Genomic DNA, 57,671 nt, shown 5'->3' on the forward strand with positions numbered 1-57,671 from the left:
TTGCTCCAGATTCGCGTCACCAACCAGAGGTGAGCGAGAGAGTGCCGCCTTACGGTCGGTGTCGGTTAATGATGCCCAATTGAGGATCTGCATTGTACTACCCCATCATCTTTTCGATTGGCATAACGAGTATGGAGCTTGCCCCTAATTTGGTCAGCTCTTCCATGGTGTCCCAAAACAGGTCCTCGGTGCTGACGGCGTGGATAGCCACACGGTTGGTATCGTCGTTGAGAGGCAGCACAGTTGGGTTTTCGGCACCGGGAAGTAGGGCGACAATCTGCTCTAATGTTTCTGTCGGGGCGTGTAGCAAGATGTACTTACTCTCTTTTGCGCGCACCACACCATTGATTCGAGAGAGGATTTTATCAATCAGCGCCTGTTTAGCCGGTTCTTGAGGCTGTGATGATTGGATAATGCAGGCTTTGGATTGATAGATGACCTCTGTTTCATATAAGCCATTGGCTTCCAGCGTTGCCCCGGTCGACACTAAGTCACAAATAGCATCTGAAAGTCCTGCACGCGGGGCGACCTCAACCGAGCCCTTGAGCATACAGTCGTTGTAGGTGATCCCTTTTCTCTGCATGTAACGGCGAAGCAGGTTAGGGTAAGAGGTGGCGATTCGCAATCCCTCCAGCGATGCAGCATCTTCATAATTGAATTCGTTCGGGACGGCGAGAGAGAGGCGACAAGCACCGAAATCGAGTTCACGTAGCTTGATACAGGTAGAGGGCTTATCGAGTCTTTCGCGTTCTATCTGCTCCTCTTCGAGCACGTTCTCTCCGATGATCCCCATATCGACAACACCGTCCATGACCAGACCTGGAATATCGTCGTCACGTACCCGAAGCAGGTCGATAGGCATGTTGTCAGAGTGGGCTATAAGGCGTTGTTCGTTGACGGTAAATTTAACGCCACAGCTTTTTAGCAGCTTCATGGATTCGATTGATAGGCGACCCGATTTTTGAATGGCGATGCGTAATCTTTTTGATTCTGGCATTTTTCTATTTCCTGTAAGTTGATTCAATATCTGTTTAATTTTTTAATCTAAAACGTAAAAACCCCCGGAATTCCTTCCAGGGGTTCTTGATATTCTTGAATCAACCGCCGGAAGGAAATAGTCCTTCGGCAGTGAGCTTCCGAAGGCTACCGCATATGGTGATGATGATGGATAGTGTTCGAAAGCTGTATCATGTTCATCTCTCTTATCGTAAAAAATCTAATATCAGAAAAAATAAGCCTGTTGGCTAATATCTAAAAAATAAGCTTGTTCGCTAAGCTCTGTATTTAAACTAATCATTTTCTGAATCGATTGCAACCTCTTATTTTGCCCTATGAATATTCTTCATCTATAAGATATATCGTCAGGTTATCTTCGCTTTACTATTGGCAGTGTTCACATGGCAGAACAATGGGCTGCCTATTGAATTGAACCCCTTATCGGTTCCAAAACGCTATACTCCAGTGAATTAGGAGTGCTTGATGAGTGTTTGTTGAATTCTTTGTTGTTTATTTTGAGTTGGTTACGTATATATTCTGCATTTTTCGTAATTATAAGCTAACTGCATGTTAACGCTGTCGCCTCTCCGCTCGGTCTGACCGTATCAGAACTCTGCATCCTATCGTTTTGTTTGGCAGATAATCATATTTGGTGATCTTTCTTATTTTCGCCGGGTTAGGCGAGAGGCATAAGACAATTAAAAAGAAAACAGATCATCATCTGCGGCCTTAAGCAGAGCGTTTATAGCCAGTCACCTTTCGAGTTTATGTTATAGCGTCGCGTTGAATTTAGGTCGGTACAAATCCAAGAGCTTGGGACATAGCTTGCATAGGGATTTCACTTGTAGAACCAGAATAAACAGGGATAATACCGACTCAATCATCATATTAACCTCCAAAAATTCTAATAAGTGAACGCCTTGACTAACACAACAACCACAACGACCAGCAGACTGACAAAAGAGATCGCACTGGCGTTTGGAAGCGATGGCATGCTTGCCCGCCATATTCAAGGCTATAGCGCACGTGATGTGCAGGTTCAGATGGCCGAGGCCGTTTGTGATGCTATCGTCAACAAGAGCGATCTGGTTGTTGAAGCGGGCACAGGTGTCGGCAAAACCTTTGCGTACCTTATTCCCGCGTTGCTCAGTGGCAAGCAGGTGATTATCAGTACCGGCAGTAAAAATCTGCAAGAGCAGCTGTTTTATAAAGACCTGCCCAGTTTACTCTCCATGTTGGAGATCTCCCCTAAGGTCGCACTATTAAAAGGGCGGAATAACTACCTGTGTCAGGACCTGATGGAAAAGCAGCTTAATGGTTGTGATTCATTGGATCCTAAGGTGTTAGACGACCTGCTGCGCATTAACCAATGGGCGGGGCAGACCAGCGATGGTGATCTTGGCGGGTTAACTTCGATCTCTGAAAACGCCGATGTATTGCCGCTTATTGCCAGCAGCCGCGAAAAGTGTACCGGGAAAAGGTGCGATCACTATGAGGTGTGCTTTACCCGCAAAGCGAGAAGTCGCGCCATGGATGCCAAGATTATCGTGGTCAACCATCACCTGTTTTTTGCCGATAGGATCCTGAAAGAGACGGGGTTTGCCGAGCTGCTACCCGACTCTGATGTGGTGGTATTCGATGAGGCGCACTTGCTCAGTGATATTGCAGTGACCTATTTCGGTCAACAAACCTCCACCCGGAGTCTGACCGAACTGCTTAACTCCATTATCGAAATATATCGCAGGGAGCTGAGAGACTCACCGCAGATAGAGGCCTTAACCTCTCGCTGCATCAGTCAGTTAAATGATTGGCATCAACAAATGTTCGACCGCGATGGTTCTGATTGGCGTCAATTGATGGGTGACAAGGACCTGGCCGCCTGTTCATGGGGACTATTAAAAGAACTTCAGTCACTCGAGAGCCTGTTGCAATCTCATGTGGGACGCAGTGAAGATCTGGATGATGGCCTGGAAAAACTCAACGGATTTACCAATAAGTTAGCCCTGTTTTTTCAATGTGAAAACAATCAAGCTGCCTACAGTGTCGAGTATGGTCACCGTTATCTGACGTTACGTATCGCGCCAATCAATGTCGCTCGAGAGTGCGAGAAGCTGTTTGATGCCCAAACCAGCTGGGTGTTTACCTCTGCAACCTTGCAGATAAACCGAGATCTGACCCTGTTTACCAAGGGTCTTGGGGTAACTAAAGCCAGAGAGTTGATCTTAGACAGTCCCTTCGATTACCCAAATAATGCGCTTCTATGTGTGCCAAGGCATCTGTCGAAGGTGAGCAATCAGGAAGCTGCGGTCAGAGAGTTAGTCGATATTGCTTCTCAGGCTATTAATGCCGCTCAGGGACGTACCTTCATCCTGTTTACCAGTCATCGTATGATGAATGCCTGCGCAAGGGTGCTTCAAAGCCGGGTTGCCTATCCCTTGTTAGTGCAAGGTCAGGGTAGCAAACAGAGTCTGCTCAAAAAGTTTCGTCAACTGGGTAATGCCGTGTTACTCGGAACCGGTGCATTCTGGGAGGGGGTCGATGTGCGGGGTAAACTCTTGAGCTGCGTGATCATCGATAAACTGCCTTTTGTGTCACCCGATGATACGCTGTATAAGGCCAGAGCCGACAGTATCTCCCGTGAGGGAAAAGATCCTTTCTCGGCGATTTCATTGCCCCAGGCGGTGATCTCACTCAATCAGGGCGTAGGTCGATTGATACGTGATGAGAAAGACAAAGGTGTATTAATACTCTGTGATAACCGCATCGTTAACCGTCCATACGGTCAGGCTTTCCTGAACTCATTGGCGCCCATGGCAAGAACCCGGGACATGGGCAAGGTAGTTAATTTCTTGAAGCAGATAAAATAGTCACATAGGGAAAGAGGCCTTGAAGGTTTTAGTTACAGGAAGCGCAGGCAGAGTCGGGCGCGCCATCTATATCAAGCTGATGCAGCAACACCATGTGGTTGGCATCGACACTGCGCCGTGTTCAACGGTCGATTATGTAGGCGATATCCGTGATATGGCCCTACTCGGCAAAGCGTTAGATGGGGTCGATGTTATTGTCCATGTGGCTGCGCTACATGCTCCCCACGTCGGATTAGTGCCGGATAGCGAATTTGAATCTATCAACGTTAACGCGACTGAGTTGCTGGCGTTAGAGGGGCTGAAACACGGGATCAAGCATTTCATCTTTACCAGCACCACTGCGCTCTATGGACATGCTTCAACGCCTGCTGGCAGAGCCGGATGGGTCAATGAACAGGTTAAGCCTCAGCCTAAAACGGTCTACCACAGATCTAAGATAGCGGCGGAGCAGTTACTGGAGAATATCGCTAATCTGTTTAACTTGCCGGTGACGGTACTGCAGATGTCCCGATGTTTCCCCGAGCCAGCCGATCTGATGGCCGTTTATCGGTTAACCCGTGGCATCGACTTTCGTGATGTCGCCAGTGCCCATGCTTGCGCAATAGACAAGCGCCTGCCTGGTTTCAGACGCTATATTATTTCCGGCCAGACTCCATTTATTCGATCTTCTTGTGAACGCCTCTATCTCAATGCCGCCGGGGTGATTAGGGAGTCAGCTCCAACTCTTGCTCAGGAGTTTATAGGTCGTGGGTGGCGCTTACCCAAATCTCTCGATAGGATTTATGACTCGAGTCTTGCGCAGCGAGAGCTTGGCTGGCTGCCGAAATATGGTTTTGAGGCCGTGCTGAATATGCTCGATAGTGAACTGTCAGAGGTACTTCCTGTAAACCGCATCCGTTAGCACTATCTGTGCAATTAAATAATATTGGATATAAGAAAAAATGAGTTACGAAAACGCCTTTCATTGGATTATCGATTTTCTTGAGCAGGAGTCTGTTCCCTATATGATCATGGGCGGACTCGCGGCATATGCATACGGCTCCGATAGAGAGCTTTACGATGTCGATCTCTACCTTCCTCAGTCGGCATTAAAAAGAGTCACCGATTTTGGTGAGCAATTTAAGACCTTTGGCCCTGCCAGATACCGAGATGAATTCTGGGATATTGAGGGAACACAATTTATTATAAGTGGTGTAAAAGTTGAAATCACCACCGATGATAACTGCCGATTCTTTAGTGAGAAAGACTCTATGTGGATTGAGCTGGAGATCGACTTTGATTCTACAGTCACCAAAAATATTTTTGGTCGTGAAGTCGAAGTGATGAAGCTTGAAGATTTGTTAAGCTATAAAAAGCAATTAGCCCGGGATGTCGATCTGGATGATGTCAGCAGGCTGGAGGAGGTTATCCGATAATGAATAAATTACACTCAGATGACCACTGCTGTTTCTCGGTTTAATATAACCTGACAATAATTTGCTGGGAGAACGTCCATCAAAAAGTACCTAAAAATCCGAATGGCCTATAACTGAATGTCTTATGGCCGATTTATTACTTAAACATCTGGGTGTTCCCATATATGGAAACACCCAGATGTTTAAGTATTGGAAAAATGCCTGAATTCATGATCCTAAGTGTATCTAGTAACTTAATGGTAATCGTTATTAACATGGTATTCGAACCGCCCACACCCTAGGGGAAGCCTAATGAACAATTTAGACATGGCTTAGAGAACCGCCGGAAGAGGATGCACAGCTAGCTGTCAGGGGGGCGTGTTAGTTGAGCAAGATTAGTGTCGTTGCTTAATCGTCTGATGATATGTAATACAGAATTGAACTCGCGATACATAATAAACCGATAATCGCCAAAATCAGTCCGAGATCTATGTGCTCCATGCTATCCCTTAACGGTCCTTGTTAATGATGCTGAAAGTATAGCTGTGACAGTAACTTAATGGTAACGACAATTACCAAGGTATAAAGTTGAACTGGCCCCAGCAGTTTTTTAATGGGGCTGTTCATAACCAAAATTGAAGTGTCTATAAAAATCGGAGGGGCGGGGAGATCAACTGTTCCATAATTATTTATGTAGTTTGCAAGATATGAAGTCCGCTATATCGACTTCATATCTATGTGAATACGGCAGGCACTTAATTTTATATTCGGTTATCTACCGTTAAGGCGAGAACTTATTTTGTCAATCTTCTGCTCCAGAGCGTCAAAGCGTCTGTGCATGATTTTCGCCAGATCATTACTTTGTAAGCCGACTGCAACATTGATCATTTTGACTCCAGAATCATCGCTGGCTGTCCAGGCTCGGCCGACAATTTGCTCAATATCGTCCAATTCTATATTGTCAGCATTAACCGCCCGTCCTATGCCGTTATTCAGTCCGGAGGCTAGGATATAATCGCCGACTTTGACTACGCCATGTACTGCAGTATAGAGCTGCCCCAAAAAGCCAACCATTACGTAATTGTCTTGTACGTCCTGTGACGGCATATTGCCCAGCACAGCAGGGGCACGCGAAATCACCAATAGATGATCGGCACCTTCGGTGCGTAAACTGACTCTGCCGCCAGTCACACCGACAATAGTTCCCCAGCGTAATTGCACATTGGTATCTTCGAGCTCAAGCCATTCTGCGTAATCGGCCCCCTTGGTCGCATAACTGATGCCACCGCTACCATTACGCTCTATATGTTTCGCAAGTTTCATTCCGGCAACGGCGATATCGAAAGGACTGTTGGCGGCAAAATCCAGCAGGCCATTATCATAACCCCAGTTAAGATAGTCATTAATAACCCTCCCTTTAAAAAAGCAAGCTAACGCGTCATCTTTATCGAGAATATTGCAGATCGAGATTGAGGGGGGAGTGATATCATATGGAACACTAATACCAAAACTATCGATATCGATATTTGGTACAGGACTGGGTAAATCAATGAAAAAACCCGGGAAGCTAGTCACGGATTTAAATTTCAACCCCGTATCAACTTTAATCAAACCGCCTGTTATAAGCTCTGTAGGTGATTTAAACAAGGAGTTGACAGAAGGTGGCAAGGTGTAATCCTGATCTGCGGTAAAACCGCGAATTTCACCTGCAACATTGTTATTCTTGTCAAAAAAAGTGACAAATTTGTTCTTACCGCTGACGGGGTCATCGTGAGCCAGCTTGATGGCGACGCCATCAGCGCCACTACTGGAATTAGGGGAATCATTTTCAAACAGAGCAATATATTGTCCTCTTTGCTCGCTGTCGGCTTGATATTGACTGGTTGATTTAACATGTAACGCCGCTTGTGGGGATAAAGTACCTATACCCAGTTTATTGCCGCTGATGGTGCCTGAAACTTTCACAGTAGGAGTTTCCAGTCCCTTGGTTAGATTAGCTGGTAGATTAAATGTGACGGCCGATGAGGTAACTTTTATATCATCATTGTGAATGTTTACATCACCATTGCTGGCGTTAACAGTGATAGCAGCATTCTGAATATCGACATTACCATCGACGTCGATGGCGATAACATCTTCAATGGTGCCATTACGGGAATCTAGGCTATATTCTGGATCGATCACTATGGTGTAGTCACCCCTGTGTTTGGCTTTTTCACCTGTACTCACTGTCAAAATATAGGAGCCTTCAAGCTCAGCAATGTCTGCTGGTAGCGAGGCCACTAAGGCCTTGTCATCGTAACTGACCAATGCCAGCGCCGTAGTCGCAAGTTCTAATGTGGGTTGATCGCCATTTTCAAAGTTACGCCCGCTCAAGGTGATGGTATCTTGTACCAGATCGATGGAGGCGCTGTAAATTTCCAGTTGGGTGCTGTAATACACGGCCTTGATGGTCAAGACGTAACTGGCAACATCTTTGGTAGATGGGCCAGTTTTTACCTTGAGGGTGTAATCGCCATCTTGTATATCGGCGGTGAGTTCTGCCAAAATCTGGGAATCAGAATGGCTTATCAGTGTCAGTTCTTGTTCTGCTAGGAAAACCTTTGGATTGCCCTTGGTAGTAAAGTTTACGCCTGAAATGCCTATCTCTTCTTTGTCATAGTTTACCGCGATACTTTTGATTGCCAGTTCATTTTTCGCACTGGCGTTGGCAAAAGATACGCTCGACATGAAGATGAGAAGTGTGAGGAGAAACGATAGTGGATAATATGTTGATTTAAATCTAGACATTCTTTGTACTCCATTACATTTAAAGTTGGCTGAACAAAAAATAGACGATTCTTTTGCGTTGTCAATTTAATTACGAACTAAAAACTGACTATTTTAGGGGAGGGTTATATTAGAGCCTAAGTACTTACAGATAAGAATAAGTGACGCTTCTTTTGTGTGGAGGGTAATCGATCAATTCCAACTTAACGATAACAGTCATTATCGTTAAGTCGTTTAAAACTAGAGACAACAATGTACACATAAAGGAAAGGGTTGTGTTAATCCACAGGCCCCACCATTTCAATCAATGCAGCTTCATTCTTGGCCGTACCACGCGCATAACCTTCTCCGCAAACCATAAACCTATGGTCTTAAGTGTTCCGTGTATCGCTCTTTGGTGCATGCGATAGAGCGAGATATACACGAGCCTGGCGATTTTCCCCTCTACAAACATGCTGTTTTTTGTCAGGTTGCCCATCAGGCTGCCAACTGTGCTGAACTTGGATAGGTTAACCAAGGATCCGTAGTCGACATAGGTATAAGCTTCACGAGGTTCGCCATTGAGTTCATGGATAAGGTTTTTCTCTACACATTCAGCCATCTGATGCGCCGACTGCGCTCTGGGCGGGACAAAGCTGCCGTCGGCTTGTTTGCAGGCGCAGCAATCGCCGATGACGTAGATAGCTTCGTCTATGGTACTGATTAAACTTGGCTTAACCAGTATCTGATTCGCCCTGTTTAATTCAAAAAGGTCGATGGCTTTGATGAAGTCAGGGGCTTTCACACCTGCGGCCCATAACATCAGGTTTGCCGCGATTACGTCGCCATCGGCGGTGACAAATCCCTCTGATGTGGCCTCACTGATCCGGGTATTCTCCATCACATTGACGCCTAGCTTACGAAGTTCCCGCCTGGCAGAGCTTGCAATGCGATCGGGCAGGGCGGGAAGGATGCGAGGACCGGCTTCAATCAGGTGTATGTTAAGTTTCTCGGCGGTCATCTTGCTTAGACCATAGATTTTGAGCATCTCGGTGACATGATACAGCTCTGCAGATAGCTCAACGCCGGTTGCGCCGCCTCCCACGATGGCGATATTAAGCTTATTGTTAGAGTCTGATTGATGAACCCGGGTAAAGCGGTCTAATAATGCATTATGGAATCGATTAGCTTGCTGGTGGGAGTCGAGAAAATAGCAGTGGTCTTTAACACCGGGAGTATTGAAATCATTACTGACACTCCCAATTGCGATCACTAACTTGTCATACTCGATGTGACGCTCAGGCAGTAAGATGTAACCGGCATCATCGACAATCGGTGCCATGGTTAATTGCTTAACATCGGCATCTAACCCGCAAAAGGTCCCTAATTGGAATTGATAACTATGTTTGGCTGCATGGGCAGAATAAACGACCCCATCGAGATCTGAGTCCAGAGAGCCCGTTGCGACCTCATGAAGCAGAGGTTTCCAGATATGGGTACGATTCTTGTCGATTAATAGGATCTGGGCTTTCTCTTTCTTTCCGAGTTTGTGCCCTAATTGAGTGGCAAGCTCCAAGCCTCCGGCTCCACCGCCGACAATCACTATAACTGGCTTTGTCGTACTCATCGTTATCTCCCTAAATTAACAGCAACTTATATTGGAGTAAGTGTTCAATAAATGCACTAGTCAATAATCCCGTTTTTTATTTGATGTCCAGTTTATCCCTCTGTCTCGTTGTCGGTGGGATTGTGCTTGTTAGTGCTAAGAAATAGTATGTCCAGCACTGGCGGGCTTGGAGAAGAGGGCTATCTTTAATGGGGTATATGGATACACAGAGTTAATAAGGTCAAGCTTTAAACTCTGATAAATGACCTACAGCTCTTTGATAAACAGACTATTCTTAATCTATGCACTTCCCAATCAAAAACTTAATCATATAGCGACACCGAAACTTGAACTCAGGTATGACAGATAAGGAAGCTCAATTATGGAAGCGAGACAGGTCAAGAGTATTCGTGACGCGATGGCCATTGTTGAAGAGCGTAAATTAACTCATGTTAAAGTTGGCCTGTTCGATATCGATGGTGTTATGCGCGGCAAATATATGTCCAAAGCGAAGTTTATCTCTTCGTTGGAGCGGGGTTTTGCCTTTTGTGATGTGGTGCTTGGCTGGGACATGAAAGACCAGCTCTATGATAACGCTAAATATACCGGCTGGCATACAGGTTATCCCGATGCGCCGGTGCGCATATTACCCCACACCTGCCGGGATGTCGTGGGCGAAGAGGGGATGCTGCTCTTTATCGCTGAATTTGCTAAGGAAGCAGAGTCACTGTGCCCGAGGGGGGTATTACGCAGAGTCATAGAGAAAGCCGAGAAGATGGGGTTTTCGGCTATGGCGGCGCTGGAGTATGAGTTCTTCCTTTTTAATGAAACCCCGCACTCCATTCGTGAAAAAAACTTTCGCAATTTAGAAACCGTAACCCCGGACTGGTTCGGTTACTCCATGATCCGCAACTCAGTTCATTCAGACCTCTATCAAGAGATATTGTCGATGGCGGAAACCATGGACTTTCCCATCGAAGGGATCCATTCAGAAACGGGTCCGGGAGTGATTGAGGCGGCCATCGCTGTCGATAACGTAGAGGCCGCCGCCGATAAAGGGGCACTGTTTAAAACCTTTATGAAAGTGCTGGCACAAAAACGAGGGCTGATGGCTACATTTATGGCCAAGTGGTCTGGTGATTATCCGGGGCAGAGCGGTCATATTCACCTGTCGCTACAAAATACAGATGGCTCTTCGGCGTTTTACGATCCCAGTCAGGCTCACAACATGAGTCAACTTCAACGGCACTTTCTGGCGGGTCAACAACAGTTAATGCCTGAGTTTCTCTGCATGATAGCGCCTACCATCAATAGTTATTCGCGTATGGTCCCGGGGTTTTGGGCGCCAACCGATGCGACCTGGGGGGTTGAGAATCGCACTACTGCTCTGCGTGTTATCCCGGGTTCCGCCAGTTCTCAACGGGTGGAATATCGTTTAGGCGCCGCAGACGCCAACCCCTATCTGGCTCTGGCAGCGGCTTTAGCTAGCGGTTTGTATGGCATTGAACATCAGTTAGAGCCCGGTGAACAGATTAAGGGAAACGCTTATGAGCAAACCCATGATGCATCGATAGCCTTACCTTCCACGTTATGGGACGCCACTCAGAGACTTAAACAATCGAGCGCCGCAGAGCGCTTGTTCGGCAAGTCGTTTGTAGAGCATTACGCCATCAGTCGTGAGTGGGAAGAGCGTGAGTTTAGAAAGCATGTGAGTGATTGGGAGATGGAACGTTACTTTGAAATTATTTAGTTTCGGTTGGCGTTTCTCGATAAAAATCAATTTCAGTCAGAGGTAGCTCGGCGATGAAAAAATCTCAGCAAGCCAAGAATCGAGCAGAGTCTCAAGCCCTGTCTCAGTCTAAGTCTCAAGTAAAGAGTAAGGGTAAGAGTAAAGGTGACAAACCCGCCGCCAATGAGCAGCAGACCGTTTCTCCAATCGATGGCAGTGTTTATGTGAGTCGCCAACTTGCCGGTAAAGAACGGGTTAATGCCTGTGTCGACAGGGCGGTGCAGGCAAAGTTGAGCTGGCAGGCAACGGCGCTCGATACCCGTAAAGTGATATGCCAAAGGGCGATCGATATTTTGTTGAGCCATAAAGAGGAGATTGGCCTCGAGCTTAGCTGGATGATTGGGCGACCCATACGCTATACCGGCGGAGAGTTACATGGGGTTGCCGAGCGCAGCGAATATATGATCAGCGTGAGTGATGAAGCGCTCACTACCCTGACCCTATTGGAAAAGCCCGGATTGACCCGATACATCAAACGAGAACCCCTGGGTGTGGTGTTGGTTATCGCCCCCTGGAACTATCCTTTCCTGACCGCCGTCAACGCCATCATTCCGGCATTATTAGCGGGTAATTGCGTTATCTTAAAGCATTCGGCTCAAACTCCTCTCTGCGCCGAGCGCTTCTACCAAGCCTTTGATGAAGCCGGGTTACCCGAAGGCGTATTTCAATTTTTGCACCTGAGTCACGAGAGCACCACCGAACTGATTGGCTGCAAAGAGATCAACTACGTGGCATTTACCGGCTCGGTGGAAGGGGGCATTAGGGTTGAGAAGGCTGCCTTGGGGCGGTTTATTGGGGTGGGCTTAGAGCTGGGGGGAAAAGATCCCGCCTATGTGCGCCAAGACGCCGATATCGAAAAAGCCGTAGAGACCATTATAGACGGGGCTTTTTTCAATTCGGGCCAGTCTTGCTGCGGCATTGAGCGGGTCTATGTTCATCGAAGTGTTTATGATGAATTTGTCGCTCAATCGGTGGCGTTAACACTGCAATATAAACTCGGCCGAGCAGATGATCCCGATGCGACTCTGGGGCCTATGGTTCGGACATCCGCGGCCGATTTTGTTCGCGCCCAAGTGAAGGAGGCGATAGCACAGGGGGCAGTCGCGCATATCGATGAATCTCTGTTTGAGATGAGTCAGGAGGGGACGGCCTTTCTGGCACCTCAGATATTGACTCAGGTTAATCACCTGATGAGGGTGATGACAGAGGAGTCATTCGGCCCCGTGATGGGGATCATGAAAGTCAGTGACGATCAAGAAGCCCTCGAGCTGATGAATGACAGCCCATTTGGCTTAACCGCCAGTATATTTACCAAAGATATTGAAACCGGGATCGCGTTAGGCGAGCTAATTGAAACCGGCACCTTTTTCCTCAATCGATGTGATTACCTTGACCCGGCTCTGGCCTGGACCGGCGTAAAACAGTCGGGACGAGGGTGCAGTTTGTCTCAACTTGGCTTTGACTATTTAACTCGGCCAAAATCATTTTATATCAAACATGACTAAGCCGTTTATTGTTTGAACGGCGCAAATTATACCCAAACGACCTCGAAATGCGGATTCAGCATGTCGAGAAATGGCTTGGGTATATCAGGGAGCGATAGATGGAACTATTTGCAAATTGGCACTACCCGACGGCCATTACCGTTGGTGATACCTGTATCTCACTGATAGGGGAGAAGTGTCTTAACTTATCGATGAGTAAAGTGATGGTGGTGACCGACCCCGGCCTGGCAGAGCTGGCATTGGTGACAGAGGTATTGTCCCATTGCAGAGAGGCGGGGCTAGTCACAGAGCTGTTTTGCGATATACAGGCTAACCCTACAGGCGATAATATCAGACAAGGGATCGAGGCGTTTAATGCCGGTGAATTCGACGGTATTATTGCTTTGGGAGGTGGTTCAAGTTTAGATGCGGGGAAGGCGATAGCTTTGATGGCTAAACAATCTATTTCGCTGTGGCAAGCTGAAGACGTAGATGATAACTGGAAGATAATCGATGTGGATAATATGGTGCCTGTGGTTGCCGTGCCGACCACTGCGGGGACCGGGGCCGAAGTTGGCCGGGCATCGGTGATCACCGATACCGATGGTGAATACCATGTAAAGCGCATCATATTTCACCCTAAGATGATCCCTGCCACCGTCTTACTCGATCCCGGCCTAACGATGAAGTTGTCGCCGCAGATGACAGCGGCTACCGGACTGGACGCGTTATCTCATAATCTTGAGGCATTTTGCGCGCCTTTTTATCATCCCATGGCCGAAGGGATTGCCATCGAGGCCATCAGGTTGATTAAAGCATACTTGCCTGTTGCGTTCGAAGATGGTGAAAACATCGAGGCGCGAACACAGATGCTGGTGGCATCCAGCATGGGAGCAACCAGTTTTCAGCGGGGGCTCGGGGGCATGCATGCGCTGGCACATTCCCTGGGAGCACTTTATAACACACATCACGGCCTGCTTAACGCGATATTGATGCCCTATGTATTAAAGAGAAATCGAGGTGAAATAGAGGAAAGGATCACCCGTCTGGCCAGATACCTTGAGCTCGACTATCCGGGATTTGACAGCTTTCTTGAATGGGTCTTGCTGTTCCGAGCCAGGCTGGATATCCCCCATTCACTCGATGAGATCGGCATCACGCTAGAAGATGTTTGTTTAGTCGGAGAGATGTCAGTAAAAGATGCGGCGGCGGGAGGAAACCCGGTAAGCCTGACGGCCAAGGACTATTCCGAGCTCTTTAGTGATGCGGTTCAGGGACGTTTGTGATGCCAGGAAACCGACTCATTCGGAGATCTTGATGATCATCGGGATTTTACAATGTGATGATGTCAGAGAATCGCTAAGAGATAGACACGGGAACTACCCCGAGATGTTTACTGCTCTGTTTGGGTCTGTCGATGCGCAAATAGGGTTTAAGGTGTATCGGGTGACCGAGGGGATTTATCCTGAGTCGATCGATGAATGTGATGCCTATATCACGACCGGAAGCCGATACAGCGTCAACGACGATGCACCATGGATAGCCGAGTTTCAAGCCTTTATCACTCAGCTATATCTTACAAAGACGAAGTTTATCGGGATCTGTTTTGGTCACCAGATGATGGCGAAAGCACTGGGAGGGGAAGTGGTGACCTCCCCGAAGGGGTGGGGGATCGGAGTCATGATAACGACGATTAAACATAGGCCCACTTGGATGGAGATGGATGCGCAGCAACTTGCATTAGTGGTGAGTCATAGAGACCAAGTCACAAAAATGCCGACAGGCTCAGTGCTTATCGCGGGTAGTGAATTTTGCCCCTGTTACATGATGCAGATTAACGATCATTTCTTAGGGATCCAGGGTCACCCGGAATTTAGTAAAAGTTATGCCAAAGATCTTATGATGGCAAGACGCGACACCATTCCCGCTCAGCGGATAAAGAGGGGTATTGAATCATTATCTGTAGTGGTCGACGATGAGTTGGTGAGCCGAATCTTGCTGAGTTTTATAAGATAAAGTGACTGTGTCGTTGGTTTTTTAATCGAAAACGACATTTTTGATAAGGTTTTACAATTTTGACACTTATTGATGCACAGTTTCTTAGGTATAATCATTATTCTCTATGTGTTTACACATTGAGAAGGTAACTTTAAAACTAGTGGTTTGTATGCCGCTATTTTCGGATCTTAAGGCTGTGTTAGTACAGGCCTATTTGCTTGTGGTATTAGATGACTGATAAACAGAAAAACATTGAAGAATTGACCGTGTTAGCGTTAGACACCTGCACCGAATCATGCTCTGCAGCCTTGATTTCAGGTGGTAAGATCTATTCTGAGCAGGTCGACGCGCCTCGTGAGCATAGCCAGCGAATTTTACCTATGGTCGATTCGGTGCTATCTCAGGCGAATATTCAACTTCAAAATGTTGATGTAATTGCATATGGGCGTGGTCCGGGAAGTTTTACCGGTATCAGAATTTGTACCAGCATGACTCAAGGCCTAGCATTAGGCCAAGATCTTCCGGTTATCGGGATCTCTTCACTGCAAACGATGGCTCAGGCCGTGTTTGATGACCAGGGCGGAGAACAGTTTATCGCCGCCATCGATGCCAGAATGGGAGAAGTGTACTGGGGACAGTTCACTGTCAAGGATGGTTTGGTTGAGCTCATCGATGCCGAGCTGGTCTGTTCACCCGATGATGTGCCACTGACCTTGGATGTCAGTCAACCTATTGTGGTTTGTGGTACCGGCTTTGACACTTATCCTAATCTATTGAACCTGTCAGAGAATATTTCACTGGCTGAAAATGTTAAGTTTCCGGATGCTAAGGCGATGTTGGCACTGGCCAAAGCCGGTTTTGAACTTGGGTTAAGTACCGCTGTTGACGACTTAGCTCCCGTGTATGTACGCGATACTGTCACCTGGAAAAAGCTACCCGGGCGAGAGTAATCTCCTCGATTGGGTCATTGGCAGCATGAGCAGGGCAGCCTGAGCTAGGTTGAATGGCCGGGTTTAATGACTTGATTCAATGACCCGTGTTTTCAGTGACCGCTAAATGATTAATTTGATGATAGAGGACGAAGAGTAATGCAGATTCAACCAAATCTTTTTGCACCGTCTACGGCGAACACCGCGGGAATCTCTTCATCGAATGTGAAGCGCTCACAGGTTGAACCGACTCATCAGGTTGAGCAATCTAAGAAAAGCCAGGGCATTGAGGTCAGTCAACAAGTTACCCTTGGACAGACGGATGACGAGAGCTCGCAGCAACATGCGCTGTCTGCGCCTCCTCAGAATCCAGCTCCTGAAGAGCTGGAGTCGCGTTTAGGGGCAAAACTGGAGTATGAGCAACAAACACAAGGCGGTGACGGTGCCGTCGCTCATTATCTGGAAAATCAGCATGCGGCTCAAAGAGAAGCGATTCAACAGATGGTCGGTATCGATACCTATGCTTGACTCGTCAGCTCAGGGCATCAACACGGGCAGAGGAAGTCAAACCGGAGCACCCGGTCGTGGCCGCTTCTTGATTGAGTTACTGATGGCGCTGGTGATCACCCGTCTGCCTTTTATCAATGTACCGTTTAAATGGCTCGAAAGTTATTTTCATGAACTCTCTCATGGTTTAGCGACGCTGTTGACTGGCGGCGTAGTCAGTCATATTCAACTATTTCCTAATGGCGCCGGATTATGTTTCAGTCAGGGTGGCTGGCCTGTCGTCATCGGTTTCAGCGGCTACTTCGGTGCTGCGTTATGGGGTTATCTGATCTTTATTCTGGCCACCTGGCCAAAGGGGATCCGGATGAGCTTCGCCTTGTTGGGATCAGCCGTTATTGTCACAACCTTGCTTTGGGGCAGGGATCTGCTGACTATCTCTATCCTCGCTTGTCTCGCTGTCTTGTTTCTATTGCCGCTCAAACTAAGCCGTAATCGCTTTTTAGGGAGTGGCCTGCGGGTGATGGCTTTAATGATCATGCTTAACGCACTCGCGAGCCCAACGGTCTTGTTAGGACTGAGTGGCAAAGGGGATGCGGCCATGTTAGCCACTCAAACCTGGATACCGGGTTGGATATGGGTCATGGCTTGGTTGGCAATCAGTGCGATGATGATTTTCCTTTGTTGGCGACGGGTCGATAGTGCGGCACAAAGTGCAGCAGTTTAAATATACATTTTGAATCAATCTGAACTTGGATTTTAAACAAGCAAGCTGTTAGGTTTAGTCTTTACTTTAATACCATACAGGGAAGCAAAAAAATGGATACAAAGACTCTAGCGTTAGGCTTCGTCGTCACGGCCGGTCTAACTTTTGGTGCCATGGCTCATGAACACAGTGATGATACTCAAAGCCTGACTAATGCGGTGAAGAGTGAGTTCAGACAAGCGAAAAATATTGAGCGAGATGGTTTTCGTCACCCGTTAGAGACGCTGTCATTTTTTGATATAAAAGCATCTGATACCGTGGTCGAACTCTGGCCGGGAGGGGGGTGGTACGCCGAGATCTTGGCTCCTTATCTGGCGCACAGCGGCAACTATATCGGAGGTAATTTCGATACTAATCCCGATGATGAGAAACTGCGCAATGGTTACCGGGCTAAGGCGGGGAAAAAGTTTGAGCACTGGTTAGCCGATAACAGGGCCCATCTGGGTAATGCCACGACGGTGACCTTCGATCCACCCGGTTATTATCAACTAGGTAATGATAACAGCGTCGATGTCGTGCTGACCTTCAGAAACCTGCACAATTGGGCGATGAAAGGTTACCTGGAGCCTGTGTTTGTATCCGCTTATAAAGTACTTAAGTATGGTGGTACCTTTGGGGTGGTTGAGCATAGAGCAAATCCGGGAATGGATGCAAAAACCGGTTATATGGATCAGACACAAGTGATCGCCTTAGCCGAAAAGGTGGGGTTTACCTTGGTTGAACAATCGGAGGTAAATGCCAACCCCAAAGATACCAAGGACTACCCTAAAGGTGTGTGGACACTTCCGCCGCGACTGGCGTTGGACTCTCTTGATAGAGAGAAGTATCTCGCTATTGGTGAGAGTGATCGCATGACACTAAAATTTATCAAAAAAACTCAATAAATAACTGACAACAGAGGCTATATGTGGCAATCTTGCGCCCCCGAAAATGAGGTCGAGTTTCAACTGCCTCATATCCGACTGTCAGGTCGCCGATGGGGGGCGCCCGATAAGCCATTAATACTTGCCCTCCATGGGTGGCTGGATAATGCCAATAGCTTTGCGCCTTTAGCCGAAGAGTTATCCTCTGATTATCAAATCTTAGCGATAGACTGGCCGGGCCATGGCGGATCGGAGCATAGACCCGGTTCATACCCGCTGCATTGGGTTGATTACCTCTATGATCTTGAGCTCTTGGTTGAAAGATTGTCGCAGCGTCAGGTACCAGCTGCCATTATTGGCCACTCTCTAGGGGGCATCGTTGCGTCAGCCTATACCGCAGCCTTTCCCGAAAGAGTGGATAAACTGGTGTTGATAGAAGCGATTAGCCCACTATTTGAGGCTGCATCGAAGAACAATCAACGGCTGCGACATAGCTTTATCAGTCATGCCCGTTTTTTGAAGAAACGGGATGATGATCCGGCAGTTTATGACTCTATCGAGGTTGCCGTGAAAGCCAGAATGCGGTTAACTGGGCTCGAAGAGAGATGGTGTCGCTTGCTGGTCGATAGAAATATGCAAAAACATGATATTGGGGTCAGTTGGCGCAGCGATCCAAGGTTAAAATTAGATTCACCCATCAGGCTGACATTCGAACAAGTCGATGCACTGATGAGTGGCCATAGTTCCAGTACCTTACTTATTACTGCGGACCGGGGTTATTCGGAGCTGAATACGCTTTTACCGAAAGCAAAATTGTGGTTTAAACACCTTACCTGTGTCGAGCTTGAAGGTGACCACCATTTACATATGGGAAATGCCGTTAACACGGCCCATGTTATCAGCGATTACTTAACATCAATTGTCACTAACACAGATTGAAAAAGAGACTAGGCTTTTTACTCTATTTATGTGATGATGATCATAATTAAAACACCTGTATGAATCAGGTGAGCTTAAAATAAAAATTAAAGACAGTGTTATTGCTTGTTGTTTTACAAGCGTTTTACAGACTAGTGTGGTCTGTATCCACTGCATGTGGGATATTAGGAGAGATTTGTGGAACAGCTTTGGATAGATAACTTACCTGATGATGTACCATCGGAAATTGATGTAAACCAGTATGATTCGCTTGTCGATATGTTTGAGAAATCAGTGTCGAAGTATGCCGACCAACCTGCGTTTGTAAATATGGGCGCAACACTGACTTATCGTAAGTTGGAAGAGCGAAGCCGCGCATTTGCCGCCTATCTTCAAAATGAACTTAAGTTAGTCAAAGGCGACAGAGTCGCCATCATGATGCCTAACTTATTACAATATCCTATCGCGCTGTTTGGCATATTACGTGCCGGAATGGTTGTGGTGAATGTTAACCCTCTCTATACCCCAAGAGAATTGAAGCACCAACTGAATGATTCCGGTGCCAAAGCGATTGTTGTCGTCTCTAATTTTGCCCATACACTCGAGAAGGTCGTCGATCAGACTCCAGTCGAGAGCGTGATCCTGACCGGGCTTGGTGATCTTCTTAGCGCGCCGAAACGCACATTAGTAAACTTTGTCGTTAAGTACATCAAGAAGATGGTACCAAAATACGACTTGCCCCATGCCATCTCGATGCGAAAGGCGTTATCGAAAGGCAGAGGTCTGCAATACGTTAAACCTAAACTGGTTAGCGATGATCTCTCATTCCTGCAGTATACCGGCGGGACTACCGGTGTATCGAAAGGCGCCATGCTCACACACGGCAATGTGGTGAGCAACCTGTTACAGGCGGACGCTGCGTATTCGCCACTGTTGATCGACGGCAAAGAGTTCGTGGTGACTGCACTGCCTTTGTACCATATCTTCGCATTAACCGTGAATTGCCTGTTGTTTATGCATAAAGGCTCCAACAACCTGCTTATCACCAACCCAAGGGATCTGCCTGCATTCATCAGTGAGCTGAGAAAGCACCCTTATACGGCTATTACCGGAGTGAATACGCTCTTTAATGCTCTGGTTAATACGCCGGAGTTTGCCGAGTTAGACTTTTCCCAGGTCAAGTTGTCCATTGGTGGCGGCATGGCTGTACAGCGTGCAGTGGCCGATAAATGGCAAAAAATCACTAAGAACAAACTACTCGAAGGTTACGGCCTGACAGAGGCCGCTCCCTTAGTGACCTGTTGTCCCTATAACCTTGAAGCTTATAACGGTTCTATTGGCTTTCCGGTTGCCATGACTGATATTCAGGTGCGCGATGATGCCGGTAAAGTCCTGCCTCAGGGGGAGAACGGTGAACTGTTTGCCAAGGGACCTCAGGTGATGAAAGGCTACTGGCAACGTCCGGAGGAGACGGCAAACGTTATCGATAGCCAAGGTTATCTGGCTACGGGCGATATCGGCTATATGGATGAAAATGGCTTCTTTTTCATTGTCGACCGTAAGAAGGATATGATCTTAGTATCAGGTTTCAATGTCTTCCCTAATGAGGTGGAGGAGGTTGTGGCTATGCATCCAAAAGTGGTTGAAGTTGCCGCCGTCGGGGTGCCTAATGAGCTATCTGGTGAAACGGTGAAAGTGTTTGTGGTGCAAAATGATAAATCTTTAACCAAACAAGATATCATCACACATTGTCGTAAGCATTTAACGGGATATAAAGTTCCTAAACTGGTAGAATTCAGAGACGAGCTACCGAAATCGAACGTAGGTAAAATTCTGCGTAGAGAGTTGAGGGACGAAGTTAAGCCTAGTTAACGACCTCAAAAGCACATGAAATGTGTGTTTATCTCGCTTTCTTAGCCGGCTATCAGCCGGCTTTTTATTTTGTAGCATTTCATCTTTCGGGAGAACAACTTGTTAGCGTTTCAATATATAGATGACGATGCGAGCTTAACTGAGCTTGTATTGCAATATCGTCAGAGTCCTTTACTGGTCTTGGATACTGAGTTCGTCCGAACACGTACCTATTATGCCCGACTTGGTTTGATACAGGCTTACGATGGTAAAACGTTAGCATTGATTGACCCGGTTGCCGTCGGCAACCTGTCAGAGTTTTGGAGTCTGCTCACTGAGCCCGAAATTACCACGGTATTGCATTCCTGTAGTGAAGATCTTGAGGTGTTCGCCCGTAATGGTCAGTGTCAGCCAATTCGTCTGTTTGATAGTCAGATCGCTGCATCGCTATGTGGTTTCGGTCATGGACTGGGCTATGCCAAGTTGGTCGAACAGACACTGAATATCGCACTCGATAAGGGTGAATCCCGCACCGATTGGATGAAGCGTCCATTAAGTAAGGCTCAACTGAACTACGCGGCCAACGATGTCTATTATCTCTATGAGTTATATCCTCAACTGATTCAAAAGTTGGAAGAAACAGATAGACTGGATTGGGTATTCGAGGAAGGCGAGCGGATGACGCAAGGGCGGTTAACTCCGCCAGATCTTGAGCTGGCATATCTGAAAGTTAAGAATGCCTTTCAGTTGAGTTCTCAGCAGTTAGCTTTCCTTAAAGTTTTGGCTAAATGGCGATTAAAGAAGGCGTTATCACGAGATCTTGCCGTTGGATTTGTGGTGAAAGATCATGCCTTGATCGGTCTTGCTAAAAAACAGCCGAAGAATACGAATGAACTGAATAAGATGATTGAGCTGACGGATCAGGAGAAACGCATACATGGTAGAGATCTGTTAGCCTTGCTCGATACTGCCGATCTTGATAATCCGCCTAAGTCGATCGATGTGTTGGCGTTGAAGAATGGTTATAAATCATCATTTAAGACTATTAAGAACTGTCTGACGGCCCTGTCTGAAAAGCATGATGTTCCGATTGAGCTGCTTGGTTCGAAGCGGTATATTCATGAATATCTGCAATGGTTCTGGGACGGTAAAACAGGCGATGCTCCGCTGTTACTAAGTGGTTGGCGCGGTGAAATTGCTGCATCACCATTGGCTGAATTGGTTTTGTAAAAAAGTATCAGGCAAAAATAAACCCGCGATTATTAATTTAAACGCGGGTTTTTTATTGACCGAATTAATGGAGTCTTACTTTTCTTCGGGTAAGGTCACATTCAATTCGAGCACAGAAAGCTTATCATCATTTTGATCCAGTTGGACCGTTACCTGGTCCGGATCAATATGCACGTACTTTTTAATGACCTCTATGATCTCTTGCTTCATCTGAGGAAAATAGTCCGGTGCATCTCTCTCGCCACGTTGATGAGCTACGATGATCTGCAGACGTTCTTTGGCTGTGACAGCCGTATTTGGCTTCTTTTTACTTTTGAAATAATCGAGTAGAGACATAGTTAGCTACCAAATATCCTTTTTAAAAAGCCTTTCTTCTCTTCAGTTATAAAACGTAAAGGAAGTTCTTCACCTAACAAGCGATCAACACTGTCGCTATAGGCTTTGCCTGCGTCACTCTCTTGATCCATGATAACGGGTACACCAGAGTTCGATGCCTTCAATACGGCTTGAGACTCCGGGATCACACCGATAAGCGGAATCGCTAAGATCTCTTCGACATCTTCGACACTGAGCATTTCACCGGTCGTGACTCGACTGGGTGAGTAGCGGGTCAAAAGCAAAAACTCTTTAACCGGCTCTAAACTCTCTTCAGCGCGCTTAGACTTACTCTGCAACATACCAAGAATACGGTCAGAATCTCTGACTGAGCTGACCTCAGGGTTGGTTGTCACTATGGCAATATCCGCAAAATAGAGCGCCATCATAGCCCCGGTTTCGATGCCGGCAGGAGAGTCACAGATGATGAACTCAAAATCTTTAGCCAGATCATCGAGTACCCGACCCACGCCCTCTTTAGTCAACGCATCTTTATCACGAGTCTGTGAGGCGGGAAGTATAAATAAATTCGGGCAACGTTTATCTTTGATTAAAGCCTGATTAAGGTTTGCCTCACCGTTAATGACATTAACAAAGTCATAGACGACTCGACGCTCGCAGCCCATGATCAGATCTAAATTACGAAGTCCGATATCAAAATCTACAACGACAGTCTTGTGTCCCTTTAATGCCAACCCGGTTGCAATTGCGGCACTGGAAGTCGTTTTACCTACGCCGCCTTTACCTGAGGTGACAACAATAATTTGTGTCATGTGTTGTTCTTTCCTTTTCAATGTCTTAAAGAGGCAGTGACTCTATGGTAAGAGATTCACCATCGAGACGAATACAGCCACTTTTTGTTGTGCTGTTGGCCTGAATATTGTCTGTTAACCAGTATTGACCCGCTATAGAAACGAGTTCGGCTTCCATCGTTTTTGCAATGATGACCGCGTGTTTGTCACCAGATGCGCCCGCCATGGCTTTACCACGTAATGTGCCATAAATATGAATGCTACCATCGGCAATAACCTCGGCGCCGTTACCCACAGTTCCAATGACAACCAGATCTCCATTTTTAGCATAGATCTGCTGTCCGGAACGAACATTTTGTTTAACTAATTTAGTAGTCTTAGGTAACTGTGGTTGGGATTGAGCCTGTTTCCCCGATTTTATTATCGCCAGCCCTAAGGTTTTAGCCTGTTCAGACAAGGTGTTTATTGCCGCGGTGATCCCAACAATCACTAATTGTCGTGAAGTGAGAAGGTCTTTTAGTGCAGCAAGATTATAACTCGAGTCTGAAATTGAGCTGAGATTGACGACAAGGGGAGCGCCAATAAAAAACTGAGGGGCGATAGCAAGTTTGCTATCAAGCTCTTTCGCCACCTTTTCCAGATCAATGCTATTGATATGGAGTACAGAAAGCGTAAAAGATGAGCCTTTTAACTCTAGGCTAGGTGTCTGCATTGCGACATTGCTCTTTGTAAAATAACCAGACTTGGCGCTGATTTGCATTATATTAATGACCGACCATGTTATAGTGTGGTTTCGTTACTGGCAAGTTGAATAGTTTGGAAAATAGATAGTATATGATCTGTGCTGTATATAAGAGTCGACGTAAGGTCGACAGCTACCTTTTCGTTGAAAAGCGCAATGAGTTTGAGCGGGTACCCGATGCATTGATGGAGATGTTTGGCGAGCCTGAATTAGTGATGATATTACCCCTGATGAAGCGTGAGCATTTAGGCTTCGCAGATATCAAAAAAGTCAAAAGTGAACTTGCCGAAAAAGGTTATTACTTGCAACTTCCCCCACCTAAAGTTAATTTACTCGAACAGCATAAGCTGGAGATTGGCTACAGCCGAGATTAGAACGAGTTAGTGAATGGATAGCATAGAAGGGAGCAGCTATGGTTTGGAAGAAAATAGGGGCCGCGGTTTTTATCACCCTGTTTAGTGGTTCGGTGCAACTCGCATCGGCGCAAGACAGTCAAAAATCGCCTAGTTTCGTTGAATATTTAGATGCATTAAAACTTGAAGCAAAAGAGCAGGGCATTGAAAACGAAATTGTGGCGCGTGTTTTCCCTAAAATTAAGCCGTTTAAGCGAGCTGTATTTACAGGGAAAACTCAAGCTGAACCTAACACTTCTCTGGAAACCTATCTCCCCACGGCTGTGCCTGAATGGAAAGTTGAAAAAGCCAGATCCTTGTTTAAGACCCATAGCGCCGAGCTGGAAGCTATCGGTACAAAATACGGTGTCCAACCCCGGTTTATTGTCGCACTCTTGGGCATAATATCAGATTTTGGTGCCGACTCAGGTCACCTTCCCCTGTTATCTGTTTTGGCTTCCTCAGCCTATGAGGGGAGCAAAGAGGCTTTCTTCAGAGATGAGTTTTTTGCTGCCTTAAATATCATCGCTCAAGATAATATCGAGTTTGATGACTTGCAAGGCGCTTGGACCGGTCACATGGGACAAACTCATTTCACTGCAAGCCAGTATCTCTTGTTCGCCCAGGACGGTGATGGTGATGGCAAGAAAGATATCTGGAATAACACACAAGATACCTTCGCTTCATTGGCCTATTATCTCCAGCAAGCAGGGTGGAAGAGTGACGGAACCTGGGGTCGTCAGGTTCTCGTTCCTAAAGAGTTTGATCGCTCGCATTCTTCCCTCGAGATAAAGAAAACCTTCTCACAATGGTCCGCGCTCGGGGTGACGCGTTTTGATGGCTCTAAATTGCCTTCACGGGATGATATGCAAATTTCATTGATCATGCCCGATGGTATCATTGGACGTAAATACCTCGTTTATGACAACTATCGAGCCTTGCTAAAATGGAATGAATCCGACTATTTTGCCCTTTCAGTGACCTATCTTTCGGAGCGGATCAAGTATCCTGCGATAAAATAGTGTAAAATGGCCTGCGAAAGTGGTCTTTTTTATAGAATTTAATCATGTCGTTTTGGAAGAATAAAACCTTAGCAGAGATGGACACCCAAGAGTGGGAGTCACTCTGTGATGGTTGTGGTAAATGTTGCTTAAACAAGTTGATCGATGATGAAACCGAAGAACTTTATTATACGAATGCAGCCTGTAAATTATTAGATCCTAAAGATGGACACTGTGTCCACTATATTCAGCGTTTCAATTTTGTGCCCTCCTGCACGCAAGTCACCGTCGATAATGTCGCCGAGCTAACCTGGTTACCGGATAGCTGCGCATACCGTCGTCTGCATCTTGGTCGCGAGCTTCCCTCCTGGCACCCGTTAATTACCGGTTCAAAAGAGGCGATGCATGCCGCAGGGATGTCGATTCGGAATAAAGTAACCTGTGAAACAAAAGTGAAGTATATGGAAGACCATATCGTCCTATGGCCCTTAAAAGATATCGAATAAATCCAGAACGATACCCTCTACAGTTTGTTACCTGCCTTGCAATCGGTGCCTACCTTGGTGCCGAGCCCAATCTATTTACGTTAAAATAGTTTAAGCCAAAACACACTCAATCTAACCGTCATTAAACCAAATTTTAGCTATCTACCCAGACAACCAGGGTTAACAGCATCACTCATACTCTATTCAGTGTTTTGTCGGCAATGTTAGTCATCTATTTCTTTACACGCCTGTTAATGTTATCGCGAGTCTGTCAAACGCCTATCAGGTCCCTGGTTAAGTTTTAAAAATATTTAATGGCTAAATAGCCTGGTGATGTTTATTTGTTTTTGATTTTTTTTGGGGGATAGTTTCAAATAAGGCAGAGGGTGTTACGAATTGAAAGAGTCTATGCAGTAATATCGATCAAGACAATGTCTCCATGGCCATGGAGACAGCTATTTTTTGGTTTTACTTGCAGGGTTTTACTTCCCGGTTTTACTGAGTGCGGGGATCATAAAGATAGCCAGCGCTAACAGATAAGTTGAAAATGCGACAATCATCCATTGTCCCATAGTCACTCCCATCATCTGCCAGGGGATATCGCTACACATGCCCGATGGCATAAATACCGAAGGTAACCATTCATGTAGCGGCATCCAACTCGGGAATTCCGGCAGGAAAGAGCAGGTAGAGAACGGAGAAGGGTTCGTCTGCATATCCACTAACTCTAACGCCAGATTCAAGCCCCATGCGGCACTAATTCCCCAGCCCAGCACGGCGATAAAGCGCAAAAAACGATTCTTATAACCGACTAAGCCAATAAGTGCTGCGCCCAATATGCCAAAAATGGCCAATCTTTGGTAGATGCACATGACACAGGGATCGAGTTTCATTACATGTTGAAAGAAAAGGGCACAAAGCTCCAGCCCTAGGGCTGTGCCTGCAAGAATTAGCCAGGCCAGGCGAGATTGAGCGAATCGTGTCACAGGGTTCAAGAGGCTGATCTCCATAATCATAAATATAATAAAAAACGCCCGAAAGGGCGTTTTTGTTAAGACTTTGATGAACTAAAAAAGTTCAGATTAAATCTTAATATTACTCACTATTTTATGACTTAATGTCCGCTGACCGCACCAGCTGCATCCTTGACGGTATGATGCAATAGGATTTGCGTGTCATAGAAGTATTGCGTCATCTGCTCCAGGCCACCGAATTGAATGGCTAAGACGCCGACAATCGACAGAACTATGGTGTACGGCAGCGCCATCCACACCATGCGTCCATAGGAGAGACGAATGAGGGGGGCAATTGCAGACGTTAGCAAGAACAGGAATGCCGCTTGCCCGTTAGGTGTGGCAACCGATGGCAGGTTAGTACCTGTGTTGATTGCTACTGCAAGAAGGTCGAACTGATCACGGGTTATCTGACCCGATAACAGAGCGGCTTTAACTTCGTTGATGTAAACAGTACCAACAAAGACGTTATCACTGACCATAGACAGCAGGCCATTGGCGATATAGAAGATAACCAGCTGTGTGTTGCCTTCGTAGCTGAGTGCCCACTGAATAACCGGAGCAAACAGCTGTTGATCGATAATGACAGCGACGATGGCAAAGAATACGGCCAACAGTGCGGTGAAAGGCAGTGCCTCTTCGAAGGATTTACCTATGGCATGCTCGTTGGTAATTCCGTTAAATGCCGTCGCCATAATGATGACCGACAGTCCAATCAAACCAACTGAGGCCAGATGGAAAGCGAGTCCAACGACCAGCCAGATACCAATAAGCGCCTGAACAACCAGCTTTACCTTGTCATGTTTAGTTCGATGCGCGTCTTCATGAGCAGCAAATTCAGACAAGATGGTATGTACCGCTTCCGGTAATTGTTGACCGTAACTAAACACCTTAAACTTTTCGACTAAGAAACAGGTCGTTATACCGGCCAAGAAGACGGGAACGGTTACAGGTGACATACGCAGAGCAAATTCGACAAACTGCCAGTTAGCCTGAGCCGCAATAATTAAGTTTTGCGGTTCGCCCACCATAGTACATACGCCACCAAGCGCTGTCCCCACACCGGCATGCATTAACAGATTTCTAAGGAAACCACGAAATGCCTCTAATTCCTCTTCACAAAGCTGATGGTGACCATCTGAGGTATGGTCATGATCATCGGCGAAGCTCTTACCCGAAGCCACTTTGTGGTAGATAGAGTAGAAGCCAACTGCGACGGCAATGATAACCGCAATAACCGTCAGAGCGTCGAGGAAAGCGGACAGGAAAGCGGAAGCAACACAGAACATTAAAGATACAACAACTTTTGAGCGTACCTTAGTGATCATCTTGGTGAAGGCAAACAGCAGTAGTTGCTTCATGAAATAGATGCCGGCAACCATGAAGATCAACAGCAACAAAACTTCAAGGTTGGCCTCGAGCTCATGAAAGACCTGGCTTGGGGAGGTCATGCCGATGGCGACGGCTTCGATGGCTAATAAACCACCGGGCTGAAGTGGGTAGCATTTTAGTGCCATTGCCAAGGTGAAAATGAACTCAACAACCAGTAACCAACCCGCAATAAACGGATTTAGGTAAAAAATAATTGGGTTAATAATTAAAAAAGATAAAATCGCGATTTTGAACCACTTAGGAGAATTTCCCAAGAAGTTATCAATAAACGCCTGACTCATAGTCACAGGCATGGCACCCTCTCAAAATTGTTGATAGATATGATTATTAGATTTATTAGATTTAGTACTTCAATATATTTGAATCGAAACAGTTTAGCTTAAAGAGAGTCCTAATTTAATACCCTAGACTCATCTTCAACTTAAAAAAAGCTTAAAATGTGGATTTGAATAGCAAAACCATCTTAAATTATTGATCGATGGTCGATTCTGGAGTGTTTTGTGATCTTAATCGTTGATCTTGGCCACTATTATCCCAGAAAGGTTTCCATTTTTTCCGGCTCTGGTATGATCAGTGTCTTGAATACCACTTTTTTAAATTGGGAAAAATAACCTGATGACAATTGTCCAAAAAGCTCCTGTCGTGGCAAAAAACAGAGATATTATTGAAGCCAAAGGACCTGCGAGCTTTGCTGAGAAGTATATTGTCCGATCTATCTGGGAGGATAAATTCCCGCCAGGTTCTATTTTACCAGCAGAGCGTGAATTATCTGAGCTTATCGGAGTCACGCGCACCACGCTTAGGGAAGTCCTTCAACGTTTAGCCAGAGATGGTTGGTTGACTATTCAACATGGTAAACCGACCCGTGTTAACGATATCTGGGAAAGCTCTGGTCTTAATGTATTAGAAACCATCGCCGATCTGAACCCTGCGGGTGAGCCCGTATTGTTAGAGCAGTTACTTTCTGCAAGAACGAATATCAGTGCTATCTATTTTAAAGGTGCAGTTCGCCATAACCCGGAAAAAGTGATCGAAGTATTAGCTGGCATATCTTCTTTAAACGATGATCCTAAGGCTTATGTAGAATTCGATTATCAGTTGCACCATGACTTGGCTTATAACTGTGGTAACCCTCTTTATGTTCTGATCCTAAACGGCTTTAAAGGGTTATACAGTCGTGTCGGGGAAGAATATTTTGGGATAGATAAAGCCCGTGAGATTGCGCTGGACTTCTATGAGGCGCTTCTGCAACTTGCTCAGGAAAAGAATCACAATGCGATCCCTGGCTTAATGCGCAGTTACGGTATCAATAGTGGTAAAGTTTGGCAGAAATACAGAAACAGTCTGCTGGAAACTGCAGAATAAGCTGGTTATATTAGAAAGAATTAATCAGTAACAACTAAAAACCGCTTCATGATGAAGCGGTTTTTTTGTGACCTTTAATCTATATTGAAGTTGTAGTAGATATCCAGGGACTGTTCGACGCTGCCAGACACGGTTTCCAGATAGAGTTGAGATAACAGGTAATATCTTACTGTCATCTCATAGCCAGGATTAAACACTCCGACACCGTATTTAACCATAAGGTTCTCACCAATATAGCCGCTGATGGCAACCCGGCCATCATCGTTGGCATCGAGTTGTACATTAGAGAAGCCCACTGTCTCGATGAGCCCGGTAGCCGATTCGCCGATAAGGTTGACTGCGCCACCACCGAGTTGGTTACTGAGTGTTAATGCTGCCCCCATCATCAAGCTACTATTCTGATCGCCGTCATTGCTGTGGAATCCTGTCCCTTTGATGATATAGGAGAGGATCTCGGCTTGTTCTTTCACCGGTGATGAGAAAAGCGTCACTAAGGGTTTGAGTGGAGTGCCAGTGATCCTGACTCCGGCAATGACATCCTCATCCTTAATCTCTCTAACCGCCTCAATATTAAGGTTAGGGATCTCAATTGGGCCAATAAATTGTACTTCACCGGCATTGATTTTAAGGGTTTGTCCCATAAATTTGTAGTTACCGTCGATGACTCTTATATCGCCGTACAGCAGGGGAGGGCGAAAGGCCTCCTGTATGAGATTAAGCTTACCCGTTAGCTTACCTCTTAACCCCATCCCATCAATTCTAAGTTTATCCGCGACATTAATTTTGATGTTAGTGGTGATGGCATATGGGCTTTGCTCGACTTGTTCGCTGGAGATGCTGTCTTTGAATACGACATCATCGGAGACGGCGACACCGCCTTCAGGCAGTTGGCTAACCTTAATATTACCCGAGTCGATATCTATCGAACCTTGAATGTCGGCCTTATCTTTATCGAATTTGATTTTAAGGGCTGGAGAGGCCGTGATGATGGCGAGCGGCGGCTGGATGATAGCAAGCTTATCACCATCAAATTGAATGTCACCGCTGAAGCTCTCGCCTCTCCAGTCAAACAGACCTGCGACTTGTGCCTCTCCCTCTCCCATCTTCCACTGCCCGTCTAGTGTGGCTCTCTGGCCTGAGAGTGTAAGGTCGAGTTGGATATCTTCCAATGGAGTCGGGTTAGCAGCGGCCAGCAGGTGTCCATTTTCCAGTTGCACTTTTCCGGAAACATCCGGTCTGGCGAGGGTGCCGGATATCTCCAGCTCACTGGATATTTTTCCGGTCAGAGTTTCGAGTTGTGGCATTAGCTCCGATAGGGCATCGAGGTTTATTTGATCCAGTTTGGTGTAGCCGGATATCGCCCTGTCTGGGGAAACGCTTATCTCAAGCTGTCCTTCCCAACTGGCGATATCGTGTGAATCAAATTTAAGTTGGGTGGCAAGTTTATCTTTGTCCAGACTCGCTTGAAAATTGAGCATCCTGTAGCCGACATCGATAACACGGTTATTGTTGTTGAAACTCACCTGACCCGGGGCTAAATTCAGCTCTAAATAGCCTTCGGGTCTCGACTCTTCTTGCCACTTTATCTTAGAGGTTAAGTTAGCGGGGGCCTGCCACACCAAATTTTCCGGCAGTAATGGCTTCAATATGCCACCGATATCGCCATCGAACAGGATGCTGGCCTCACCGTTTTTGCTGAGCTCAGCCGGATCATTGAGACAAAGTTTACCGTTTTCGTTGAGCCAGCAAAAAGTGCTAACCAAGCCCGTTTGTTTGTCATTATTCCAGCTGACATCGATAGGCGCCTTCAGCGCCCATTCACCGAGTATCGACTTTAGGTTGAGTCTTCTAATTTGGGCTTCGAGCTGAGTCGTCTCGGGATCGAATTTTGAGTAAATTTTGGTATTGAGTTGCAGCTCACCGAAAGTTTGTAGCCCCAGCTTCTGTTTTGTTTCATCACCTTTAAAACCTAGGGTGACGGAATCAAGCTTGACGGTCGCGAGCTTCAGCTCCTTAGCCTTAAGAGAGAGGGCAAATTCCTGATTATCTTTGGGTCGATAAAACCCTTTGATTAAGGCTTGCTCAATTTTATGTTGCTGAAATTGCAGCTCGAACACCTCGGCTGAAACGGAAACTTGTGGATGCTCGCTCTCACCCGAAACATTGATGAATGCATCGATACTGCCGGATGACTCGGTATGCCAGAGGTTAAGATCCGGGATCTGCAATTTTGCGTTAACGGCCCAAGCCTCGTCGGCACTGCCGGATATGGACAATACACTCTGCAGTGCGCTGAGCTTTAAACTATCGGCTTTGAGGTGCAGTTTATCATCGATATTGATATCGCCGAGGAGGTGAAATGGATAGCCCTGAATTTCGCCCTCCAGATCTGAGTTTGCAATACCGACCTCCCAGCGTTTAGAGTCAACCCGGCCCTTGGTGTGAAATTGGCCACTGATGATGCTATTGGGTAGAGGAGTTTCAAGGTCTAGTTTGAGCTGTTGTAGCTTGAAGTCGACAGTGTTGATGTCGGCGTCCCAGCTTACCCCATCTTCATACTGTGCGCTGCCTGATAGCTCAGCCTCTCCCAACTCTCCTTCCACTCGCAGATGAGCGACATCCAGTTGTTTACCTGTATGTTTAAATTGGGTATCGACAGCCAACACGGGATGAAAAGGGGTCTTGATATTGCCTGAGAGGATGACATTCTGACTATTGAGATCCCCGTGGGTGGCAAGTTTTATCGCTCTGCCCGAATAGGCGGGCTTGTCCAGCGGCCAGCCAAATCCCTTACTCTCAAAATGAAGCTCATAGGGGAGGCTTCTCTTTGCCAGGCCGATATCACCTTGCAGGTTAAAGTTGATATGGCCCTTACCCGTCGCCGTCACGGCTAATTTTTCAAAGCCCTGAGAGACGTGGACCGAAAGCTGTTGCTGCTTAAGTCCGGGCAGTTCGGCTACACTGCGTGCATCGACAGTGGCTGAGATATCCATAGGGTAGTCATCATTGAGTGTGATCCCCCCCTTCAGATCAACCTTGCCATAGGTATGTTCAACATGCAGCTGATTGAGGTTCACCAGAAAGCTATGGTAACTACCGTCGAGTACGATGTTTTCGAAATAGTCATCGCGCTTACCGAGTTTCAGGTGACTCTTTTCCAGCACTGCATCGGTAACAAATACCGGTATCGGCATAAAGACGGCGGGCAGCTGTGCCATTGCCCAGCTGGTGTAACCGTCTTGAGTCGTTTGGTTTGCCTTTTCACCTTTGTCATCGTTCTCGTCAGCAGAAGATAATGGAATCGATACCAGCAGATCGTTACTGTGCAGGTAGTTGGCTCTGATGCCGGTCTGTTGCCATTGTGCCTGTGTTTGCAGGAGAGAGGCATTGAATTGCATATCGTTGACGCGCACCTTCACGTTGGCTAAATCCGCGCGTTTGAGATCGATGCCAAAAGGCAGTTGTATCTCCCGGTTCTCATTTGGTTGAGAGTCATTGAGCTGAGAGTCATTGAACTGATTGTCAGGCAGACCTTTATCTGTTTCATTGACAAGTTTAAGGGTAGCGCTCTCTTCATTACCCGGGCTTTGCGCACCGAGCTTGTCAGTGTCTATCGAAACCAACACTTTACTCGCTGCTAGCTCGTTGACACATAACTGTTTGCTCAGCAAGCACATGGGCCGCCAATCTAATATGAGGTCGTCAACATCGACCGCGATACCCTCCATACTCCAGCGAACATCGGTCGTTTCGAGGCGTTTGTTTAACGTTCCTGAGACGTAGGTGATATCGAGATCGGGCACAAAAATATCGGCAAGGGTAACCGTGAGTCTGCTACCTAAGGGGGTGCCCAGTAGTATTGCAAGGATGATCAGTATGCCCAGAGGCAGATAGACAATCGTCCGGGAGACGGCCTTAAAGCTTTTCCATAATGTACGTACAAGGCTATTCGGGCCGACGGCATCGGTGCTACCTGTCTGTGTATCTGCTTGGTTAATGTCGGTCTCTCTTGTAGGGGGCGTCATAGCTCCGCTCCCATAGTGATATGGATGCGCCAGGGTCTATCGACCACATCTGTCTCTTTCAAACCGACACCCAGATCCACTTTTATCGGGCCAATAGGAGATATCCAGTGAATACCTCCCCCCACTGAGACGATGGGTTCAATCTGATTAACATCGAATGCGTTACCCGCATCGATAAAGGTGCCAACGCGCCAGGTTGGTGTCAGATAATATTGATACTCAACGCTGCCGACCATAAGATAACGCCCGCCGACAACTTGCCTTGCCAGTTGACCATCGCTGTTGGTGTAGTCCAGGTGGGGGCCGAGTTCATGATAACTGTAACCCCTGATGCTCTGATCGCCACCGGCAAAGTATCTTAGGGAGGGAGGAATAAGGGCTAAATCCTCGTCAGCGGCCAGGTTAACTCCCAAATCGAGCCGTGAGACGATTCTATGCTTGTCGAAGAAGGTATCGATCCATTTGTATTTTGTCTGCAGCCGGGTTAACTGTATGGTGGAGCCTAAAGAGGGATCGGCGTACTCCAGGCTGTAGTGTTGAAAGAATCCGGATTTTGGGTCTAAGCTATTATCGCCACGTGTCGTCTTAGAGATACTGGTGCCGAACAGGACGAACTTGGGGTCATAATCGATATCCGATTGGTTGTAGAACTCTCGCATCCATTCAATCGAATAACTGAACAGCCACTGATTATCTAGCCTCTGCTGACGGATCACACCGAATAGACGTTTACTTCCTTCGAGCTCCCCCGTGTTATCGAACTGATTCTCCTCGGGGTCATAGACCTGAGTCACGCCATATTTGTCCCTGAGCATGCCGACCCGGATTTTCAGTTGGTCATCTAACGGATGGGTCAAAGGGATCGTATAGGTGGTGAGGAACTTGGGTTTATCCGGTGACCACTCGGCCGTGGTTTCCTGAGAGTGACCATGACGGTTGATTTGTGGGGTACGCCAGGTTACACGGACCCTAGGTTCCATGCTGTTATCGGTCGTGTTACCTATGTCGGCACCCAGACCCAGTTCGATAGAGTGGCTGGGCTTAGGGGTTAGCTCAACCTTAATAGGCACGGCTCCCCCTTGGGGTTTATCGATCTGGGGCAATACTTTAATGTTGGAGAAATAACTGGTATCCAAAAGTTCCCTGTTCAGACTGCTCAGTTTGCCAGTACTGAACAGAGAGTTGGTTTCGAAGGGGAGCAGCTCGTTTAGCAGCTCATCGTTTAATGTGTGTCCTTCGAAACTGACTGTACCTATGTGGTATCGTCTGCCTGAGTCGTAATGCAAGGTGATCTGCGCAGTGTTGAGATCGCGGTTAATGGTGATTGCCGAGCGTTTGTATTTACCGTCGAAATAACCTCGGGCCAATGCAATCGTCACCAATTGGGATTTTAACCGCTCATAGGTACCATGATTCAATACGTCACCGGGTTTAATCGTCACCGTATCTAACCAGTTGAGAATAAATTTGTCTTCGACAATTCCGCCATCGAAGTTGATATCGATCCATTGGAGTCGTGTCGGTTCGCCGGGTGCGATAGAGAGTGAGAGTGTCCAGGGGCCATCCAGTGATTGGGCGACCTCCTCGATTATCACACCATGATAGAAACCCAAAGAGTGGAGGGCGGCGGTAGTGTTATCTTCTGCATTAAAGATAAAGGCTCTGCGTTGAACCTTAGACTTAGGCAAAGCACCTAAATGCGCCTTGATGTTTTGGGTTAAAACATCGTCGACACCCTCAATTTTCAATGTTAACCAGTCATTGGCATGTGCGGAAAAGATGCACAGGAAATAGCCTATTAAAATGATGCTCAATGACCATAAACGCAATGAACTGTGTTTCAAAAATTCAGACTCTTTTTAGTAATGAACGAATGCGCCTCTATTGTCGCTAGATTATTGATCTCAGGCAAGTTGATGATTGTAATTATGGATGAAAATGGTTACAAAGAGTGCAAATAAAAAACAAAGGACCCTTTTGTGAAAAATAAATCGACTTTATTAGCATTGATCTTGGCGGCCGCTGCGTCTACCAATTCTGTTTGGGCGGATGAGAAGCCATTTTCGATTGCTATCCACGGCGGGGCGGGAACCATTACCAAGGCTAAACTTACACCGCAGCAGCAACAAGCCTATCGCGATAAGCTCACCGAAGCGGTCAACGCGGGATACAAGGTGCTTGAGAAGGGCGGGGATAGCGTGGTGGCTATTCAAGCGGCGATCAATGTGATGGAAAACAGCCCACTATTTAATGCCGGCGTCGGGGCCGTGTATACCTATGATGGCGCCCATGAGATGGATGCCTCTATCATGGATGGCAAGACCATGAATGCCGGTGCCGTTTCCGGAGTTAAACATATCAAAAATCCCATCAACCTCGCCGATGCCGTGATGAACCAGTCGCCCCATGTCATGTTGTCGGGTGCGGGCGCCGAAGAGTTTGCATTGACCCAAGGTTTTACTCTGGTACCAGCCAACCATTTCGACACAGAATCTCGTTATAAACAGCTACAAGATGCCAAAGTTAAATTAAGAAAAGCGGAGTCCGAACTGAAGGCTAAGTCGCCTGATTATCAGGCGTCCCTAAACGGTGTTCCGCAGATAGACTATCTGGATCTGGATTATAAGTTCGGTACCGTCGGCGCCGTGGCTTTAGATAAAAAAGGTAATCTGGCGGCAGGAACCTCGACCGGAGGCATGACTGCGAAACGTTTCGGTCGAATTGGTGACTCTCCGGTTATCGGTGCGGGCACTTATGCCGAAAATGGGGTGTGTGCGGTATCTGCGACCGGACATGGTGAGTACTTTATTCGTTACCATGTGGCGGGCGATATTTGCGCTAAGGTGAAGTACCAACAAAAGTCGATAATTCAGGCGGCGGATGAGGTCATCAACCAACGTCTCATCACGGCAGGTGGTACCGGCGGCGTGATAGCCATCGATCAGCGCGGCAATATCGCCACTCCATTCAATACCGAAGGCATGTACCGTGCAACACGTAAGAACGGCGAACCAGCAGATGTGATGATCTGGCGGGGTAGGTAACTCATGTGGTAGTGGCTTAACTGAGAACGTATATTAGTGTCGATTAGCAAGAGTTAACTGCATCATGCTCGTGAAATTGGTCTTTCGTTCGCATTGTATGGTTAGGCAAGAACGATTAAGCTGCGGTCGACCGCCACAGCTATGGCGGAGTTAATTCAGTCAAAATGGCTTTGGAAATATCTCGATGAATCGTACAAAGAAGATCACCCTCAAACATAAGGCTAAGACAAAGAAGGCCAAACCACGAAATGGTAATAAACCTGTCTATGTGTCCAAGGCCGAGCGTGAGGTATTGGCTACGCCCGAAGAGGCTATAAAATCGGTAGAAGCTTCCCAAGACTAAATCAGGGAGCAATCGAGCCAATCTGAGAATTCGTCAGGGGCTGAGTAAACGGAGAGGTAGTCCATTCCCTACTTATTTATAATAATATTCGACGGGTTGGCTTTGGGTCATCACAAAGCCAACCGTTTGTGTCGGGCACTTAGTCCGGATAATATCTAGCCCACGACCAAGCGCTCCTGAGACCCCAGCAGGGTCATAAAATCATCCGTGGTTTTAATCTCCAGCTCGATCTTCATAAAATCGGCCATAGCATAAACGCTGCCGTTAACATTTTTATCGTCATCAATAGCCATGCTCATTGAATCGGCAATCTGGCGGAACTGTAATTTATTGTTCGCCAGTGTCTGCAAGGCAGCTGTCTCGAAGGCATCGGTGTTCTCCTTGATCTGGAGGATGCGCATATCGAAAATTTCCTTCACCCGCGCGGCCCGCTTCTCGTCCTTGACCGAGAACAAATCCATCTTATCCAGCAGCCAAACCACGACCGTAGAGGCGATACCGGTGAACATCACCATCACTGCATCGGATAGCACATCCCCGAAAGGCAACTTGTTGATAAAGCCAAGCACTGACTCTTCGAAGGCGAAACCTATATAGGTCACCACGGTCGTGGCGAGTAATTTGGTAATCGCATCGGCTTTCTCTGCGGGAGATGACTCCCCCATCAAAATTTTGATTGATGCAAGGATTGCATTGAAGCCTTCCGTGATGACTTTCAACGCTTTTTTCAATATGCCGACAAACATATCGACGATGGCATTGAGCAGATATTTAACAAAATTCGCAGCCGCATCCTTGAAGCTCCCCAGGCCGATATTGAGCAGGTTTGTGGTAATGTATTTCAGTGCTCGTTTCATCCGAAAACTAAACGCCTCCAGACTTGATGAGCAGTCAGTGCCATGGGTGATGCCGTTTTGAAACATGTCCTTAAGCTCGAAGCTGACAGTTTTTACCACCAAGATAACTAGCTCTCCAACACCTGCGTCGATCAACTCGTCCTTGGCTTTCTTGCCTGCATCTGTCGCCGCGCCTTTCACCAGCTTGCTGTCTGACGTCAGCTTGGTGGCTACCTTCATGTTCAGGTGAGCCTCTACCGCGGTACGGGCCTCGGTCTCGCGCGCCAGGGCTTTATTCCAGGTTGCGTCATTGACATGGGTTTCCAGGCTGGCCAGGGTTTGTTTCTCAGCCGAGCTGAGCTTAGGCTTGGCCTTGAGGGTGTCTCGTTTCTGTTTGAGTTCGGTCCAGCTGGAATCCAGTTTTATCTTGTTTAACTTCTGACTGATGATATCGAAATTGTCAACGCTGCCAGCTGCGTCCCTAAGATCGCCGACAGACAAGGCTTTAGAACCTTTATATTCGTCGAAGAGGTGTTTAAGGGGAAGGTTATGGTCGGCATTATAGGTGCGTTCGACCCCATTTAATCCCTTCGCCTCAAGTCTGGCCTTATATTCCTTCGAATTCCTTCTGAGCTGCTTGCGCTCACCCATACCATTGATTTCTAGCTCACTGTAAACCGTTAGTTTCTCTTGCTTGTCATGTTGACTGGCAAAATATGCCTTGGTGTAATTCGTTTTCTTACCGACATCCTCCATATAGTTATCCGGCGTATCTGCAGCTGCATCTTTCTTATTCCGGGTATAACTGCCCTTATCGTCTCTATGACTGGCGGTGTCGGCATCGAGACGTTGTTTTTCGAGATACTGATCTTTTTTGGTCTCAGCGGAATTGAAATAATCGAAGCTGTTTATTTCGTTAACCAGCCGGGTGGCCGTGATACCACGCTTCTTCAGCCCCAGCTTCTTTATGCTGAGCAGGCCATCACACATGTTCAGCAGCAGGGGCTTGACCAACTCAACGGTGACGTTACCACCTTGGTCAAATTCATCATAGATCTTGGCCATCACCTCGAGTGAGTCGCGCCTGTCATGCAGCTCCATATTGATCAGCCGTTTGCTGACTTGCAGCGGCGAGCAGTCCTGTAGTTCGTTCAATACCTGCTCGGTGCCAAGCACCGGCTGGGCATATTCATCTTTTGTAGCCATTGGCCAGGTTCCTTATGCGGCGATAGCTTGAATAGAGGCCACTTTTTCAAACAGTGCCTTGGCCTGGCTGCTGTCTTTGGAGTTCAGCTTGCCACTCTCGGACAGGTATCCCAGATTCGCCATCTGCTTGAGCACGATGGAGAGGTTAAACAGGGCCTGAAACTCTTCGATATGGACGATGGGTATCAGTCTGAAGTCCAGTTTATGGGCAAAAATTTCGTCAGATTGGGCCATCTGTTTATGACGCTGGCTCTGAATGCCGTACTCGAAGCGATCCAACAACTTGCTGTAGTTGTTGATCAAGACATCGAAGTACTCCACCACGCCGTCGATAGATTTTGCCACCACGTTGAGCTGGCGCTGATGCGACTTCATCTTGGCAATCTCTTCATCGATACGCACCTCTTCTTCCTCCACCTTCAGCAGTGTCTGCTTGGCCTTCTTACGCGAATAAAAGCCCAGGGTCAGCACATAAGAGGCCACCCGCACCAAATCGAATTTATTAAAGTCGATCAGGAATAAATTTTCCCTGTGCTCAACCGAAGCTGTGGTTTTGGCCTCGAGTATTGCATCATCAAACAGCTCCTCAAACGGCTGGCCCTTGACGGTCACATTGTGCAGGCGATTGGCCAGGGAAACGAAACGCTTAAACTGCACTTGGTAGATATCTTGCTTAAAGCTGTTGATGGAGCTGACCCGGGAATCGATATCGGCAATAAGCTGCCCGCTGGCCTTGTCATACTCGCGTTTCTTCTTGTCGTATCTGTCAGTGATCTCCTGATATAGTTGTTCGGCCTTATCAAAGGTCGTCTTGCCCGTAAAACCATTCCAGCATTTAGACCCTTTTTCGATCACCTTGTTGGTGATCTTCTTTGCCACATCAACCACCTTGTCGACCACGCTGCTTATCTTACTCGAGGCCCAGCTTCCTAATCGTCCAAACATAGATTAATCCTTCATAATCAGGCCAAAGCCTTCGTGTACCAGGTCATTCATTGCCTCGACCCAGCGCTGCAGGCGCTTGAGCTCAAACTCTTCGATTCCAAATGCCGCCGCCAACTTGAGCATAAACTCGGTTTCAACGGTACAAAACTCATTGTCGGCCAGTACGATGCCGAACAGTTCCACTAGTACGATACGACGGTTTTTCACCTCGCTCCGAGTTAATAGCTTAATCACATAATCGATTTCATCCTGCTTCTTTAACTGATATGACGGCATGCCGCACTCATGGGTGAATGACTCGAAGATGGCTTTTTCCTGATCCTTATAGCTACCGTTGAGCCCCATGGCAAAATAGGCGAGTTCCAAGAAGTTTTTACGTTCTGCTACAGATAATTCACTTAAATACATGATGTCACCTTGCTCTAATATACTTTTTTAATTGGGTCTGCTTGTTTGCCATTGGCATCATAGACGTATTCAAGGCGCTGGCTGATCTCTCCAGCAGCGTCATAGAGATATTCAAAAGTCACCTGCTGATCATCGCTATACTCGATGCCCTTTACCAGTTTACCTTCATGGTCATAGAACATCTGATACTTGAGCTGCTCACCCAGCAGGGTGTCGCTGCTGTGCTTGATACCATTTTCATAATATACCTGAGTCACCTGGTCCGTGTGTTTGTCTTCAATCTTTACTACCTTGCAATCACCCAGGTGTTTGACAAAGTCCAGGGTATCGACTTTTAACTCGGTATGCTGAGCCAGCTCGTTGGTCAGTTCCACCAGGTTTTGCACCCGCAGATTTTGAATCAAACCCGAAAGGGTTTCCAGGTTAGACAACTGATGTTGCTTATGGATAAACATCAGCTTGTTAGATTCTTTTTCAAGTTCAACCTGAGAACGTTTAATGGCAGTATTCAGCTGGCTACCCGTATCACTGATACTGGCTTGGAGCAATGCTTGAGCGCTTGCGAGAGCCGCGACCACATCCGAGGAGGTCTCTTTATGCAGTTTGGTTGTCTTAGTCGACAAATGTTCCTGAAGTTGCTGCAGTAGGGTCTGCAACTGGCAATGCATCTTGGTATTTTCAGTATGTGTATCTTGAATTTTAGCCGTGACCAGCTGGTTGACCGCCTTGAAAGATTGTTGGTTTTTACTCTGGCAAGCCTGCTGGGCCGTCGTTATCTCCTCGACTCCGGTTTTGAACAGGTCTTGAATCATACCGGGTATAGCTTCAATGGCTCCAGACAGCTGCCGGTTCGCATCACTGGCCTGCTGCGACGACAGTGCCTGTATCATCTTGAGCTTATTGAATATTATTGCCTGGACTATGATGACCAGAGCTCCCATTCCTATCGTAGCTAAGAGTATGTGCGTTAAACTGATTTCCATAGCTTTTCCATTAGTTTACAAGCAAAAAATTGAGCATTAGACCAATGCAATAATTGGCCAGTCGTTATAAAATCCGAAATGACCAGTGAATAAGTTGCAACGAGGGAGTAGAAATAAATTCTGCAGCAATCGAGCAAAGATCCGACAGCATTCGTCCAACCTGTATATACAAGTCTTTACTCTACATTATTGATACGGCCAATAGTGTCTGGCTATGAAAATAATTTCTAAAAAAGTGATATAACTCAAGGAATAAGTGGGAATAAATTGGGTCAGGGTAAACTTATTGTCTAAACTGTTTCTATCTATCGCAAAAGGATGTTGCGTATGTCTTGATTATCAGGAGTTAACACTTAGATGTCGCCCTGCGTGTGATCCAAGGTTGAAACGATAAACAGGCATGTTTTGTATCTGAGCAGGACTTTATTGTCCTCGTTCGGTAAATTGGGATTAGCCCGAAGTCACAAGTGCCAGTCATGATAAATTTAATCTGCAACCACCCTTAAATAGCGATCTATTCCAGCAATTTGTCGAACCTGTGAATCTACACCTAGCTTAGTATCAAGTTAAAGCCGACTGTGGGGTCGGCTTATTGTATGCATTAGAGTCCTATGTTTACGGGAGGCATCTTTCAATTTTCGCAAACTTGAGAGTAAGCCAGAATGCAAACTCGCATGTAAACCTGAATTCAAGCGTGAACGTAAGGCTGGACAGAGTGTAGATAAGCTAATCTGTATTACTTCGCTCTCTGTATTTCACTCTTAACTTCTGTCTGTTTTACAAAATTTAAATAGAGAGCTAAATTGATTTTTGAAATCTCCGACTTTAACGATGTGATAGAGGTTGATTATGATGCATATGAAATTCATAAGAACAACGGGGTATGCGTTAATTAACAGAGCGTAGGTCACCATTATTGCACAACCAATCGAATTAAGGTAGCGAAGTAGGGTTACATTAGCGACCAGTAAGGATATTGCAATAACGGCCGAGCCCAAATAACCGATAAATTCATAGCTCATTATATTTACCTTTTTACAAAAACTAAATTTTTGATTGTTTATATTTAATTTATATAAAGATTGTGGCGCTTTTATTAAAATAACAGAAAGCCGTTTGTTTAACATAAGCACCACGCTAGAATTAACCCTTAAAATAGGTTTTTTCCATGATGGAAGCGATAGATAGCCTCCAGTGCGACCTCCGTTTCCTTCTCGATACCTTGTTCGAGCAGAATATTGCGTTTACCCCAAAAGTTTTCGCCTCGTTTATGGTTTGCGGCTACTGCACAGATGGTTGCACCTTTTAAACCGCGACGGTGACAGACGGTAAATAGCGCCGATGCTTCCATTTCAATATTCTTTAAATTGAGATCGATAAGCTTCTGGATCCATTCAGGGGTCTCACCGTAAAATGAGTCATCGGTTGAGCTGATCCCCCAGTGAACCTGATAGTCTTGACCGGTAGACATCTCTTTAGCTACGCGAATGAGCTCGGATGTGACCTCAAGATCGGCGACGGCCGGCAGGTTGTCCGGTACATAAAATTTTGATGTACCTTCATTCTTCATCGCTGCGGTGGTGATAACCAGATCGCCGATATTGATATCGTCTTGCAGGGCCGCGCAGCTTCCCAAACGGATGAATACCTTGGCACCGATGTTAGCCAGCTCTTCAGCTGCGATAGCGGTAGATGGGCAGCCCATACCAGTTGATGTAACCGATACTCTGACCCCCTTGTAATAACCGGTATAGGTCTTATGTTCACGCTTATGAGCAACCAACTCTACGTCATCCATATATTGGGCGATGATGTCTGTTCTGAATGGATCGCCTGGCAGAAGAACGTATTCGGCGACATCTCCCTCAACCATGCCTATATGATACTGTTTAATTCCATTGGTTCTTTCGCTTTTATTAACAACTGACATAAGTCACCTCTATGAATATTATTAAAAGATTGTGTTTTTAAATTGTTTTTCGGGAGCTGTTTCTGCGGATTTATGTTTTTAAGCCTTAGCAAATAAGATAATGGTTTTTGTTTTATCTTATTTGCAGAAATAAATTATCCCGTCGATAATAATATGGTATTAAAGTTGGCGGCTTTCATCTACTGCCAATCACTTGAAACAGTTTTTCCGTCTGAGAAGAGGAGAACTTTATACCGATTGGTATTAATACCAATCGGTATAAAGATGTAATCGCTCAGCGAGAATTTAGCGCTTCTGAGGCAAGGCCCTTTATTGCTCCTGCATAAAAGGCATTCACAACATCCGTGTTGTTCGCAACGAGTGAAGAACATAGTTATTCTACGTTTAAGCTCGTTAACACCGCATCGGATGCGCTAAAGCTCGCCTTTCAGGAGTGTTTTTGGCTGCCTACTTCTGTGTTGAATGACTTCAGAAGGGAGCACCATTCCCTCATCCATTCGCCTCGAATTAGTTTGCCAAAAAAACTCTGGGTAGATCACTTTCTTATACCGATTGGTATAAGTCACTTAATCAGGGTTCAACAATATTGTTTGAGGAGAGAAAAGAACGGTTGTATAAAAAGAAGATTATGCACACTTAATGGGTAGCGAAAGAATAGGGAGAATGTAAGGGGAAAGTGAGTCTGATTTTGCTGCCATCGAATATAGTTATGGCTGCGATCTAGGGTTTGATCTAATGGTTAAGCCATTTCGATAAGTTTTTGTCCCAGTAGGGCGGTTGGCCTATGACCTGTTTGACAAAATCTATGATAGTTTTTAGGCGAATTGGCAAGTTTTGGTATTTCGGGTAAACGGCATAGACAGGCATCTTTTGGGTTGGCTTCCAGTCTGACATCAGCGGAATGAGTTTTCCACTCTCCAGCTCATCGGTTAACAGATAACTAGCGATATAGCCTATGCCTCTGCCTGCCAGAACTGCGTCACGAATGGCTTCGGCCTTATCTACCCGATAATTTCCTGAGACTTGTACATCAAGCTGTTCTTCATCTTTTGCAAATAACCAGTGAGTGTAGCTGCGATTCTTACTGTGGTAGGTGACGCAGTTATGCGCCTTTAAATCGCCTGGGTGTGACGGTGTACCATGTGCCTGGATGTAGTCAGGGGATGCCAATAGTATAAAGTGTGTATCGACGATTCTTTGGGCCACATAACCGGTATTTATCTCTTCGAAAGTGGTGAACCAGAGGTCTATCTCCTCCTCTAACATGTCGACCTTATAATCAAACAGGCTAACTTCGGTGGTGAGTGAGGGATATTTTTTCTGCAGCTCATCTAATGCCGGTAACACGTGCAGAGTGCCAAATGAGCAGGAGAGTGCCAGGCGAACGTTTCCGGAAACCTCATCTCTGGAATCTGTCATCAGCGTGTTGGCGCTATGGATCAGACCCACTATCTGTTCACAATAATCGGCAAAATCTTTGCCTTCTTGAGTCAGAGCGAGACTTCTGGTGCTGCGATTGATGAGTTGAACGTTAAGCTTCTCTTCCAGAATATGCAGTTGCTTACTGACATGAGATACAGAGACTTCGAGTTTCTCTGCAGCCTTAGTGAGGCTCCCGGTGGTCGCCAAGGCGTTAAAGAGGACCATTTGGTAGGCTTCATGTTGCAGACCGTCCTTCATCTTTTAACCTCATATCGTAGAAAACTGGCGCCAGATATTAAATCATTCAGTGACTGACGCAAAATAAAACGGCGCATTTCATAGCATAAGAGTCATAAGAGCGAAGCCGTTTCATCTTACAGGCTTACAGCCCTTTTTTATATTGGGTATTGGTCGCGAGACCAATTAAGTGGTGCAGCTCAGCTTCTGCCTCTGTTCGACCTTCGAGCAGGCTTTGAAAAAGGTGCACTATTTTCGATTTATCCCGTCCGGCTCGGGTATTGGTTCTGATGTCTCTGAGATCGATAAAAAAGCTGCTGAACATATCCGGTATATCGCTCACTATCTCTGTATTGAGGAAGTGCTGACTGCCATACATGTTGTTGTGCTCGCCCATCTGCTTATCGATGACAAAAGCTGTCTCTTTTAAATTCATAATAGAGACAGATTTTTTGCACTCGGTCAGGCAATCGGAATCCATCGACTCTTTATGACAGCCGGTCGTCTGATGAAATAAACACTGTCTGCTGGTTAGCAATAAGATAGGGTGATAGATGCTGTAATACAGCTTCATGTCATCAGTGCCCGCAATGTGTTTTATCTGTTTTTTATTGATTTCATTGGATATAAATGATCCATAACAGTTAAATTTCTCCTTCATCGCTAACAGGCTGTATGAGTTGGTGATGTTGAGGTAAGGCCCGGCGATCCAATCTATTCCGTTCTCAAAGGCGGCTTGAACAATGCCGGTGTTGTTGGTGACGATGAGTTTAGGTTTAATCGCTTTTAACAGGTTTACACCCGCTCGATAGTCTTTACCGATAAGAATTGACGGGAACCAGGGGATTAAACGCGCATTGTAAGAAAACAGCTCAGTAAGTTGGGTGTATTGGTCGTCGATACAGTCCGGAAGCTGGTAGTAGATGTCTGTATTACAGGTATCACAGAGGTCTAAATCTTTAGGCGATGAGATAAGCACCGACAGACTCGCGCTGGCAGAGTGTCTCTGTTTCGGCAGTTTGGTCAGTGTTATCGGCTCTATGAGCGCTTTCTCATCATTGAGCTGAAACTCGACTCGATGCTTTAAAATGGTTAACTCTTTGAACGAGATTAACAGGTCTGAATTAAGCTGCTCGGTATTAAGCTCAGCTATCTCATGTTTTGCGTTGTTCAGGCTCTTGAATCTTTGTTCGATACAGGCGTGATCGAGCGTGTATTTCCCGGCTTTGAACAGATTTGTGTCTGAGTGAACACTAAAATCTTTATCTGGTGTCTGTACCAATACGGTTAGGCACGTACCTAATTCACCGGAAACACTGATTTTCAGGGGCGTTTTGGCAATGTTTAACTCTTTTATCTTCTCTTCGACGGATTGAATGAGAACTGTTTTTTCGTCATAGAGGGATTGCTTAACCGACTGGATCTCTACCTCAGTGTTATAACCTTTGATGGCGGTAAAATGCTGAACCGAGTTGCCTCTGGGGTTATCAATAAACATATTTTTATTAATATCACCCTTAAGGTAGGCGTTGGTAAAGTCTCGATTGAAAACCTTATACAGATCTTCATTGTCACTCTTTATGCTCTTGTGCTGGCAATAGCGCTGTATCTGCTCTCTCCAGCTGCTGACTACGGTATAGACGTAGTCAAATTTCTTAATACGGCCTTCGATCTTCAACGAGTCGACACCGGCTTCACCGAGTGCGGTAATATCAGAAAAAGCAGAGTTGTCTTTGAGGTTTAGGGGGAAATCTTTACCCGCTCGGGTCGTTTGGTACTGATCTCGGCATGGCTGACTGCATCGTCCCCGGTTGCCTGAGTTACCGCCATGGGCCGAGCTGATATAACACAGGCCGGAGAAACCGATACAGTTAGAGCCGTGAACAAAGACCTCTGTCATCATATCGTTCTGGTGAGAGATCTCTGTTAATTGTTTAATTTCGTCGATATTTAATTCACGGGAGAGATTGGTTCTGCCGGCACCCAATTTATTTAAAAATAGTATCTGGCCTTCATTGTGGGTGGTCACCTGAGTCGATGCGTGTACGTCAAAGCTTTTATAGTATCTGGAGAGTAGATAAAACAGGCCTAAGTCTTGAACTATGACGCCGTCGATACCTGTGTTGACCAGTTCATTGAGCAGGCGGATTAACGCCGGGAGCTCACTCTCTAAGATGATGATATTCAGCGTCAGGAATATTTGGCAGTTGTTCTTATGTGCCAGCCTTAAAATACCGTTTAAGTCATCGAATGAGATATTTGCCGCTCGGGTTCTCGCATTGAAATGATCTAAACCACAATAGATAGCATCGGCGCCCGCCACAATGGCGGCTTTTATCGAATCTATATCGCCACCGGGTGCCAGCAATTCAAATTGGTTTTTCATAGCGAAACAGTCCACTCGTCAGATCATTTTCTCGGGCGCGTATTCTACCTGTTACACGTATTGTGTGTCTATCGGATAGGGGGGAGTCAAGATTAAATGGTCGTGAGCGGTAAGGGGGCTGTTGCCCGCTAGGGGTTAACGGGCATAGGTGTGGGCTTTAATATCTGCGCTTAGGTTATTTTTTAGCGGTCAGTGTGGCTTGCTGTTTCATCACGCTATGCCAGAAGCTTGCACCCAACTCGCCGATAACCCGGGATTCACCGTTGAGTAGCATGGCCATACCGACCTTCAGGCGAGGAGAGTAGGCAACTTCTGCCACATAACCTGCTACCCAACCAGCATGATAAACGAGCTCCTCCCCTTCAAAATCATACACCCGCCAACCTTTGCCGTAGTGGGCGTCATTGAGATATTTTTTCCAGGCACGACGTCTTAGCTCTTTACTGGTGCGAACTCCGGGGGTTTTTATCTCCGTTAATAGTCTTGGGCTAAGTACGTCGGGGTTATTGCCCAAGTTTGCGATTAACCATTTAGAGATATCGAGAATACTGGCGTTAACCCCTGCCGCGGGCTCGACCTGATAGTAGTTAGGTTTTACTTTGACCTTTCTAAACCCGGAGCGGGTCTTAACATGTGGCTTCGCGCGGTTATCGCTGGACAGGAATTTGTCCATGCCGACAGAGGCCGAGGTCATCTTAAGGGGGGTAAATATCCTATCGGTCACTAAATCGGCGTAGTCACTCCCAGTTTGTTGTTCGATGACTGGCTGGATAAATGAGAAGGCGATGTTCTGATAGCTGTAGCACTTTCCAGGAGAGCACATGGGTTCTAACTTGGCAAACTTTGGGATAATTTTTTCGAGTTTACGATTAGCATTGAGAATATTGTCATAGCTGTTTGGCATCAGCCCGGTACTTTGACCTATCAGGTGGCCTAAGTTGATCTGTTTTGAGGCGACGGGATCGGCCAGGCTGAAGTCCGGCATATATTGAGTTAACGGATCATCCCAGTTAAATCGGTTTTCGTGCACCAGCATAGTGGCCAGAGAACCGGCAAAGGTTTTAGATACCGAGGCCAGTCGAAAGACGGTGTTGGCGTTGACATTCAATTTCCCGCCTTTCTCTCTCTTGCCATAGGTGCTTAACTTTAAAATTGCATCGTCTTCGATAATGACGAAGGCGCCACCAGGCACTTTATTTTTTTTCAACTTAGAATGAAACAGGGTTTTAAAGTCATCACTTATCCCCTGATACTGGGATTTAGCCTCACCGGACGTGGAAAATAATAGGCTAAAGAGGGTGAGAGTGATGAGTGGAACGGGCGAACGAAACATGGATAGCGTGGCTCCAATATGGTGATACTGCCTTTAAGATGCAGACACCCCTACAAATAGATCATAATTATAACAATAAACGGTGCGGATAAAATACAGCTTAATCATCGATGACGTTTGTATGACGGATTTTTGTTCATTACAGTTCTCTCTACAAGGCATAGCAGGCTTAGAAAGTGGTGCGCGATTGAAGTTATTTGCTTGTTATTTCCTCTTCAGCACTCGTCAGGGTAATTGCCTCAGCGGCTGAGCCATGTGAGTTTGTTATTGCAGCCACCTATTTTCATCGTTAGTCTGTATTGAGTTGTTTTTATAGATGAAATGATATGAAATTAGCCTTGGTGAGCGATGCAGGTAGCGATAATGGAATGGCTACGATTCATTGCGTTCTTAATGCACTTAGATCGAATATGACGCGTGTGGCCTATATTGCCTCTCAGCCGGATCCGGAACGGACCTATTACCGGGCAACGCAGGCTATCTACCGCCTGTTAGGGGTGGATCTAACTCTCTATTTAGAACTCGAATCGGGTTTCGATGCAAAGGTCGCCGACGCTATGTTCGGTTTCGATGCGATTCATCTATCCGGTGGGGATACCTTTAGATTTCTTAAATGGTTAAAAAAGCGAGACTTGTTTACACCTTTGCAAACTTACCTGCGTGATGGTGGAGCTGTTATCGGGGTCAGTGCCGGCGCTATGATAATGACGCCCTCTATCGAGAGTGCCCGACTTTGCGGTGATACTAATGAGGTGAACCTGGAAGATCTATCCGCCATGTCGTTGGTGCCTTTTCAGTTTGTGCCCCATGTAGACTGTGACACAAAGGATGCTTTCATGCTGTTCAATCAGCTTGTGGATGAGCATTCGGTTTTTTTGCCACAACTGGCTACCCCTTCGATTATGGCTTTGAGAAAACCTGTGAATGAGTACTATTTTTGTCCCGATGACGCGGGTATTGCGGTGATAGATGACGAGCTTATCGAGTTTGGTCAACCTCTTCTTTATCGGCCTAACAGTTAACTTTCAGGCTCAGGTATCACACTCAGCTAAATGTCATTGATAAAAAAACCGCCAGAGAGGCGGTTTTTATCGCTAGCTTTATGACTTATCGTTTATTGAGCGCCGCGTTAAAACGCTCGAATCCCGCTTCCAGATCTGCAATTAGATCGTCGGGATTTTCCAGCCCGATATGTAAACGTATCAGAGGTTTACTGCTATCCCATTTCGTGGCGGTTCTTAACTTATCGATGCCAAATACCGCTAAGATAAGGCTCTCAAATCCTCCCCAGGAGAATCCCATCTTGAAGTGGTGCATATTTTCGACCAGTGCCGTGACCGAGTTCAGGTCTCCCTCTTTGAGCACAAAGGAGAACAGACCATTTGAGCCACTGAAATCACGTTTAAAAAACTGATGGCCGGGACAGGTGTCGAATGCCGGGTGTCTTATATGGTCGACCTCGGGACGAGTGAGTAACCAGTTGGCAACTTTAAGCGCATTTTGCTCATGTTGCTGCATACGGATACCTAATGTTCTCAGACCCCGGTTGGCCAGGTAGACATCATCGGGTGAAGTGCATTGCCCCATCAAATAACTATTTTCTCTCAGTTGATCCCAGTGAGCTTCATTGGATGTAGCGGTACCCATCATAACATCTGAATGTCCGACAATATATTTCGTGGCGGCCTGAATTGAGATATCGACCCCCATATCGAAGGGTCGTGAGTTAATGGGGGAAGCCCAGGTGTTATCCAGCATGACGACGATATTGTGCCTGTGCGCAATTTCACTCAGTGTGGGAACATCCTGGACTTCCATGGTGATCGAGCCTGGAGATTCGAGGAACAACACCTTAGTATTTGGCCTGATGAGTTCGCTAATGCCGGCACCAATCATAGGGTCGTAGTAGGTGGTCTCGATGCCGAACCCCGCAAGCAACTTATTGCACAGATCCCGGGTTGGCTCGTAGGCGCTATCGACCATTAGCAGGTGATCGCCGGCTTTTAAAAATGAGAGCAGGGCACCGCTGATAGCGGCCGATCCCGATGGATAAAGCGCAGTCCCTACGCCACCCTCAAGTTCGGCGATGGCGGCCTGAAAAGCAAAGTGGGTCGGTCCGCCGCGTCTGCCATAGAACATCTCTCCATTGGCCCGGTTCTTGATGGCGAAACGCATCTCATCCATAGTGTCGAAAACCATTGTCGAAGCACGAAATACAGGAGGATTAATGACGCCTTTGGTCCATTTTTTATCTCGACCGGTACTGATTATCTGTGTCTCTTTTTTCATAGGGTACTGTCCACAACCGAAGAGGATTGAATTGTTGTTTAGCCATCTTAACATCTAAACGGCTAAATGGAAGTTCCATTTGGCCGCTCATTCACCCGTCTGCTAAATCACATTTATAACGTTGGCTACTCTTTGCAAAGCGGTAGGGAGACACAGATGGTGACACCACAATGGCTAGGGTCTTGAACTGTACTAAGCTCGCTGCCTTTTATCGACTCGCTGTCTTTTGTTGGCAAGCTAGTTCCCGAAATGTTTTTGGCCACAATACTGCCCTGATGGAACTCGGTGATAAGCCTTGCGATATAAAGACCTAAGCCAAGATGTGGCTTGTCTTGTGCCTTTTGCGCTCGCACTGAGACCATAGATTCGAAGATCTGCTCGCTCATTTTATCGGGCAACTCAGGCCCGAAATTACTGATGCTGAGCTCCGCCTTCTTGTGTTTGATCTCGAGTGACACTTTAATCGCTGTGGCCGGCAGACTAAACTCCAGTGCGTTGGCAATGAGTTTATCCATGAGCTGGGCGATATATTCCGGTACGCCATTCATGTTTAATGGCTCGTTTGGTATAGAGATGGCAAATTCCTGCTGGGGATAGGTCAGTTGATATCCTTGCATGCAGCCGCTTACCACTTTCGACAGTGGGAAAATGTCCATTTCGGCTTTCGAAAGGCTCTCCTCTAATCGTGTTGCCTCACTCATATTGTTGAGGATCATGCTTAATCGACTGACTCCCTCCTGAGCTCTGTCTACATATTTTCGGCTATCCTTGTCCAGTTGTTGCAAGCCTAAATGTTCCAGTGATGAGCGGACCACGGCGACCGGCGTCCTTAACTCATGAGAGAGTCTGGAGGACATATTTTCAAGGTAATGGGTATATAGGCCTAAGCGACTCACGATGCTGGCAAAACTTCTGGATAGATCGCCTATTTCATCACGTACTTTTGAACCTTGGATATGGTTTCTTATCCGGCCCTGGCTGTCGATGGCTTGCTCGGCCTCATCTCTGAGTTTACGAATTCGACTCGAGATGCTGGAGGCGAAGAAGAACAGGGCTAAGGTTCCCATGCTCATGACCGTTAATATGACATTGAACAGCTTCTCTAAGGCCTTGTTTCTCAGCGTGCGTATGCCGTGGGTGGTCTCTTCAGAGATCACCACACCCATGACCTTATCGTCGATCCAGATCGGGCTGGCGGCGGCGAGGATCACGGCCTTGTTGTCCGGGGTTAGTCGCCAGGTCGAACCCTGCTTTCCGGACAGTGCTCGCTGGATATGGCTACCTTCTAATACAGTTGAGTCCTGTAGGGAGTCGATAAAATCTTTAGGAGGCGTCGTCAATATCTTGTAATAGAAAGGGGTCAGGACATTGCGCTTGAATTGCCCCCAAAATGAGGGATCCGGCGCTTCTGTCACCGTCCGGGTCCAAACACTGCTACCGTTGCGTATATCACCGGACTTGGCTAATACGCGTCCATGTTTATCGACCACCCAGATCCGGGAGCTGTTATGGCTCATTCCCTTGATGATGCCTTCAATTTCGGGAGAGGGAACCAGCACTGTGCCGAGTTTATCGACATCATCGATAGCCGATGTGCCGACGACGGCATCGAGTCTGCGGCTCTTGAGATTATTCACATCGTGTATCGCAAACCCTAGCTTGCTGCCAACCATATCCAGAGGCATTCGCAGTTCGACATTATAGCCCTGTTTGGTCTTTTTCCATTTACCCTGAATTTGAATCTCAGGTTTGACCGGCGTGCTGAGGGAGGGGTCTTCGGGTAACTCGAAGGCGCTGATCCAACCGTCCTTAATGGTCGATATGATGTAACGTTTAAATACACCGTCGGGGGCGAGTGTGGCTATGGTCAGGTGATCGTTCTGATCGATTCGTAATGTGTTTTTGCCGCGATAGACGACGTTGGGATCGGTGACCTCGAAGAAGCTATAAAGGTAACCCGAATACTTACCCACCATATGGGTAAAGCTGACGGTTAAGGGAGTATTAGGATCGGCTTTAAATATCTGATGGTTTTTACCATACTCGATGCTTTTATGACGATAGGGAGCCCAATCTGACAGCTTACCATCGAGCTGGATCGGGCCTGCCAGTGGGTAGGCATAGAGATCTCGCCCTTGTTGAACCTGGGTTAAAAAGCTCGCCTGACTGTCAAAAAGTTTAGGCCTCTCATGCAAGGCGGTTGCCAGCGCCTGTGTCGTGCCTTCGAGGGTCTTTTCCTGCCCGTGTCTCAGGTACTTCTCCATCTCCCATACATATTGGTAGCCCAGCCAGGGGAGACAGAGGAGAAACAGGGAGAGGACCGCAACCTTAGTCCGAAGGCCTACAGGGAGGTTAAACATGCTTGATTAGCTCAATCGAGGAAAATAGGAATAAGCCCAAAGGTGCTCTGGTTGATCTAGATGAGACTGCCATGAATTACCCCTGAGGATCCCAGCGATAACCCATGCCGTAAACGGTATCTATACAATCAAATTTCTCATCTTGAGCCACGAATTTTTTGCGGATCCGCTTCACATGGGAGGTGATGGTGCTGTCATCGACGAATATTTTCGCCTCCTGCATCAACTCCTGACGGTTTTTAACATGACCGGGTCGCTTGGCGAGGGCATGAACCATCCAAAATTCGGTGACAGTAAGTTCTATTGGCACGCTATTCCAGTAAACCTGCATGCGGTTCGCGTCTATAGTCAATGCATCTCTTTCGAGTAAATTGTCATCTGACAGCGCTGTATCTTGAAGATCTGAGCGTCTGAAGAGCGCCGCAAGTCTGGCGATAAGGTGCGGGAAACTGACGTCTTTACTCAAGTAGTCATCGGCGCCAAGACGAAGACCACACACGGTATCGAAGTCACTGTCTCTGGCCGTTAAGAAGATGATAGGCAGATTACTGGAGAGGGCGCGCAGAGATTGACATAGGGTGAACCCACCGTCGATTTCATCCTCGAGTCCGATATCGATAATCGCCAGATCCGGCAATCGGGTACAAAATGCCTGCATGGCAGTGGGGCGGTTGGGATAGGCTTGCACACTGTAGCCTTGCTGTTGCAGTACCTCTTTATAGTTTTCCCGGATAGCCGCTTCATCTTCTACGATCGCAATACGTTTGATAGACATTAAAAAATAACCTTGATGTTGTGATTAGTATTGAACGCTCCGGAAACACCGCTTTACCTTCTGCGATTGCTATAGGTTTCACCGATGGCACGCCTCTATACCTTGCCTTATTGCCAGTGACTATACAGGAAAATCTGAGCGATAAAAGATAGCCAAGGCAATTGCCATTTTCTTGCCACAATTCATATGCGTAATGCCATTTTTCATCCCTTCCTTCGACATTTACATCTTGTTTAATACTCACATCGAAACGGCGTCGAGATAAGAACTACCGATGTCGACGACTCATTTATATTAATAACAAGATTAGGAAAAACAAAATGAAAAAGCAGATCATCGCAGCAATGGTTGTCAGCAGTTTAACTCTTTCAAATGTCAGTTATGCATCGGACACAAGCGAAGAGCGTCAGCATCACGAAGAGTTGATAGGACTCAGTTCCGGGATTGTGCTTGGTGCGGTTGTTGCCGGGCCGGTGGGGGCCATTATTGGTGCATTTACCGGCACCATCATAGGTAAGTCAGTCGGTGATGAATCTGAGCTCGACTCACAGCAAGCACAGCTGGCAATGCAGGAGTCAAAGATGAATCAACTCAGCGATGAGAATCGATCATTGATGGCTATCTCGAACCGATATGATTCGGCGCAACATGAGTTAGCCCAATTGAAAGCCGAAGATCAGCAAAAACTTGCCGAACTCTCGTTGGGCTTGAATGTACAGTTTAAAACCGGATCTTCTGAACTTGTCCCTCATTTCAAATTGCAGCTCGATGAGGTGGCCTATGCCATGTCACTCTCTCCCGAGTTAAGACTCGATTTGACCGGATATGCCGACAGGAGAGGGGACAGTACCTATAACCAGGCTTTATCTGAGCAGCGGGTTGCCGAGGTTAAAACCTATCTGGTCAATCAAGGGATAGATGAGAGCCGCTTGGACTTCAGGGCCTATGGGGCCAGCGCGCCGATGACAAAAGAGCAGAGCTTTGAAAATGACTTTTTCGACCGAAGAGTGACCGTCAAATTGATACCTTCTGAGTCTGAATTGACCGCGAACAACTAGTTCGGTTTTCAAGATAAAGGAATATGTGTATGAAAATTGATGTGGTATCTGTTACCCGCCAAGGAGCCCCCAACCGGGGGGCTCTCGGCTTCCTCCTTCTTATGGGCGCATTGCTGTTGCCATCGATGAATGTGAAAGCATCATTTGATGCCGAGCTCAGTCAGGGCAGCTTCGTCTATCGAGTGGCAGATCAGGACGGCGGATCGCAAGTCTCAATTTCGCTTCCCCTGGAAACTGACGTTCAGATGACGGTGTCGGGGTGGGTGAATCGGGTTAAGGTGAAACAGACATTTAAAAATCTCAGCGGCGAATGGCTAAATGGCAGCTATCTTTTTCCTCTTCCTAATGAAGCCGCGGTGGATAGTATGAAGTTACTCATCGGCTCCCGAGTCATAGAGGGGCAGATTAAGGAGCGGTTGGAGGCAAAGAAAATATATGAGCAGGCGAAGAGTGCGGGTAAGCGAGCGAGTTTGGTCGAGCACAATCGCCCCAACATTTTTAAAACCTCTGTTGCCAACTTAGGGCCCGATGAGCTTTTAGTTGTGGAGATAAGCTATCAGGAACTGGTGGACTATGACGACGGTGAGTTTAGCCTCAGGTTTCCTATGGTCGTTAACCCACGATATTACCCCCAAGGTGGCAGTAAGCAGCCTGACAATTTTCAAAACCAAGATTTTCAATATCCTGATTTTCAGTACCGAGGTACCACCGGAGATGATAGTTGGCTGGATAAGTTATCTGCTATGGAAGCATCGCTTCGTGGGGAACGTTACGGAGTCAGAAGCCACAATGCTCCTACGGTGAACATTCGGGTCGACCTCGATGCCGGGGTTGAACTCAGTGAGATCACCAGTGCCTATCACACCATCGATAAAATGCCGCTGGATAATACACGTTATCAGATCCACTTAGCGAGCCAGGTCGCAGCCGACAGAGATTTTGTATTGCGCTGGAAACCCGTAGCGGGAAGTGAGCCAACAGCTGCAGTATTTGCCCAAAAGGGACAAACTTACTCCTCATCATTGGCACAGAAAAACCTCTCAAAGCAACATGTAAAATCCGATCCGGAACTAACAGCAAAACCCGAGGCTGACTATGCACTGGTTATGCTGTTGCCTCCGTCGCTTGAGAAGAGCCGAAATCGAGTTTCGAGAGAGTTGATTTTAGTGATAGATACCTCCGGTTCTATGTCGGGTAGTGCGATGGAGCAAGCAAAAAAGGCGATGAAGTATGCATTGGCTGGATTAGGAAGTGATGACACGTTTAACGTTATTGAGTTTAATTCTGTGGTGAGCTCACTCTCAAAGGGGCCGATATCAGCCAGTGCGAAGAATATTGAGATGGCGAATCGATTCGTTCATTCGTTAACTGCCGATGGTGGTACGGAGATGGCGCTGGCGCTCGAACATGCATTGGGACAGGAGTCTGGTGGCTCCTCATGGCAAGAGACTGGGTTACAGGGTAAAGATGAGGAGTCGACGAGTCGATTACGGCAGGTATTGTTTATGACAGATGGCGCCGTAGGCAACGAAGCAGAGCTATTTAAGTTGATAAAACACCGAATTGGCAAGAGTCGTCTTTTTACCCTTGGTATAGGGTCTGCGCCAAACTCTCACTTTATGCAGAGGGCGGCCGAGTTCGGTAGGGGAACATTTACCTATATCGGTGATTTGGATGAGGTACAAGAGAAAATTCAGCGTTTACTCTATAAGATTGAACATCCACAAATTACCGACATTGAGCTCCGTTATCCTGATGGAACCATTCCTGATTTTTGGCCTGCGACCATTCCCGATCTCTATGCCGAGGAGCCTTTGCTGGTGGCTGTTAAAATGCCGTCTGATGAGTACGCCGCTTCGCCTGATAAATTGGTGATATCCGGCTCAATAGCCGGTCGTTATTGGCAAGATGCTGTCTCGCTCGATAATAAAAAGCTTGCCGCCGGGCTGGATCTTATCTGGGCCAATAAACAGATCTCTGCCCTTGAGTTAAGTAAAGATGGCGCTAATAACAGTAGAGTGAAGCAACAGATCACCGCGCTGGCGCTTAAATATCATCTGGTGAGCAGACACACCAGCTTGGTTGCGGTGGATATCACTCCCGTGAAGCATTCGTCGATTATTTCCAATAATGCTACCGTTTTACCATTAACGCCATTTGGTTGGAAACCGCCTGTGGGCAGCTTACCTCAGACGGGCACTGACAGCCGTCTGTTAATCACGATTGGGCTGATTTTATTGTGTTTATTGTGTGTCTACATGATGAGCTTTCGTATTGAATTGCGTATGGAGGTAGTGGAACGATTGACTGGAAAAAAGGTGGGTGAGCGTGATGCCTTATGAGATTCTCAAGAGTTTTACACTTAATAGCCATCGTTACTCTGTTAGCCGTCAGTACGAGCCTGATTGGCAAGGGGGTCTATATGCAAGCTAAGGCACATTTCGCTCAGTATCTGATCATGCAGGCATGGGAGCAGACGCTCAAAGACAGGCAAGCTCATAAACCCTGGAGCTGGGCCGATACCTACCCCGTCTCTAAGTTAACCTTTTTACCGGTTGCTAATGATTCAGTCATAGATTCAAGCCTGGATAGCTCACTCTATGTACTCGCTGGTGCCTCGGGTCGAAATTT

At 46.7% G+C, this 57,671-nt stretch carries 46 protein-coding genes (2 of these 46 running past the window's edge); 24 read left to right on the top strand and 22 right to left on the bottom strand.

The features are described from left to right. Positions 1 to 93, bottom strand: partial view of a histidinol dehydrogenase gene (gene hisD / locus EKG38_RS07940; protein ID WP_126519733.1) — the 5' end (the start) only. It extends 1,227 nt beyond the left edge of the window; 93 of the gene's 1,320 nt are visible here — the first part of the coding sequence; it begins with the start codon at positions 91 to 93; the stop codon falls past the left edge of the window. A gap of 4 nt (positions 94 to 97) precedes the next feature. Continuing rightward, positions 98 to 997 carry an ATP phosphoribosyltransferase gene (gene hisG / locus EKG38_RS07945; protein ID WP_012142881.1) on the bottom strand — a complete coding sequence of 300 codons (900 nt, stop codon included), beginning with the start codon at positions 995 to 997 and terminating at the stop codon, positions 98 to 100. Positions 998 to 1,907: 910 nt separating this feature from the next. On the opposite strand from hisG, the gene yoaA reads away from it, so the two are divergent. The 3 genes from yoaA to EKG38_RS07960 are packed head-to-tail and all read left to right on the top strand — an operon-like array spanning position 1,908 to position 5,278. Beyond that, on the top strand, positions 1,908 to 3,863 hold the full coding sequence (gene yoaA / locus EKG38_RS07950) for a DNA repair helicase YoaA (RefSeq protein ID WP_126519734.1): 1,956 nt from the start codon (positions 1,908 to 1,910) through the stop codon (positions 3,861 to 3,863). Between the two features lie 19 nt (positions 3,864 to 3,882). Then, a complete protein-coding gene (locus tag EKG38_RS07955; RefSeq protein WP_126519735.1) occupies positions 3,883 to 4,764 on the top strand; it encodes an NAD-dependent epimerase/dehydratase family protein in 882 nt (293 codons plus the stop codon). A 40-nt stretch (positions 4,765 to 4,804) separates the two neighbouring features. Continuing rightward, positions 4,805 to 5,278, top strand: coding sequence for a nucleotidyltransferase (locus tag EKG38_RS07960; protein ID WP_126519736.1), 474 nt, complete (start codon positions 4,805 to 4,807; stop codon positions 5,276 to 5,278). Between the two features lie 750 nt (positions 5,279 to 6,028). Here the strand turns inward: EKG38_RS07960 and EKG38_RS07965 are convergent. Together EKG38_RS07965 and EKG38_RS07970 are read right to left on the bottom strand one after the other, a co-directional pair. After that, positions 6,029 to 8,047, bottom strand: a complete 2,019-nt coding sequence (locus EKG38_RS07965; RefSeq protein ID WP_126519737.1) for an IPT/TIG domain-containing protein — start codon at positions 8,045 to 8,047, stop codon at positions 6,029 to 6,031. Between the two features lie 283 nt (positions 8,048 to 8,330). Continuing rightward, positions 8,331 to 9,632 carry an NAD(P)/FAD-dependent oxidoreductase gene (locus EKG38_RS07970; protein ID WP_126519738.1) on the bottom strand — a complete coding sequence of 434 codons (1,302 nt, stop codon included), beginning with the start codon at positions 9,630 to 9,632 and terminating at the stop codon, positions 8,331 to 8,333. Positions 9,633 to 9,993: 361 nt separating this feature from the next. Here EKG38_RS07970 and EKG38_RS07975 point away from each other — a divergent pair, with 361 nt between their 5' ends. The 11 genes from EKG38_RS07975 to rnd all read left to right on the top strand — a co-directional run bounded on the left by EKG38_RS07975 (position 9,994) and on the right by rnd (position 21,943). Then, positions 9,994 to 11,361: a glutamine synthetase family protein gene (locus EKG38_RS07975; protein ID WP_126519739.1), complete on the top strand. Its 1,368-nt coding sequence runs from the start codon at positions 9,994 to 9,996 to the stop codon at positions 11,359 to 11,361. A gap of 53 nt (positions 11,362 to 11,414) precedes the next feature. Then, positions 11,415 to 12,905 carry an aldehyde dehydrogenase family protein gene (locus EKG38_RS07980; RefSeq protein WP_126519740.1) on the top strand — a complete coding sequence of 497 codons (1,491 nt, stop codon included), beginning with the start codon at positions 11,415 to 11,417 and terminating at the stop codon, positions 12,903 to 12,905. A gap of 98 nt (positions 12,906 to 13,003) precedes the next feature. Then, positions 13,004 to 14,170, top strand: coding sequence for an iron-containing alcohol dehydrogenase (locus EKG38_RS07985; RefSeq protein WP_126519741.1), 1,167 nt, complete (start codon positions 13,004 to 13,006; stop codon positions 14,168 to 14,170). Positions 14,171 to 14,201: 31 nt separating this feature from the next. Then, positions 14,202 to 14,900: a glutamine amidotransferase-related protein gene (locus EKG38_RS07990; RefSeq protein WP_126519742.1), complete on the top strand. Its 699-nt coding sequence runs from the start codon at positions 14,202 to 14,204 to the stop codon at positions 14,898 to 14,900. Positions 14,901 to 15,112: 212 nt separating this feature from the next. After that, a complete protein-coding gene (gene tsaB, locus EKG38_RS07995; protein WP_126519743.1) occupies positions 15,113 to 15,832 on the top strand; it encodes a tRNA (adenosine(37)-N6)-threonylcarbamoyltransferase complex dimerization subunit type 1 TsaB in 720 nt (239 codons plus the stop codon). Positions 15,833 to 15,970: 138 nt separating this feature from the next. Then, complete coding sequence (locus tag EKG38_RS08000) at positions 15,971 to 16,339, top strand: hypothetical protein (protein WP_246033116.1); 369 nt, start codon at positions 15,971 to 15,973, stop codon at positions 16,337 to 16,339. Then, positions 16,332 to 17,042: a M50 family metallopeptidase gene (locus tag EKG38_RS08005; protein ID WP_126519846.1), complete on the top strand. Its 711-nt coding sequence runs from the start codon at positions 16,332 to 16,334 to the stop codon at positions 17,040 to 17,042. The genes EKG38_RS08000 and EKG38_RS08005 overlap by 8 nt, the downstream gene beginning before the upstream one ends. Before the next feature lie 92 nt (positions 17,043 to 17,134). Continuing rightward, on the top strand, positions 17,135 to 17,965 hold the full coding sequence (locus EKG38_RS08010; protein WP_126519744.1) for a class I SAM-dependent methyltransferase: 831 nt from the start codon (positions 17,135 to 17,137) through the stop codon (positions 17,963 to 17,965). Between the two features lie 21 nt (positions 17,966 to 17,986). Beyond that, positions 17,987 to 18,883 (top strand): alpha/beta fold hydrolase, encoded by an 897-nt coding sequence (locus EKG38_RS08015; RefSeq protein WP_012142864.1) that lies wholly within the window; start codon positions 17,987 to 17,989, stop codon positions 18,881 to 18,883. A 177-nt stretch (positions 18,884 to 19,060) separates the two neighbouring features. Beyond that, the gene (fadD, locus tag EKG38_RS08020) at positions 19,061 to 20,734 is read left to right on the top strand and encodes a long-chain-fatty-acid--CoA ligase FadD (protein WP_126519745.1); all 1,674 of its coding nucleotides are present in this window, start codon (positions 19,061 to 19,063) and stop codon (positions 20,732 to 20,734) included. 99 nt (positions 20,735 to 20,833) lie between these two features. Then, complete coding sequence (gene rnd / locus EKG38_RS08025) at positions 20,834 to 21,943, top strand: ribonuclease D (RefSeq protein ID WP_126519746.1); 1,110 nt, start codon at positions 20,834 to 20,836, stop codon at positions 21,941 to 21,943. A gap of 75 nt (positions 21,944 to 22,018) precedes the next feature. Here the strand turns inward: rnd and minE are convergent, their stop codons facing one another. The 3 genes from minE to minC are packed head-to-tail and all read right to left on the bottom strand — an operon-like array spanning position 22,019 to position 23,782. Continuing rightward, entirely contained in the window at positions 22,019 to 22,279 is a 261-nt protein-coding gene (minE, locus tag EKG38_RS08030; protein ID WP_012142861.1) for a cell division topological specificity factor MinE, read from the bottom strand. A 2-nt stretch (positions 22,280 to 22,281) separates the two neighbouring features. After that, a complete protein-coding gene (gene minD / locus EKG38_RS08035; protein ID WP_126519747.1) occupies positions 22,282 to 23,091 on the bottom strand; it encodes a septum site-determining protein MinD in 810 nt (269 codons plus the stop codon). A 25-nt stretch (positions 23,092 to 23,116) separates the two neighbouring features. Further along, a complete protein-coding gene (gene minC / locus EKG38_RS08040) occupies positions 23,117 to 23,782 on the bottom strand; it encodes a septum site-determining protein MinC (protein ID WP_012142859.1) in 666 nt (221 codons plus the stop codon). A gap of 122 nt (positions 23,783 to 23,904) precedes the next feature. Between minC and EKG38_RS08045 the strand changes: the two genes are divergently transcribed. From EKG38_RS08045 to EKG38_RS08055, 3 genes are read left to right on the top strand one after another with little or no spacing between them, the layout of a single operon-like run. Next, positions 23,905 to 24,186 carry a YcgL domain-containing protein gene (locus tag EKG38_RS08045; RefSeq protein WP_126519748.1) on the top strand — a complete coding sequence of 94 codons (282 nt, stop codon included), beginning with the start codon at positions 23,905 to 23,907 and terminating at the stop codon, positions 24,184 to 24,186. 38 nt (positions 24,187 to 24,224) lie between these two features. Further along, on the top strand, positions 24,225 to 25,226 hold the full coding sequence (locus EKG38_RS08050) for a lytic murein transglycosylase (RefSeq protein ID WP_126519749.1): 1,002 nt from the start codon (positions 24,225 to 24,227) through the stop codon (positions 25,224 to 25,226). Between the two features lie 44 nt (positions 25,227 to 25,270). Continuing rightward, positions 25,271 to 25,711: a YcgN family cysteine cluster protein gene (locus EKG38_RS08055; RefSeq protein WP_126519750.1), complete on the top strand. Its 441-nt coding sequence runs from the start codon at positions 25,271 to 25,273 to the stop codon at positions 25,709 to 25,711. A 461-nt stretch (positions 25,712 to 26,172) separates the two neighbouring features. Here EKG38_RS08055 and dsbB read toward each other — a convergent pair whose 3' ends face one another. Beyond that, the gene (dsbB, locus tag EKG38_RS08060; RefSeq protein ID WP_126519751.1) at positions 26,173 to 26,685 is read right to left on the bottom strand and encodes a disulfide bond formation protein DsbB; all 513 of its coding nucleotides are present in this window, start codon (positions 26,683 to 26,685) and stop codon (positions 26,173 to 26,175) included. Positions 26,686 to 26,804: 119 nt separating this feature from the next. Further along, a complete protein-coding gene (gene nhaB / locus EKG38_RS08065; RefSeq protein ID WP_126519752.1) occupies positions 26,805 to 28,388 on the bottom strand; it encodes a sodium/proton antiporter NhaB in 1,584 nt (527 codons plus the stop codon). A 322-nt stretch (positions 28,389 to 28,710) separates the two neighbouring features. Here nhaB and fadR point away from each other — a divergent pair, with 322 nt between their 5' ends. Next, complete coding sequence (gene fadR / locus EKG38_RS08070; RefSeq protein WP_126519753.1) at positions 28,711 to 29,460, top strand: fatty acid metabolism transcriptional regulator FadR; 750 nt, start codon at positions 28,711 to 28,713, stop codon at positions 29,458 to 29,460. A gap of 74 nt (positions 29,461 to 29,534) precedes the next feature. Here fadR and EKG38_RS08075 read toward each other — a convergent pair whose 3' ends face one another. Both EKG38_RS08075 and EKG38_RS08080 read right to left on the bottom strand, forming a co-directional pair. Then, a complete protein-coding gene (locus EKG38_RS08075) occupies positions 29,535 to 33,485 on the bottom strand; it encodes a translocation/assembly module TamB domain-containing protein (protein WP_126519754.1) in 3,951 nt (1,316 codons plus the stop codon). Then, positions 33,482 to 35,299, bottom strand: coding sequence for an autotransporter assembly complex protein TamA (locus EKG38_RS08080; protein ID WP_246033121.1), 1,818 nt, complete (start codon positions 35,297 to 35,299; stop codon positions 33,482 to 33,484). The genes EKG38_RS08075 and EKG38_RS08080 overlap by 4 nt, the downstream gene beginning before the upstream one ends. 192 nt (positions 35,300 to 35,491) lie before the next feature. Here EKG38_RS08080 and EKG38_RS08085 point away from each other — a divergent pair, with 192 nt between their 5' ends. Then, entirely contained in the window at positions 35,492 to 36,529 is a 1,038-nt protein-coding gene (locus EKG38_RS08085; RefSeq protein ID WP_439332647.1) for an isoaspartyl peptidase/L-asparaginase family protein, read from the top strand. A 184-nt stretch (positions 36,530 to 36,713) separates the two neighbouring features. Next, complete coding sequence (locus EKG38_RS08090; RefSeq protein ID WP_126519757.1) at positions 36,714 to 36,872, top strand: DUF2986 domain-containing protein; 159 nt, start codon at positions 36,714 to 36,716, stop codon at positions 36,870 to 36,872. A gap of 155 nt (positions 36,873 to 37,027) precedes the next feature. Here the strand turns inward: EKG38_RS08090 and EKG38_RS08095 are convergent, their stop codons facing one another. From EKG38_RS08095 to EKG38_RS08140, 8 genes are all read right to left on the bottom strand, one after another. Further along, the gene (locus EKG38_RS08095) at positions 37,028 to 38,914 is read right to left on the bottom strand and encodes a DNA repair protein (protein ID WP_126519758.1); all 1,887 of its coding nucleotides are present in this window, start codon (positions 38,912 to 38,914) and stop codon (positions 37,028 to 37,030) included. A 12-nt stretch (positions 38,915 to 38,926) separates the two neighbouring features. Beyond that, the gene (locus EKG38_RS08100) at positions 38,927 to 39,859 is read right to left on the bottom strand and encodes a DNA repair protein (protein WP_126519759.1); all 933 of its coding nucleotides are present in this window, start codon (positions 39,857 to 39,859) and stop codon (positions 38,927 to 38,929) included. A gap of 3 nt (positions 39,860 to 39,862) precedes the next feature. After that, positions 39,863 to 40,267: a TerB family tellurite resistance protein gene (locus tag EKG38_RS08105; RefSeq protein ID WP_126519760.1), complete on the bottom strand. Its 405-nt coding sequence runs from the start codon at positions 40,265 to 40,267 to the stop codon at positions 39,863 to 39,865. A 14-nt stretch (positions 40,268 to 40,281) separates the two neighbouring features. Further along, entirely contained in the window at positions 40,282 to 41,250 is a 969-nt protein-coding gene (locus EKG38_RS08110) for a hypothetical protein (protein WP_126519761.1), read from the bottom strand. Positions 41,251 to 42,400: 1,150 nt separating this feature from the next. Then, the gene (locus EKG38_RS08120) at positions 42,401 to 43,180 is read right to left on the bottom strand and encodes a nucleoside phosphorylase (protein WP_126519763.1); all 780 of its coding nucleotides are present in this window, start codon (positions 43,178 to 43,180) and stop codon (positions 42,401 to 42,403) included. Positions 43,181 to 43,912: 732 nt separating this feature from the next. Continuing rightward, positions 43,913 to 44,860, bottom strand: a complete 948-nt coding sequence (locus EKG38_RS08130) for a LysR family transcriptional regulator (protein WP_126519764.1) — start codon at positions 44,858 to 44,860, stop codon at positions 43,913 to 43,915. 124 nt (positions 44,861 to 44,984) lie between these two features. Further along, positions 44,985 to 47,225 carry a peptidase U32 family protein gene (locus EKG38_RS08135; protein WP_126519765.1) on the bottom strand — a complete coding sequence of 747 codons (2,241 nt, stop codon included), beginning with the start codon at positions 47,223 to 47,225 and terminating at the stop codon, positions 44,985 to 44,987. Positions 47,226 to 47,400: 175 nt separating this feature from the next. Next, entirely contained in the window at positions 47,401 to 48,558 is a 1,158-nt protein-coding gene (locus EKG38_RS08140) for a serine hydrolase domain-containing protein (RefSeq protein WP_126519766.1), read from the bottom strand. Positions 48,559 to 48,884: 326 nt separating this feature from the next. Here EKG38_RS08140 and EKG38_RS08145 point away from each other — a divergent pair, with 326 nt between their 5' ends. After that, the gene (locus tag EKG38_RS08145) at positions 48,885 to 49,580 is read left to right on the top strand and encodes a Type 1 glutamine amidotransferase-like domain-containing protein (protein ID WP_126519767.1); all 696 of its coding nucleotides are present in this window, start codon (positions 48,885 to 48,887) and stop codon (positions 49,578 to 49,580) included. An 85-nt stretch (positions 49,581 to 49,665) separates the two neighbouring features. On the opposite strand, the gene EKG38_RS08150 is transcribed toward EKG38_RS08145, so the two are convergent. From EKG38_RS08150 to pdsR, 3 genes are all read right to left on the bottom strand, one after another. Continuing rightward, the gene (locus EKG38_RS08150) at positions 49,666 to 50,847 is read right to left on the bottom strand and encodes a cystathionine beta-lyase (protein ID WP_126519768.1); all 1,182 of its coding nucleotides are present in this window, start codon (positions 50,845 to 50,847) and stop codon (positions 49,666 to 49,668) included. A 125-nt stretch (positions 50,848 to 50,972) separates the two neighbouring features. Continuing rightward, positions 50,973 to 53,207 carry a proteobacterial dedicated sortase system histidine kinase gene (gene pdsS / locus EKG38_RS08155; protein WP_126519769.1) on the bottom strand — a complete coding sequence of 745 codons (2,235 nt, stop codon included), beginning with the start codon at positions 53,205 to 53,207 and terminating at the stop codon, positions 50,973 to 50,975. 76 nt (positions 53,208 to 53,283) lie between these two features. Next, entirely contained in the window at positions 53,284 to 53,976 is a 693-nt protein-coding gene (pdsR, locus tag EKG38_RS08160) for a proteobacterial dedicated sortase system response regulator (protein WP_126519848.1), read from the bottom strand. Between the two features lie 326 nt (positions 53,977 to 54,302). On the opposite strand from pdsR, the gene pdsO reads away from it, so the two are divergent. The 3 genes in view from pdsO to EKG38_RS08175 are tightly spaced (at most 29 nt apart) and all read left to right on the top strand, a layout consistent with a single transcriptional unit that may run on beyond the window. After that, positions 54,303 to 55,040, top strand: coding sequence for a sortase-associated OmpA-like protein PdsO (gene pdsO, locus EKG38_RS08165; RefSeq protein WP_126519770.1), 738 nt, complete (start codon positions 54,303 to 54,305; stop codon positions 55,038 to 55,040). Between the two features lie 29 nt (positions 55,041 to 55,069). Then, positions 55,070 to 57,382, top strand: a complete 2,313-nt coding sequence (locus tag EKG38_RS08170) for a marine proteobacterial sortase target protein (protein ID WP_126519771.1) — start codon at positions 55,070 to 55,072, stop codon at positions 57,380 to 57,382. Then, a protein-coding gene (locus EKG38_RS08175; protein ID WP_126519772.1) for a class GN sortase crosses the window boundary here: on the top strand, positions 57,379 to 57,671 show its start. 328 nt of this gene lie beyond the right edge of the window; only the first 293 of its 621 coding nucleotides appear in the window; the start codon lies at positions 57,379 to 57,381; its stop codon lies beyond the right edge, outside the window. Before EKG38_RS08170 ends, EKG38_RS08175 begins: the two co-directional genes overlap by 4 nt.

This window comes from Shewanella canadensis (genome assembly GCF_003966225.1).
Taxonomy (GTDB): Bacteria; Pseudomonadota; Gammaproteobacteria; order Enterobacterales; family Shewanellaceae; genus Shewanella; species Shewanella canadensis.

Bases quoted from the DNA above. Each gene is read 5' to 3' on its own strand.
- hisG (WP_012142881.1), bottom strand. From the start codon at position 997: ATGCCAGAATCAAAAAGATTACGCATCGCCATTCAAAAATCGGGTCGC.
- EKG38_RS07960 (WP_126519736.1), top strand. From the start codon at position 4,805: ATGAGTTACGAAAACGCCTTTCATTGGATTATCGATTTTCTTGAGCAG.
- EKG38_RS07965 (WP_126519737.1), bottom strand. From the start codon at position 8,047: ATGTCTAGATTTAAATCAACATATTATCCACTATCGTTTCTCCTCACA.
- EKG38_RS07970 (WP_126519738.1), bottom strand. From the start codon at position 9,632: ATGAGTACGACAAAGCCAGTTATAGTGATTGTCGGCGGTGGAGCCGGA.
- EKG38_RS07975 (WP_126519739.1), top strand. From the start codon at position 9,994: ATGGAAGCGAGACAGGTCAAGAGTATTCGTGACGCGATGGCCATTGTT.
- EKG38_RS07980 (WP_126519740.1), top strand. From the start codon at position 11,415: ATGAAAAAATCTCAGCAAGCCAAGAATCGAGCAGAGTCTCAAGCCCTG.
- EKG38_RS07985 (WP_126519741.1), top strand. From the start codon at position 13,004: ATGGAACTATTTGCAAATTGGCACTACCCGACGGCCATTACCGTTGGT.
- EKG38_RS07990 (WP_126519742.1), top strand. From the start codon at position 14,202: ATGATCATCGGGATTTTACAATGTGATGATGTCAGAGAATCGCTAAGA.
- tsaB (WP_126519743.1), top strand. From the start codon at position 15,113: ATGACTGATAAACAGAAAAACATTGAAGAATTGACCGTGTTAGCGTTA.
- EKG38_RS08000 (WP_246033116.1), top strand. From the start codon at position 15,971: ATGCAGATTCAACCAAATCTTTTTGCACCGTCTACGGCGAACACCGCG.
- EKG38_RS08005 (WP_126519846.1), top strand. From the start codon at position 16,332: ATGCTTGACTCGTCAGCTCAGGGCATCAACACGGGCAGAGGAAGTCAA.
- EKG38_RS08010 (WP_126519744.1), top strand. From the start codon at position 17,135: ATGGATACAAAGACTCTAGCGTTAGGCTTCGTCGTCACGGCCGGTCTA.
- EKG38_RS08015 (WP_012142864.1), top strand. From the start codon at position 17,987: ATGTGGCAATCTTGCGCCCCCGAAAATGAGGTCGAGTTTCAACTGCCT.
- minE (WP_012142861.1), bottom strand. From the start codon at position 22,279: ATGTCTCTACTCGATTATTTCAAAAGTAAAAAGAAGCCAAATACGGCT.
- minD (WP_126519747.1), bottom strand. From the start codon at position 23,091: ATGACACAAATTATTGTTGTCACCTCAGGTAAAGGCGGCGTAGGTAAA.
- minC (WP_012142859.1), bottom strand. From the start codon at position 23,782: ATGCAGACACCTAGCCTAGAGTTAAAAGGCTCATCTTTTACGCTTTCT.
- EKG38_RS08045 (WP_126519748.1), top strand. From the start codon at position 23,905: ATGATCTGTGCTGTATATAAGAGTCGACGTAAGGTCGACAGCTACCTT.
- EKG38_RS08050 (WP_126519749.1), top strand. From the start codon at position 24,225: ATGGTTTGGAAGAAAATAGGGGCCGCGGTTTTTATCACCCTGTTTAGT.
- EKG38_RS08055 (WP_126519750.1), top strand. From the start codon at position 25,271: ATGTCGTTTTGGAAGAATAAAACCTTAGCAGAGATGGACACCCAAGAG.
- nhaB (WP_126519752.1), bottom strand. From the start codon at position 28,388: ATGCCTGTGACTATGAGTCAGGCGTTTATTGATAACTTCTTGGGAAAT.
- fadR (WP_126519753.1), top strand. From the start codon at position 28,711: ATGACAATTGTCCAAAAAGCTCCTGTCGTGGCAAAAAACAGAGATATT.
- EKG38_RS08075 (WP_126519754.1), bottom strand. From the start codon at position 33,485: ATGACGCCCCCTACAAGAGAGACCGACATTAACCAAGCAGATACACAG.
- EKG38_RS08090 (WP_126519757.1), top strand. From the start codon at position 36,714: ATGAATCGTACAAAGAAGATCACCCTCAAACATAAGGCTAAGACAAAG.
- EKG38_RS08095 (WP_126519758.1), bottom strand. From the start codon at position 38,914: ATGGCTACAAAAGATGAATATGCCCAGCCGGTGCTTGGCACCGAGCAG.
- EKG38_RS08100 (WP_126519759.1), bottom strand. From the start codon at position 39,859: ATGTTTGGACGATTAGGAAGCTGGGCCTCGAGTAAGATAAGCAGCGTG.
- EKG38_RS08105 (WP_126519760.1), bottom strand. From the start codon at position 40,267: ATGTATTTAAGTGAATTATCTGTAGCAGAACGTAAAAACTTCTTGGAA.
- EKG38_RS08110 (WP_126519761.1), bottom strand. From the start codon at position 41,250: ATGGAAATCAGTTTAACGCACATACTCTTAGCTACGATAGGAATGGGA.
- EKG38_RS08120 (WP_126519763.1), bottom strand. From the start codon at position 43,180: ATGTCAGTTGTTAATAAAAGCGAAAGAACCAATGGAATTAAACAGTAT.
- EKG38_RS08130 (WP_126519764.1), bottom strand. From the start codon at position 44,860: ATGAAGGACGGTCTGCAACATGAAGCCTACCAAATGGTCCTCTTTAAC.
- EKG38_RS08135 (WP_126519765.1), bottom strand. From the start codon at position 47,225: ATGAAAAACCAATTTGAATTGCTGGCACCCGGTGGCGATATAGATTCG.
- EKG38_RS08140 (WP_126519766.1), bottom strand. From the start codon at position 48,558: ATGTTTCGTTCGCCCGTTCCACTCATCACTCTCACCCTCTTTAGCCTA.
- EKG38_RS08145 (WP_126519767.1), top strand. From the start codon at position 48,885: ATGAAATTAGCCTTGGTGAGCGATGCAGGTAGCGATAATGGAATGGCT.
- EKG38_RS08150 (WP_126519768.1), bottom strand. From the start codon at position 50,847: ATGAAAAAAGAGACACAGATAATCAGTACCGGTCGAGATAAAAAATGG.
- pdsS (WP_126519769.1), bottom strand. From the start codon at position 53,207: ATGTTTAACCTCCCTGTAGGCCTTCGGACTAAGGTTGCGGTCCTCTCC.
- pdsO (WP_126519770.1), top strand. From the start codon at position 54,303: ATGAAAAAGCAGATCATCGCAGCAATGGTTGTCAGCAGTTTAACTCTT.
- EKG38_RS08170 (WP_126519771.1), top strand. From the start codon at position 55,070: ATGAAAATTGATGTGGTATCTGTTACCCGCCAAGGAGCCCCCAACCGG.